Genomic DNA, 55,399 nt, shown 5'->3' on the forward strand with positions numbered 1-55,399 from the left:
GGCGCCGCTGATCCGCTCGTACACCGAGTTCGCGTCGGCCGCGGAGAGGTACGCGTTCAACCAGGCCATGCCGTCCCGGGCCGGCACGAGCTGCACCTGCCGGTCGGTGATGCACTTCGCGTGCCGGGTGGTGATCGTGTCGGGGTGAGCCTTCTCCCTTGCTCTGCGGGCGGTGCCGTCGAACTTCGCGACGGTGAGTTTCCGGGCATCGGGCAGCAGAGCCGATTCGAACCCGGCCCGGGCGTCTTTGGGCAGGGACCAGACGTGGTCCATGAGTGCTTTCGCGTGCCGGTAGCTGATCTCGCCCTGCTGCAGGGCCGTGCGGGTGGCCGCGAGGTCGTGCACGAGGGACTCGCTCTCGACCAGGAGCCGTTCCGCGCTGCCCTCGGGGACCCGCAGCGCACAGGCCAGCTCGGCCACCAGCGACCGCCGGGCCATCTTCGCCGCGTCCGTGCTGAACGGGCTCGACGCGAACGGACCCGGCGCCCGTGTCGCCGCCTCCCGCTCGCTTCGCACCCGCAACTGGTCGATCGCGTCGGCCCGCATGCCGAGACCGCCGCGAGCATCCGATCGGTCGCAGCGACGACATCCACCAGTTCGGCCATGGTCCCGTCGCCGGGCCGGCCGGGCTCGCTGCCCTCGGGCCTGCCGTCCCCGGGCTTGCCATCCCCGAACTCATTGTCCGGGTAAGTCAGGTACTCAGTGATGAGGTCCATGAGAACAGTCAATACCCGACCACCGACATTCGAAGGCGGCGACCCCAGAGCCTCGTAGGCTGGTCAGATGAGCCTTCGCAACAACCTGACCGACCTGATGATGCGGGCGATGAGCGGCGGGCATCGGGCCCTGCTGAAGCTGTCCGGCGGCCGGCTCCTGCGGTCGATCGGCACGATGCCGGCCGTCGAACTTCACACGATCGGGCGCGCGACCGGCCATCACCGGTCGACGATGCTCACGGCACCCGTGCACGGCGAGGGACGCTACGTCCTGGTCGCCTCCAAGGGTGGCGGGGACCGTAACCCCATGTGGTACCTGAACCTCGTCGCCAATCCGGATGTCGAACTCACGGTTGACGGCGCGACAACGCCCATGCGGGCCCGCACCGCCACCGCCGCGGAGAAGGCCGAGCTGTGGCCGAAGATCGTCGCCGCCTACCGCGGCTACGCGGACTACCAGCGCAGGACGACGCGGGACATCCCCGTGGTGATCTGCGAACCGCGCTAACCGACGAAGCTGACTACACGGTCGGCAGGAGCTCCACCGCGCGCACCCGCGGGAAGGCCGGCGGGTTGACCCCGGCCATCTCTTCGAGCACCCGGATGACCTGGCAGCTGTAGCCGAACTCGTTGTCGTACCAGACGTAGAGGATGGCCTTTTTGGCGGTGACGATCGTGGCCAGCCCGTCGACGATGCCGGCCCGGCGAGAGCCGAGGAAGTCGGTGGAAACCACCTCGGGCGAGTCGATGAAGTCGATCTGCTTGTGCAGGGTCGAGTTCAGCGACATCGTGCGCAGGTAATCGTTCAGCTCGTCCTTCGTCGTGCCGTTGACCAGGTTGAGGTTCAGGATCGCCATCGACACGTCGGGCGTCGGCACTCGGATGGCGTTTCCGGTGAGCTTGCCGGCCAGTTCGGGCAGCGCCTTGGCGACGGCCTTCGCCGCGCCGGTCTCGGTGAGCACCATGTTCAGGGCGGCCGAGCGGCCCCGTCGTTCGCCGGAGTGGAAGTTGTCGATGAGGTTCTGGTCGTTCGTGAACGAGTGCACGGTCTCGACGTGGCCGTCGACGATGCCGTACCGGTCCATGACGGCCTTGAGCACCGGCGTGATCGCGTTCGTGGTGCAGGACGCCGCCGTGACGATGGCGTCGTCGTCGGTGATCGCGGAGTGGTTGATGCCGTGCACGATGTTCTTGAGCTCGCCCTTGCCGGGCGCGGTGAGCAGCACCCGTGCGACTCCGGGGCAGGCGAGGTGCTGGGAGAGGCCCTCCGCGTCACGCCAGCGGCCGGTGTTGTCGACGACGATGGCGTCGTGGATGCCGTAGGCCGTGTAGTCGATGCTGGCCGGGTCGCCCGAGTAGATGACCTGGATCAGCGTGCCGTTGGCGAGGATCGTGTTGTTGGTCGTGTCGACCGAGATCGTGCCCTCGAACGGGCCGTGCACGGAGTCGCGACGCAGCAGGCTGGCACGCTTGATGATGTCGTCGTCCGAGCCCCTGCGCACGACGATGGCCCGAAGCCGCAGACCCTGGCCGCCGCCGGCGTGTTCGATCAGGATGCGGGCGAGCAGGCGGCCGATTCGGCCGAAGCCGTAGAGCACGACGTCGGTGCTCGTGCTGTCGCCCTGTCCCCACCGGTCGACGACCTCGGCCAGTTCCTCGCGGAGGAATTCGTCGAGCGTGCGGCCGGCACCGTCGCGCTTCCAGGCGGCGCTGAGCCGGGCCAGGTCGATCGAGGCGGCGCCCAGTCCGAGGGTGCAGAGCGCCTGGAGCAGCGGCAGGGTCTCCTCGAGCGGCAGTTCGACATCGTCGACCTGACGGGCGAAGCGGTGGGCCTTGAGCAGGCCGACGACCGACTGGTTGACCAGGCTGCGGCCGTGCACCGAGGTGACGACGTGGTTGTCCCGGTACAGCCGGCCGATGAGGGGAATCATCGCTTCGGCCAGTGCCTCCCTGTTGATCCAGGTTTCGCGGGCGCGGTCAGATGCGTGAGTCAAGAACAGCCTTCTGGTCGGTGAACGGGTGGTGCTACTCGTCGAGCGCGAGCTCCTTGGGAAGCTCAAATTCCTTGGATGCGAGTTCTTCCACGTTGACGTCCTTGAAGGTCAGCACGCGAACCGACTTCACGAAGCGGTCTGAGCGGTAGACATCCCACACCCACACATCCTTCATGGTCAGCTCGAAATAGAAGTCGTGCTCCGTGTCACGGCGAACGAGTTCAACCTCGTTGGCCAGATAGAAGCGCCTCTCGGTCTCGACGACGTATTGGAACTGTCCAACGACATCCCGGTATTCGCGATACAGGGCCAACTCGACTTCGCGGTCGTAGTCCTCGAACTCGTCTTCTTCCATGGTGACTCAATCCTACGCTGAGATCTTGAGCCAGGACTTGCGGTGCAGGTCGTTGGGCCCCAGCTCGACTATCGCGCCCATGTGCTGCGCGCTGCCGTAGCCCTTGTTCGTTGCCCAGCCGTAGCCGGGGTGCACGGCATCCGCCGTGATCATCAGGGCGTCGCGGTGCACCTTCGCGATCACGGATGCCGCGGCAACCGATCCGCAATCCTGGTCGGCCCGTACCCGGGTGACCACGGTCAGGGGCGTCTTCAGCGCCTTGTTCAGCCAGTCGTCAGCGCCGTCCAGGAGTACGACGCTGCCGGAAATGTCGACCCCGACGGCGAACAACTCGGTGAGGGCCCGTTTGCCGGCGAGCCCCAGGGCCGCCATGATCCCCAGGCTGTCGACCTCCTGGGCGGTGGCGAGCCCGACGGCGGAGTGCAGCGCCCAGGCTGCGGCCAGCGGGGCGAGCACCAGGCGCCGCGGTTCGCTGAGCAGTTTCGAGTCGCGCAAGCCCACCGGGAAGGGGCCGACGGTTGCGTTGATCACGGCGAATCCCACGGCCACCGGCCCGGCCAGGGCGCCGCGCCCGACCTCGTCGCAGCCGATCACACAGTTCGCTCCCCCGGCCAGGAGAGCGAGTTCGGTCTCGAGGTCGGGCTCGACGACGGCCATCATCACCTAATCGCGCGCCTCGTCGACCCCGCTGAACACGGCCGGGTAGTCATCCAGCCAGCCCCAGCGGTTCAGAGGCCAGCTGATCACGAAGGCGCGGCCGACGACGTTGTCCATCGGCACGAACCCCTTGCCGGGGGTGGTGCCGTTGTACCGGGAATCCTTGGAGTTGTAGCGGTTGTCGCCCATGACCCACAGGGAGTCCGCAGGAACGACGACGTCGAAGTCATCCTTGGACACCTCGGTTTCCCCGGGCGGAAGAGACACGTACGGTTCCTCAGAAAGCGGAACGCCATTCACGCTCATCTGGCCGAGGGCGTTGCAGCAGACGACGTGGTCGCCCGGCAGTCCGATCACGCGCTTGATGAGATGGTCGTTGCTGTCGGGAGCCGACAGTCCGACGACGGACAGGATCCAGTCGATCCCGGCCACGATGGCGTTCTGTTCCACCGGCAGCTGCGGCGGCAGCCATCCGCCCGGATCGCGGAACACGACGACGTCGCCGTGTTCGACCGGGAACATCCCGGGCTGGAGCTGGTTCACGATGATCCGGTCGTTCAGCAGCAGCGTCTGCTCCATCGAACCGGAGGGGATGTAGAACGAGCGGATCAGGAAGGTCTTGATCATGAACGAGATGAGCAGCGCGACCACGAAAATGATTACGAGGTCGCGAAGGAATAGTCCGACGCCGCGCTTCTTGCGCCGCGTCTCTGATTCCAGGCGATCTGATCGCGTGGGCAGAGTGTTTTCTGTCATTAAACCGCCTGAGCTCCGCACCCAGTTTAGGGGTGAGGAGCTCAGGGACGAATTCCCGGGGGCCTGCGAATCCGCTGTGAAGCGGGAGCAGACGCGGAATTAGTTGAAGCGCTTTTCCTTGATCTTGGCCTTCTTGCCACGGAGGTTGCGCAGGTAGTACAGCTTCGCGCGGCGCACGGCGCCGCGGGTGACGACCTCGATGTGGTCGATGACGGGAGAGTGCACCGGGAAGGTACGCTCGACGCCGACCTGGAAGCTCACCTTGCGAACGCAGAAGGTTTCGCGAACGCCTTCACCGGAGCGGCCGATAACGACGCCCTGGAAGACCTGGACGCGCGAGCGGGTGCCTTCAACGATGTTGACGTGGACCTTGACGGTGTCGCCGGCCCGGAAGGCGGGGATGTCTTTCCGCAGTGACGGGGCATCCACCTGGTCGAGAATATGCATGGTTTTTCGCTCTCTGTACCCGCCACAGGTCGACTACGAATAATGCTTCGCCACACGCGGTCCGCGCGTCGCCTCAGCAACCGATAAGTCAATGTGTGCCGCACACGGCGAATCTCCCCTGTGGCAGAGGTTTACCGCGGCACAAACGCCTATTCTGTCACGAAACCGGGCCGGACAGCAAAGCGGGCGCTCAGGGGTTCGTGGGCTTCTCCGGGATGACGATCACGTTGGGGTCGACAGGACGGGTTGGCCCGAGGTTGGTGGTGCCGAGGATCGTGGTCTCGGTGACCAGGGGTCCGGACGTGGAGTCGATGAACTCGATGACCTGGCGCACACGACGCCGAGCGGCGTCGAACAACTCCCAGAGCGCGAACCAGAATGCCGCGATGCCGGCCAGGACGGCCAGCAGCCACACCCCCGGCGCATCCGCCGCGTTGAACACGAGCCCGATGACGAGCGCGTGCCACAGGCCGAAGACGCCGACGTCCGGCCAGGAGACGGCCCTGGTCTCCCGCACCTCAGCGCGGGCGTAGACGAGCAGCGCGACGGCGAGCAGGGCGACGCCGAGCGCGATCGCGCCGATGATCACCCCGAGCACTTCCCAGGCGCCGGCGCCGAAGATCGACGAACCGACGAGCAGCCACACGGGAAGCGCGCCGATGGCGATGAACTGCCAGTAGTAGAAGATCCTGCGAACGATCACAGGACCAGATTATCCCTGCCCGCCGTCGATTTCCTCGGAGTTCGCTGGGGGCAGAAGGTCGGGACGCACCCGTGCGGTGCGCTCGAGCTGCTGCTCCCGGCGCCAGGCGGCGACGGCCCCATGGTTGCCGCTGCGCAGCACCGGCGGCACGTCGAGCCCGCGCCAGAGCGCCGGCTTGGTATAGCTGGGGTATTCGAGCAGCCCGTCCTCGTGCGACTCCTCGACGAGGCTTTCCGGGTTTCCCACGACGCCGGGAATGAGGCGGCCGATCGCCTCGACCATGGCCATGACCGCGACCTCTCCCCCGTTGAGCACGTAGTCGCCGAGGCTGATTAGCCGCACCCGGCCGCGACTGGCGAAATGGTCGAAGACGCGCTGGTCGATGCCCTCGTAGCGCCCGCAGCCGAAGATCAGGTTCGGCTCCTCGGCGAGTTCACGGGCGGTGGCCTGGGTGAACTGCTCTCCCGCGGGCGACGGGAAGATGAGCACCGGGCCGGTTGCGGCATCCGCCACCTCGGCGGGCACGGCGTTGGTCGCGGCGCCCGTGTCGGCGAGGATGCCGTCAAGCGCCTCACCCCAGGGCTCCGGCTTCATGACCATGCCGGCGCCGCCGCCGTACGGGGTGTCGTCGACGGTGCGGTGCCGATCGTGGGTGGAATCGCGCAGGTCGTGCACGCGCAGGTCGATCAGGCCGGTCTGGCGGGCCTTGCCCAGCAGCGAAATGTCGAGCACCCCGAAGAACTCGGGAAAGATCGTGACAATGTCGATGCGCATGGCTGCGAGTCTACCGATCCGCCCTTCCGCCCTTCCGCGAAACCGCAGTTGTGCGCGCTAAGACGGGCGAATGACGCGCACAACTGCAGTTTCGCGGGATGTTACGGGTGAGCTCGGCCGGGGGGTCGTCGGGCCGCGCTGTCGGCGAGTCGGCGCGACGCGTGGGACGAAACCGACGAACCGGGGGTTACTCTCGGCAGACCGTCTCTCGACGGCGCTGGCCCGACTGCCCGACTCGCACGAGTGGATGATGGACCTCGTCGACTCGGGCTGCGGGTCCGGCCTGGAAACACTCACGCGGCTGGGGCTTAGGGCACACAACGTGACAGTCCGCTGCCAGGTGCATGTCCCCGGGATCGGTTGGCTGGACCTTCTTGTCGGTGACCGTCTCGTCGTGGAACTGGACAGCCAGAGGCACCACGACAACCCACAGGCATACGAGCGGGACCGCGCGCGCGATCTTGCGCTGGTCGAACTGGGCTACATCGTCGTTCGGGTGACCCACCGACGGGTCATGCAGGATTGGGCGTCGGTCGAACGGGCACTTCTGGCCATCGTTCGGAGACAAGAGCACCGCTGGCAGCCCCTCCATCGGGCCGCGGGGTTGGCCGTGACGCTCGACTGAGCGTCCTGCGGCCAATCACCGACTGGGCGCGCCGTTGATCCGGCCGCCGCAGTACTCGGGCGATAACTCCAAGCTGTGGCGGCACGCAGACCCCGTCGAGCGACGCGAGCGGCCAGGGCTGGGGATTAAGAGTATTCCGCCCTCCCGCGAAACCGCAGTTGTGCGCGATAAAAGGCGCGAATGACGCGCACAACTGCAGTTTCGCGGGGTGTTACGGGGCGGGAGGCGCTTCTGGGGCGGATGCGGCGGCATCCGCTTCGGGCAGCGTTTCCGCGGGGGCTTCGGGCTCCTCGGGGATCTCCTCGAAGAGTCCGGGAGGCGGGGTGATGGTGATGATGCCGGCCTTGACGTCGACGGACGGCACGATCGCCTTGACGAACGGCACCATGACCTCACCGGCCGGCGTCTTGACGATGAGCAGGTCCTGCGCGGGCAGGTGCTCGAGCCGGGCCAACGTGCCGACCTGGATGCCGTCGCGGACGACGGCGAGCCCGACCAGCTGGTGGTCGTACCAGGCGTCTTCCTCGTCCGACTGCTCGGCCGAGTCCTGGTCGATCCAGAGGATCGCCTTGGCCAGGGTTTCCGCCGCTTCGCGGTCGGGAACATCCTTGAAGAACCCGACGGCGTGCTGGTTGTACCAGCGCAGCTCGACGAGTTCGAGAGTCTTGCCGTGCCAGGGGGAGCTGGTCGGCACCTGGAGGGTGAACACGGCGCCCGGGACGAAACGTCGCCCCGGGTCATCCGTGAACAGTTCCAGCTTGATTGCGCCCTTGAGGCCATGGGCCTTCGTCAGGCGCCCCACGCGTAGCTGGGTGCGCTGCGGCGTGGAGTCGCTCACGTTAGAAATCAGTGTCAACGACGTCGACACGAACGCGCTTGCCGTCGGCCAGCGCGGCCACGAGGGTGCGCAATGCCTTGGCGGTGCGACCGGCGCGACCGATCACCCGGCCGAGGTCCTCGGGGTTCACACGAACCTCGAGAACATCGCCACGGGGTGAGTTCTTTGCAACAACGTGCACATCGTCCGGGTGATCAACGATCCCCTTGACGAGGTGCGCCAGCGCGGGAGCGAGCAAGATTACGCCTTGTCCTCGGTGGCCTCGGCGTCAGCCTCGGTCGTTTCGGCTGCGGGAGCCTCTTCCTTGACGACGGGCTTCTCGGCCTTCGGCTTGAGAACGGGCTTCTTCTTCTCGTCGGCGACGAAAGGAACCTTCGGCTCCTTGATCTTGACGGTGCTCTTGGCGTTCTTGTCGCCCTTGAAGATGCCCCAGTCGCCGGTCAGCTTGAGGAGAGCGGCAACCTGCTCGGTCGGCTGTGCGCCGACGCCGAGCCAGTACTGCGCACGCTCGGACTTGACCTCGATGACGGAGGGCTCCTGCGTGGGGTGGTAGATGCCGATCTCTTCGATGACGCGGCCATCGCGCTTGGTGCGCGAGTCGGCGACAACGATGCGGTAGTACGGTGCACGGATCTTGCCCATGCGCTTCAGACGGATTTTGACAGCCACAATTCTCCTGTGTTAGTGATGTTTGGCGAACTGACAGCCGTGAGCGTGGGGGCACACTCGGAGCAAGCTCAATATGGTTTTCCTGCGTCTGATTAGAGGGTCGGACGGCAAGAGAACTCGACTAACCATTCTGTCAGACATCCCCCCGTTTGTGATAATCGGATCTCGCGGTGTCAGGATTGTTCGCAGACGCGGCTCCTCGAGCTGCTGCCGGCACCAGCAGAGGAGCGCACATGGGAATGGAATTCGCCCCCTCGGCTCGGTCGTCCGTGGGCATCGAGTGGGAAGTCGCGCTCGTCGACAACGCGACCGGCGACCTGGTCCCCCTCGCCGCCGAGGTGCTCGACGCTCTCCGCGCCGACGACGGGTCCCCGCACCCGCAGATCACCGGCGAACTCCTGCTGAACACGATCGAACTCGTCTCCGGCGTGCACACGAACGTCGCCGGGGCGGTCGCGGATGTCGTCGCCCAGCTGGACGAGGTGCGCGCCGTGACCGAGCCGCGCGGCGTGGGCGTCATCTGCAGCGGCTCGCATCCGTTCAGCCAGTGGTACGAGCAGGAGATCACCGACAAACCCCGCTACCACCGCCTGATCGACCGCACCCAGTGGTGGGGCCGCAACATGATGATCTGGGGCATCCACGTGCACGTGGGGATAGAAGACCGGGCCAAGGTCATGCCGATCCTGAACGGCATGCTCACCTACATCCCGCACCTGCAGGCCCTGTCGGCGTCCAGCCCGTTCTGGGCGGGAGTCGACACCGGCTACGCTTCCAACCGCGCCCTCATGTTCCAGCAGCTGCCCACCGCCGGCCAGCCGTGGATGCTGCCCGACTGGGAGGCGTGGGAGCGCTACGTCGACGATATGACCGTCACGGGCATCATCGAGGATGCGACGGAGGTGCGCTGGGACATCCGGCCGTCAGCGCGCTGGGGCACGATCGAGGTGCGGGTCTGCGACGGAGTGTCGACGCAGCAGGAGCTCGGGGCCATCGCCGCCCTGATCCACTGCCTGGTCGAATGGATGTCGACGGCCCTGGACGCCGGCGAGGACGTGCCGACGATGCCGCCGTGGTTCGTGCGGGAGAACAAGTGGCGGGCGGCCCGGTACGGGCTGGGCGCCCGGGTCATCCTCGATGCTGCCGGAGCGGAACGGCCGGTCACCGAGGACATCCGCAGGCTCATCGACGTGCTCTCCCCCGTCGCCGAACGTCTGGGCTGCCTGCCGGAGTTGCTCCAGTTGAACCTGATCCTGAGCCACGGCGCCAGCTACCAGCGCCAGCTCGAGGTCGCGGAGGCGCACGGGGGAAGCCTGCCGGCCGTGGTCGCGGCGCTCAGCCGGGAACTCCGGACCGGGCTCGCGCTCTAAGAGGGCTGCCGGCGCGATGCCGGCACTATGGTTCCGGTACCGCACCGACGACGAGGCCGGAATTGGATTGCGATATCTGAGGCTCCCGTTCTCCATCCCCCCGCAGTTGCCACGCACTGGAAACGCCGTGCGCTGATCACGGGCCTGGTGGCGGTCATCTGCGGCGTCGCGGTGATGGGGGCGTCATTTCTGCCGTGGCTGGGCGCGGCCAGGGGCGAGACGCTGAGTGGCTGGGACATCTTCGTTCTTCAGCGAGATACGGGCGGCGGGACACTGCTCGTGCTGGACTTTTTCACAGACTCGGACGGTCGTTCCTACGCGTTTCTCACCGGGCTGGGCGCGCTCGTCGGTGGACTGGGCATAGCCGTGCTGACGGTTGTCTTCGTTCCGTGGTCCGTGTGGCTGCGGGGCAGGCATCTGACCGTCGCCCGGAGGAGGCCGGTGAGCCTGGCCCTGATCACCGTCGTGCAGACCCTGCTCCTTGCGGGGGCCGGGGCGATTGTGATTGTGCCGACCGCCTACCCCTTTTTTGCGGCCGCCGACGCATCGGGTGCCACGCTCGAGTTCGGTCTTGTCGTCGTGTGGGCGGCTGCCATCGTGGGGATGGGCTGCTCGCTTTCCGGCGTCTATACCGCGTGGGACACGTCAAAACGGCCGCTCGTGAACGTGTTGGTGTCGCCCACCTTCGTTGCAGTCGGGGTGGCGGCTGCCGTCTATTTTCTCGTGATCGGGTGACGGCAGAGCGCACGGCAGTCATCGTGCGTGACGGCCCGCTGTTACCTACGCCCGGTCGTAGGCCGCCCGCAGCCAGCCGATCAGTTCGTCGTCGATCTCGTCCTGGGCCGTCACCCAGACCTTGTGGGTGCACATGCCGCCGGCTTCGAGCAGCCGTTCGGTCGGAGGGGTGCCCGTGAGGTTGATGCCGACCTGCAGTCTCTTGCTGCCCGGCTCGATCAGCGCGAACTGCTTCGACCGGCGCAGCGACACGGTCGCCTTCTTCGGTGCGATCTCGACGTCGGGGCCGAAGCCGGACACGGCCGCGACGAGCGCGTCGTAGGTCGGGCGGAGGGCTGCCTTCGGTCCCGTGTACTGGGCTGCGACGAGGGCGTCGTCGCCCTGGTCTGTGTCCCGGGCGCGGAAGAGCAGCACGATGCTGTTCGCGAAGCCATGGCCCAGCCCGTGCTCCCGCTTGAGATGGTTCATCAGGTCGGTGTGTTTGCCAAGCCCGGTCGCCTCCAGCACCACGAACCACTCCTCGAGGGAATGGCCGGTGTTCACCGCAAGACTGTTGATCATCGATTGCGTTCCGGGATCCATGGTGCCGAGTCAATCGCATCCGGCCGCATGGCGGAAGGGGCTCACCGATCAGAGCGCGTTCTTGCTGTCGCGCCAGGCGAGCCAGTCGACCACGGGCGCGAGGTCGTAGCGCGGGCCGGACACCCCGATCGTGAACAGCCGCGTGCCGAGGGCGTACAGCTCGTCGGCCTCGTCGACGCTGCGCCGGCGCAGCTCGGTGGAGATCTCGATCTCGGCGATGTCGCGGCCGACGGCGTCGCACCAGCCGGCCAGCACGCCCAGCTTGTGCTCGAGCACCTGCGGGTTCGAGAAGGAATGCCAGATGTCGGCGTGCCTGGCGACGATGCGCAGCGTCTTCTTCTCGCCTCCGCCGCCGATCAGCACGGGGATGTCGCGGAGCGGCGGGGGGTTCAGCTTCGCCCATCGGGCCTCGATCCGCGGCAGGGCCGCCTCGAGGGCATCCAGGCGGGTCCCCACCGTGCCGAACTCGTAGCCGTACTCGTCGTAGTCGCGCTCGAACCAGCCCGATCCCGTGCCGAAGATGAAGCGCCCGCCGCTGATCTGGTCGATCGTGCGGGCCATGTCGGCCTGCAGGTCGGGGTTGCGGTAGCTGTTGCAGTTCACCAGGGCGCCGAGCTGGATGGTCGAGGTCTGCTCGGCCCACGCCGCCAGCAACGTCCACGACTCGAAGTGCAGGCCGTTCGGATCGCCGGTCAGCGGGAAGAAGTGGTCCCAGTCGAAGACGACGTCGACCCCGAGGGCTTCGATCTCCGCCACCGTGTCCCTGATCGTGCCGATGGTGCCGTGTTGCTGGGCGACCTGCACGCCGAGGCGCACCGGCAGGACGGGTGCTGGGCTCATGCGGGCTGGGCTCATGCGGGCTGGGCTCATGCGGGCTGGGCTCATGCGGGCCAGACTACGCCTGCGGTTTCAGCCGTTGCTCGCGGCCGGCGACGAGGGTCGCCGTCACCTCGCCGGCGGCATCCATCAGGGTCAGCGTGTCGCCGTCGACGGCCACCGTCTTCGCGTCGGCGAAGAGGGTGGGCAGATCTTTGCCGTCGCAGTAGATGAGGGTGTGCGGCCCTGCAGTCGTCGTGATGGCGCCGCCGGATTCGAGCTCCCAGGTGCCCCGCACGCCGTTGCAGCCGTCGGAGCCGGCCCAGGTGCCATCGGCGGCGATCGTCAGGAACGGCTGGGTCTGCACCTGGAAGGTCGCGTCGACGACCCAGGTTCCGACCAGGTCCTCCGGGGCGGGGCCGGCCGGGGCGCTGCTGGGCGGCCCGGAAGGCCGGTCGCCGGACGGCCCGGCGCCGGTTGCGCACCCGGCCAGGAGGGCGACCGCAAGGACGGCGGCGGTGAGGGCCAACGCGCCAAGGATGAGAACGAGACGTGTGTTGCGCGTGCGCATCCGCTGCCTCCCCGCTAGATGAGTGGTGTGAGCCTACCGCCCGAGCATCTTCTGCAGGGCGGCCATTTCTTCTTCGCTCGGACCGCCGGGCTTCTGCGCCCCGCCGCCCAGCCCGAAGCCCGAGCCGCCCGGAACGCCCGACTCGGCGGCCGGCTTCTCGCCGGCCGCCAGGGCCGCGTTCTCCGCCGCTCGCCTGGCCGGGTTGCCCGACTTCGAGCCCTTCTTCTTCGGCTGCTGCTTGCCGCGACCGCCACCGAAGCTGCCGCCGGGGATCGGGCCCATGCCCGGGATGTTCGGCGTGCCTCCGCGGGCGACGGTCTTCATCATCTTCGCGGCCTGCTCGAAGCGCTGGACGAGCTGGTTGACCTCGGTGACGGTCGAGCCGGCACCGCGGGCGATCCGCAGCCGGCGGGATCCGTTCAGCAGTTTCGGAGTGGCCCGCTCGGCCTTCGTCATCGACTGGATGATCGCCTCGGTGCGCACGATCTCGCGCTCGTCGAAGTTCTCCAGCTGCGCCTTCATGGCGCCGGCGCCCGGCAACATGCCCATCATCTTCTTGATCGAACCCATGTTGCGCAGCTGCTGCATCTGGCCGAGGAAGTCGTCGAGGGTGAAGGTGTCGGTCGAGAACTTCTCGGCCATCTTGCGGGCTTCGTCCTCGTCGAACGCGCCCTGCGCCTGCTCGATCAGGGTGAGGATGTCACCGAGGTCGAGGATGCGGCTGGCCATGCGGTCGGGGTGGAACGGCTCGAAGTCGTCGAGGCTCTCGCCCGTGGACGCGAACATGATCGGCCGGCCGGTGAGGGAGGCGATGGACAGCGCTGCGCCACCGCGCGCGTCGCCGTCGAGCTTGGTCAGAACCACGCCGGTGAAGTCGACGCCGGCCTGGAACGCCCGGGCCGTGCTCACTGCGTCCTGCCCGATCATGGCGTCGATGACGAAGAGAACCTCGTCCGGGTCGATGGCGGCGCGGATGTCCGCGGCCTGCTTCATCATGTCGGCGTCGACGCCGAGGCGGCCGGCCGTGTCCACGATGACGACGTCGTGCAGTTTCTGCTGGGCGAACTTCACGCCGTCGCGCGCGACCCGGACCGGATCACCCACGCCGTTGCCGGGCTCGGGCGCGTAGACGGGCACGCCGGCCTGGGCGCCGACGACCTCGAGCTGGGTGACCGCGTTCGGGCGCTGCAGGTCGGCCGCGACGAGGATGGGCGTGTGGCCGTCTTTGGCCAGCCACTTCGCGAGCTTGCCCGCGAGCGTGGTCTTGCCGGCACCCTGCAGGCCGGCCAGCATGATGATGGTGGGCGGCTTCTTGGCGAATTCGAGGCGGCGCTGCTCGCCGCCGAGGATCTGCACGAGCTCCTCGTTGACGATCTGCACGACCTGCTGGGCCGGGTTCAGCGCCTTGTTGACCTCGTCGCCGAGGGCGCGTTCGCGCACCTTGCCGGTGAACTCCTTGACGACCTCGAGCGCGACATCCGCTTCGAGCAGGGCGCGACGGATCTCGCGGACCGTGCCGTCGACATCCGCGGCGGAGAGCTTGCCCTTCGTGCGGAGATTCTTGAAGGTCTCGGCGAGGCGATCTGAGAGGTTTCCAAAAGTAGCCATTGTGAACCCAGTTTACGTGCCGCCGTCAACCCGAGACTGCAGTTGTGCCGCTTATTCGGCACGGATAACGCGCACAAGTGCGGTTTCGCGGGGAGGGGTCAGCTTTCGATGGCGAGGGCCACGGTGTCGCCGTGCACATCGATCGTGACGACGATCAGGGAATCTGTGTCGTCGGGGCTGATCGAGTAGTCGAGCAGGGCGAAGTGTCCCTCGCTGGCGCTGTGGTGCGGGTGGAAACCCACCCGCTGCAGCCGCAGGGAGCGCAGGAAGTCGATCTGCTTGTCGCCCGAGTCCCAGATGATGGCGTCGTCGAGGGCCTCGGCGTCCATCTCCTCGAAGTGCGCCTCGATGTAGTGCGCGGTGAGGCTCTTCTCGGAGCTGAGGTCGGCGACGAGCGACTCCCTGGCCGCGGCGTCGAGTTCTTCGAGCGAATTGATCATCGCGGCGGCGATGTCGAGCGCCTCGACCGAGACCGAATCCTCGTCCGGGGAGCTGAGGTCGACCTCGACGGCCTGGTCGCCGAGTTCCGCGGACTCCGACCAGTACACCTCGCCCTCATCGTCGCTGCCGAGAATGCCGAAGAAATCGTGTTCGATGGTCATGAGTGGTTCCTATCCGACGAGTTTTTTAGCGAAGACATGCGGCGTGAATCCGGTGAGGTCGTTGATGCCCTCACCCTGGCCGACGAGTTTGATGGGAATGCCCGTTTTCTCCTGCACGGCCAGCACGAAGCCGCCCTTGGCCGACCCGTCGAGCTTGGTGAGCACGAGCCCGGTCACGCCGGCGTGCTCGATGAACGCCTCGGCCTGGGCAAGGCCGTTCTGGCCCGTGGTGGCGTCGAGCACGAGGAGCACCTCGGCGATCGGGGTCTGCTTCTCGATCACGCGGCGGATCTTGGTGAGTTCGTCCATCAGCCCGCTCTTGGTCTGGAGTCGGCCCGCGGTATCGATGATCACGATGTCGATGCCGTTCTTGATGGCCTTCTCGACCGTCTGGAAGGCGACGGATGCCGGGTCCTGGCCCTGCGCCTGCGGCCGCACGATGTCGGCGCCGGCCCGCTCGGCCCAGGTCGCCAGCTGCTCGACGGCGGCCGCACGGAACGTGTCGGCGGCCCCGATCAGCACGCTGCGGTCGTAGCCCCGGAGGAACTTGGCGAACTTGCCGATGGTCGTCGTCTTGCCGACGCCGTTGACGCCGACCACCAGCACGATCGCGGGGCGCGCGCTGAGCGTGAGGGTGGAGTCGAGCCTGGCGAGGCGTTCCTCGATGCCCTCGCGGAGCATCCGCTGCAGGTCGGTCGGGTCGGTGGTGTTGTACTTCGCGACCTTCGCCCGCAGTTCGGTGAGGATGCCGTCGGTGACGTCGGGGCCGAAGTCCGCCTGGATCAGCGCGTCTTCGAGGTCCTCCCAGGTCTGCTCATCGATCGTCGGCTTCGCGAACATGCCGCGCAGCGCGCCGGAGAGTGACCAGGAGGTGCGTTCAACCATGCCCCTAGCCTAGGGCGCGCGCCGGGTCATCCGGGGGTGGCATCCCCCCGGCGCCGGGTCGATAATCGCTTCGGGTCCGGTTGGACCAGGGGGAACACAACCCATCGAACAGCCATCGAAAGGAACCTCCATGTCGCAAACCACCGAGATGGATCCCACCCTGAGCGCCCTCGCCGCCTCCTTGGGCGGGCGACTCATTCGTCCCGGCGACGCCGACTGGGACACGGTCAGGGCGCCGTGGAACCGGGCGGTCGAACAAGACCCTGCCGCGGTCGCCATCCCCGCCACCGTGGACGGCCTGCGGCAGATTGTGGCCGCGGCCCGCGCCGGGCGTTTCGAGATCGCCGTGCAGCCGAACGGCCATGGCGCGAGCGGCGACGTGCGCGGCTGCATCCTGGTACGCACCTCCGCCTTCGACGAGGTGACGGTGAACGCAGACGAGCGCTACGCCCGGATCGGTGCCGGCGTCAAATGGGGCGCCGTGCTGCCGCGCCTGACGGGAACGGGCCTGATCGCCCTGGCCGGCACGAACCCGGACGTGACCGTCGCCGGGTACCTGCTCTCGGGCGGGCACTCCTGGTTCAGCCGCTGGAAGGGACTCGCCGCCCACTCCATCCGCGCCATCGAGTTCGTCGAGGCGCACGGGCGCTCCCGCCGGTTGGACTCGGCCCACGGCTCCGCCGAGGGTGACGCCGAGCTGCTCTGGGCGATGCGGGGCGCGGCCGGAATGCTGGGCATTGTCACGGCCCTCGAAATCGACCTGTACCCCGCTCCGGCCCTCTTCGGCGGGAAGATCCTGTTCCCGATCGAGGCGGCCGGCGCCGTGCTCGACGCGGTCGCCGCGATCATGGCCACGGCACCGGATGAGCTGACGATGTTCGCCGGGCTGATCAACATGCCCGACGTGGAGATGGTGCCCGAGCCGATGCGCGGTCACAGCTTCGCGACCGTCGACGTCGTCTTCGTCGGCGACGCCGACACGGCCGGTACGCTCCTGGCCCCGCTGCTCTCCGCCGTGCCCGTCATCGCCAACCTCATGCAGCCGTTCGACATCGGGCACCTGGGCGAGGTCGCGGCCGAACCCTCGGATCCGGTCGGGAGCCTGGACTGGAACGCGGCGATCAGGGGGCTCGGCGACGACGGATTCGCGCCGCTGATCGAGGCCTTCAGGGAGGCGACGCCCGCCGGGCTCACCATGGTGCAGCTCCGGCCGCTCGGGGGCGCGATAGCCGATCCGGCGCCGGATGCGACGGGCATCGTCGGGCATCTCGAGTCGAAATACCTGGTGTTCGCCGGCGCGATCCTGCTGGATCCGAGCCGCAGGATCGATCCGGCGGCAGTGTTCGGACCCATCGACCGGGCCCTGACGGGGATGACCGAACGGCGCATGGTGCCGACGCTGCTCTCCCCCGGCCAGGACCTCTCCGCCGCCCTCCCGCCGGAAAGCCTGGCTCGACTCGGGAAGGTGAAATTCGCCCACGACCCGGACAGCCTGTTCCGGAGCAATCGGCGCCTGCCCGGCTGACTCTGCCCGGCCGACGACGCGCGACGTAACACCGCGGGCGTCGGCCCACAGAATGGAAGGGTGACGACCACCGCCCCCGCGCTCGCCGGCATCGCCCACGGCACCTCCTCGCCCGCCGGCCAGGCCGCCGTGGCCGCCCTCATGCGCGCGGTCGCCGATGCCGAGCCGCTGCTCACCGTCGCGCTCGGCTTCGTCGACGTGCAGCACCCGGATGCGCCGGAAACCCTGGCCGCGCTTCCGGCCGGACTGCCGGCGGTCGTTGTTCCCCTGCTGCTGTCGGCCGGCTACCACGTGCACGTCGACCTCACCGAGGCGGTGCGCGCGGTGACCGACCGCACCGTGCTGCTGGCCGGCGCCCTCGGTCCCGACGACCGGATCGTCGAGCTGCTGCGGGACCGGCTGGAGCAGGCCGGCCTCCGGGACGAGGACGTGGTCGTGCTCGCCGTGGCGGGGTCGAGCGACGCCAGGGCGGTCGCGGATTGCCGCGTCGTCGCCGAGCGCCTCGCGGCGGCATCCGCTCGCCCGGTTGGCCTCGGCTTCCTGTCCGCCGCGGAGCCGAGGCTGGCCGACGCGATCGCGGCCGCCCGGCGGGACAACCCCGGGCGACGCATCGTGGTCAGCAGCTACCTGCTCGCCCCTGGCTTTTTCCAGGACCTCGTCGAGGGCGCCGGGGCAAGCATCGCCACCTCACCTCTGCTGGTTCCGGGGTCCGCCGTTCCTCGGCAGCTCGTCGACGTCGTGGTCGACCGTTACCGCTCGGCGCGGGCGCCGGCACAGTAGACCGGGCTGTCTCTTCGCGCGCCCGTGTGACGCCCCACTACCCCGCGTGACCGGCCGTGACCGGCCCGCGTGACGGGGGCTCGGGCGCTGGCTACCGTCGTACCCAGCGCAGTTGTCGGACACCGTTTTCCGTCCGCGACTGGCCGATACAAAAGGAGCAGACCATGTCGCCCAGCCCGACCCCCAGCATCACCAGCGCCGCGCCCACGCGCCCGCCGCGACCGGCAACGCGCCCCCACGGACAGTGGAAGGTCGACGGCACCGCCCCGCTCAACGGCAACGAGAAGTGGAAGCAGGAGGACGGCGGGCTGAGCGTACGGGAGCGGATCGAGCAGGTCTACTCCATGCAGGGCTTCGACTCGATCGAGGACACCGACCTGCACGGCCGATTCCGCTGGTGGGGGCTGTACACGCAGCGCAAGCCCGGCATCGACGGCGGCAAGACCGCCACGCTCGAGCCACATGAGCTCGAGGACAAGTTCTTCATGCTCCGTGTGCGCATCGACGGCGGCCAGCTCACCACCGCCCAGTTGCGGGTCATCGGCGAGATATCCGAGGAATTCGGCCGGGACACCGCCGACCTCACCGACCGGCAGAACATCCAGCTGCATTGGATCAGGGTCGAAGATGTCCCCGAGATCTGGCGCCGCCTCGAAGCCGTCGACCTGCAGACCACGGAGGCCTGCGGCGATGTGCCCCGCGTCGTGCTCGGCTCCCCCGTTGCCGGCATCGCCGTCGACGAGCTGCTGGACCCGACCGACGCGATCACCGAGATCACGGCGAGGTACATCGGCGTCCCCGAGCTGGCGAACCTCCCGCGCAAGTTCAAGACGGCCCTGACCGGCCACCCGAGCCAGGACGTCGTGCACGAGATCAACGACGTCGGCTTTGTCGCCCTGCGGCACCCGGAGCTCGGCCTCGGCTACGACCTCTGGGTCGGCGGCGGCCTGTCAGCCAGCCCCCGCCTCGGCGAGCGCCTGGGCGCCTTCGTCTCCCCCGACAAGGTCGCCGACGTCTGGCTCGGCGTCGCCTCCATCTTCCGCGACTACGGCTACCGGCGGCTGCGCAACAAGGCCAGGCTGAAGTTCCTGCTCGCCGACTGGGGACCGGAGAAGTTCCGCAGGGTGCTCGAGGACGAATACCTCCACGAGGCACTGCCCGACGGCCCGCCCGCGCCCACCCCGACGCAGCAGGGCGACCACGTCGGCGTGCACAAGCAGAACGACGGAAAGTTCTACATCGGAGTCACGCCCTTCGTCGGGCGCGTCTCCGGCACCATGCTCACCGGGCTCGCCGACCTGCTCGAGCGGCACGGCTCGGGCCGGCTGCGCACCACGCCACACCAGAAACTCGTGCTCCTCGACATCAGCGAGGAAGACGTCGAACCGCTGATCACGGCGCTCGACGCGCTCGGCCTGGCCGCCCGTCCGAGCCTGTTCCGCCGCTCGACGATTGCGTGCACCGGGATCGAGTTCTGCAAGCTTGCGATCGTCGAGACCAAGCAGACCGCAACCGACGCCGTGCTCGAACTGGAGACACGCCTCGCCGGCCTCGACCTGCCGCAGCCGATCAGCCTGCACGTCAACGGATGCCCCAACTCCTGCGCCCGCATCCAGACCGCCGACATCGGCCTCAAGGGGCAGCTCCTCTCCGACGGAGCCGGCGGCCAGGTGCCCGGGTTCCAGGTGCACCTCGGCGGCGGGCTCGCCTCCGTCGGCCGCGATGAGGCCGGCCTCGGCCGCACGGTGCGCGGCCTCAAGGTGACCGCCGTCGACCTGGCCGACTACGTGGAACGGATCGTCCGCCGCTTCCTCGCCGACCGGGCCGAGACGGAAACCTTCGCCCAATGGGCGCACCGAGCCGACGAGGAGGCGCTCCAGTGAGCCGTATCGATGTCAACCAGCCCGATGTCAACCAGCCCGCGGCCGGGCGGCGCAGCGTAGAGCAGCTCCGTTCTCTGTCGGAACAGGGCGCGATCGAACTGGGCGAGGCATCCGCCGCCGAGGTCATCGCCTGGGTCGCCCGCAACTTCGGGACCGACGCCGTGGCGGTGGCCTGCTCGATGGCGGATGCCGTGCTGCCGCAGCTCGTCGCGCAGCAGCTGCCGGGCGTGGATGTGCTGTTCCTCGACACGGGCTACCACTTCCCGGAGACTCACGCCACCAGGGACACCGTCGCCGGCACCCCGGGCGTCACCATAGTCGACGTGCTGCCGGAGCAGAGCGTTGCCGAGCAGGACGCCGCCTGGGGCAAGGACCTCTTCGCCCGCGACCCCGGCCAGTGCTGCGCGTTGCGCAAGGTCGCTCCGCTGCAGCGCACCCTCGCCGGGTACGAACTCTGGTTCACCGGTGTGCGCCGCGACGAGGCGCCGACCAGGGCCGGCACACGTCTCGTCGAATGGGACGAGCGCAACGGCCTGGTCAAAGTGAACCCGCTCGCCGCCTGGACCTTCGACGAGCTGATCGACTACGCCGCCGCCCACGGCGTGGCCGTCAACCCGCTCCTGGCCCAGGGGTTCCCGTCCATCGGCTGCGCCCCGTGCACGAAACCCGTCGCCGCCGGCGAAGACCCCCGTTCCGGCCGCTGGGCCGGACTCGAGAAAACAGAATGCGGACTGCACCTATGAGCGCCCACGACATCGCCACGGCACCCCCGGCAGCCGCGGCACCCCCGGCGACCGCGCGCCCGCACCGCCTGACCCAGCTGGACGTGCTCGAGAGCGAGGCGATCCACATCATCCGCGAGGTGGTCGCCGAATTCGAGCGCCCGGTGCTGCTGTTCTCCGGCGGCAAGGACTCCGTCGTCATGCTCCACCTCGCCGCGAAGGCGTTCTGGCCCGGCCGCGTGCCGTTCCCGGTGCTGCACGTCGACACCGGCCACAACTTCCCGGAGGTCATCGCGTTCCGTGACGCCACGGTCGCCCGGCTCGGCGTCACCCTCGAGGTGGCCGGCGTGCAGGACTACATCGACGACGGCCGACTGCAGGAACGCGCCGACGGCACCCGCAACCCGCTGCAGACGGTGCCCCTGCTCGACGCCATCGCGGCCGGCCGGCACGACGCCGTCTTCGGCGGCGCCCGGCGCGACGAGGACAAGGCCCGCGCCAAGGAGCGCATCATCTCGCTCCGCGACGAGTTCGGCCAGTGGGACCCGCGCAACCAGCGCCCCGAGCTCTGGAACCTCTACAACGGCCGCCACACGGTCGGCCAGCACGTGCGCGCCTTCCCGATCAGTAACTGGACCGAACTGGATGTCTGGCGCTACATCGAACGCGAAGGCATCGAGTTGCCCCCGCTCTACTACGCCCACGACCGCGAGGTCTACCTGCGCGACGGCATGTGGCGCGCGGTCGGGCCGGTCAGCGCCCCGCTGGCCCACGAAACCGTCTCGCGGCGCACCGTGCGCTACCGCACGGTCGGCGACATGAGCTGCACCGGCGCCGTGGAATCGGATGCCGCATCCGTGCACGCCGTCGTGCGGGAGGTCGCCCAGTCGACGCTCACCGAGCGGGGAGCCACCCGGGCCGACGACCGCATCTCCGAGGCCGCCATGGAAGATCGCAAGAGAGACGGGTACTTCTAATGACCGACACACTCCTGACCGAAGCCGTGTGGCCGAGCGCGCTGCAGGGAAGCCCGCTCCAGGGCACGCTGTTCCGCTTCGCCACTGCCGGCTCCGTCGACGACGGCAAATCCACGCTCGTCGGCCGGCTGCTGCACGACTCGAAAGCGATCCTCGCCGACCAGCTCGACGCGGTCACCCGCACCTCGTCCGAGCGCGGCTTCGGCGGCGCGGCCGGCGGAATCGACTTCGCCCTGCTCACCGACGGCCTCCGCGCCGAGCGGGAACAGGGCATCACCATCGACGTCGCCTACCGCTACTTCGCCACCGCCCACCGCTCGTTCATCCTCGCCGACTGCCCCGGCCACGTGCAGTACACCCGCAACATGGTCACCGGCGCGACCACCGCCGACGCGGTCGTCGTGCTCATCGACGCCCGCAAGGGCGTGCTCGAGCAGACCCGCCGCCACCTCTCGGTGCTGGCCCTGCTCCGCGTGCAGCACGTCATCGTCGCGGTGAACAAGATCGACCTGCTGGGCTACGACGAGGCCGCGTACACCGAGGTCGCCGCCGACGTGCGCGCCGTCACCGCCGAGCTCGGACTCGGCGCCGTGCACGTCATCCCCGTGTCGGCCCTGGTCGGCGACAACGTCGTCGACCGCTCCCCGCACACCCCGTGGTACCACGGCCCGAGCCTGCTCGAGCTGCTGGAGACTCTCCCCCTCGTCGACGAAATCGAAAGCGAGACCCGGGCCTTCCGCCTGCCCGTGCAGCTGGTCCTCCGCCCGCAGGGCGCCGTCGTGGTGCCCGAGGAAGACGCCCCCCGGTACCGCGACTACCGTGCCTACGCCGGCCAGGTCGCATCCGGCACGCTGCGCGTCGGCGACACCGTCACCGTCAGCCCCGGCGGCGGCAGCACCGTCGTCACCGGCATCGACTTCGCCGGAGCGGAACTCGACCTGGCCTTCGCCCCGCAATCGGTGGCGCTGCGGCTGCGGGACGACCTCGACATCGCCCGCGGCGCCGTGATCGCCGCGGCCGGCACCCTGCCCCCGCAGGTGAAGGAGCTGACCGCCGCGCTGTTCTGGCTCGACGCCAGGCCGCTCGCGGCCGGCGCCCGGGTGCTGGTGAAATTCGGCACCTCCACGATCCAGGCCATCGTGCCGGAGATCACCGGACGCCGCAGCCTCGACACCCTCGCGATCGAGACCGCCGACCGCCTCGAGGTCAACGACATCGGCCAGGCCACGGTTCGGCTTGCCTCCGCGCTGCCGCTCGAAACGTACGCGGAGAACCGCCGCTCGGGCGCGTTCCTCGTCATCCACCCGCAGGACGGCGCAACGCTCGCCGCCGGGATCGTGCTCGCCGCCGGCGGTGCCTCGTGAGCCGGGCCGGCCCCCGCGGTATTGCGGCCGCGCTCTTCCCCGCGCTGCTGGCCGCCGGGCTGGTCGCCGGGCTGAGCGGATGCTCGGCGAGCGCCTCCGCGGATGCCCCGGCCGGCGGCCCTGCCGCCGAACTCCGGCTCGGCTACTTCGACAACGTCACCCACGCTCCGGCCCTCGTCGGGCTGGAAAAGGGGTTCCTCCAGGACTCCCTCGGCGACACCGAACTGACCGCCCAGGCCTTCGCCGCCGGCCCGGCGGTCATCGAGGCGCTCAGCGCCGGCGCCATCGACGCCGCCTACGTCGGCCCCAACCCGGCCGTGAACACCTTCGTGCAGAGCGCGGGCGCCTCGGCGCGCGTCGTCGCCGGGGCGGCCAGCGGCGGCGCGGCCCTCGTGGTACGGCCGGGCATCGACACTCCGGCCGATCTGGCCGGCACGACCCTGGCGACCCCGCAGCTCGGCAACACCCAGGACGTCGCCCTGCGCGCCTGGCTCGGCACGGAGGGCTTCGAGACCGACACCACCGGCGGCGGCGACGTGCGCATCACCCCGACCGAGAACGCCCAGACCCTCGCCCTGTTCCAAAGCGGGGAGATCGACGGGGCCTGGCTCCCCGAGCCGTGGGTGTCCCGCCTCGTGATCGAGGCCGGCGCCGAGGTGCTCGTCGACGAGGCGTCCCTCTGGCCAGAAGGTGCCTTCCCCACCACCGTGCTGCTCGTGGGGAGCGACTTCCTCCGGGACCACCCGGACACCGTGCGCGCCCTGCTCGCCGGGCACACGGCATCCGTCGCCTGGCTCGACGGTCACGCCGACGAGGCTGGCGCCGTCATCAACGCCCGCCTGGCCGCCGACACCGGCAAGCCGCTGCCGGGCGCCGTGATCGAACGCGCGCTCGGCGCGGTGCGGTTCACGACGGATCCGCTCGCCGGGACGTTCCCCACGCTGCTGCGGGCCGGCGTCGACGCCGGCACGGCCAAGCAGGGGAACCTCGACGGCCTGTTCGACCTGTCGCTTCTGAACGCCGTGCTCGCCGAGTCCGGCGCCGACCCGGTCTCGGCCGCCGGCCTCGGGGCGGAGTAGACCATGAGCGCCGCGCCCGCCGTCCTTCCCGCTATCCGGATCACCGCGCTCGGCAAGCGTTTCGGCGCCGACGGACCCCTCGTGCTCGACGACGTGACCCTGTCGATCCAGCCGGGAGAGTTCGTCTGCCTGCTCGGCGCATCCGGCTGCGGCAAGTCGACCCTGCTCAACATCATCGCGGGCCTCGACGCTCCCAGCACCGGAACGGTCACCGTCGCCAGCGGCAGCGCCGCGGTCATGTTCCAGGACGCCGCGCTCTTCCCGTGGCTGACGGCCGGCCGCAACGTCGAACTCGCGCTCAAGCTGCGCGGGGTGCCGCGGGACAAGCGCCGCGGGAAGGCCCTCGAGCTGCTCGACGTCGTCAACCTCGCGGATGCCGCCTCGAAGCGCCCGCACGAACTGTCCGGCGGCATGCGGCAACGCGTCGCCCTCGCCCGCTCGCTCGCCCAGGACCGCAAGGTGCTCCTGATGGACGAACCCTTCGCCGCCCTCGACGCCATCACCCGCGACCTGCTGCACGAGGAACTCGAGCGGGTGTGGCGCGAAACAGGACGCACGATCGTCTTCGTCACCCACAACGTGCGCGAGGCCGCCCGGCTCGGCCAGCGGGTGCTGCTGATGTCGTCGCGGCCCGGCCGCATCGCCAACGAGTGGCGCCTCGCCGACGACGGGCCACGACGGATCGAATCCCCCGAGGTTTCTCGTCTCTCGATCGAAATCACCGAGCAGCTCCGAAGGGAGATCCGCCGCAATGCCGCCTGACACCACCACCGTCGCTCCCCAGTCCGTAGCCCCATCCGGCGCGCCCGCTTCCGGCCGCCCGGCCGACGACCTGCGCACGCTCGAATCCGGTCTCGACGCCCTGCAGGCCGTCCCGAGCACCGAGAAGGGCAGCGTGCGGCGCATCCTCGAGGGGGTGCTGCCGCCGGTGCTGCTGCTGGCCGGCCTCGTCGCCGTGTGGCAGCTCTACGTCGTCATCGCCCGCCCCCGGCCCGACCTCGTGCCCGGGCCCCTCGACGTGCTCGGCGCGCTCGGTACCGCGTGGGCAGACGGCCGCCTGCAGCTCGCCGTGCTCACCAGCCTCGAACGCGGCGGGGTCGGCTTCCTCATCGCCGTCGCCATCGGCACGCCCCTCGGCCTGCTGCTGGCGGAGTGGCGGCCTCTGCGCCTCGCGCTCGGCCCGCTCCTCTCCGGCCTCCAGGTGCTCCCCTCCGTCGCCTGGGTTCCCGCGGCGATCATCTGGTTCGGGCTCTCCGACGCCACCGTCTACTTCGTCGTGCTCATGGGCGCCGTGCCCTCGATCGCGAACGGGCTCGTCTCCGGCATCGACCAGGTGCCGCCGCAGCTGCGCCGGGTGGGAACGGTGCTCGGCGCCGGCCGCATCCAGCTCGCCACCCTCGTCGTGCTGCCCGCGGCCCTGCCCGGCTACTTCTCCGGCCTGAAACAGGGCTGGGCCTTCTCCTGGCGCTCGCTGATGGCCGCCGAGATCATCGCCATGGGCGGCACGATCGGCTTCGGCCTCGGCTCGATGCTGCAGCAGAGCCGCGAACTCGCCGACCTCGGCAGCGTGCTGGCCACCATCCTGCTCATCCTCGGCGTCGGCATCCTCGTCGAACTCGCCGTCTTCGCCCCGATCGAACGGCGGCTGCTGCGCCGCCGCGGACTCACCCCAGGAGGTATCCGATGACCGACCCCGCACTCCTGTACCCGCTCGGCCTGCACCTGGCCGGCCGGCCCGTCACCGTCGTCGGCGGCGGGGCCGTGGCCGCCCGCCGCGCCTCCGGGCTCGTGCTCGTCGGCGCGATCGTCACCGTCGTCGCCCCGGAGGCCGGCCCCGAGCTTCGCTCCCTCGTGCGTAACGGCGCGCTCACCTGGCGCGCCCGCCCCTACGCCTCGGGCGACCTCGACGGCGCCTGGCTGGCGCACACCGCGACCGGCGTGCCGGAGGTCGACGCGCAGGTCGCGGCCGACGCCGAGGCCGCCCGGCTCTGGTGCGTCACCGCCTCCGACCACCGCGGCTCGGCGGCCTGGGTTCCGGCCGTCGCCCGGCGGGACGCGGTCACCGTCGCCGTGTCGGCGGGCGGGGATCCGCGCCGCGCGATGGCACTCCGGGATGCGATCGCCACCGCCCTCGACGCGGGCTCGCTGCCGCTGCGGCACCACCGCCGCGCGGAGGGAGCCGGCACCGTGCACCTCGTCGGCGGCGGGCCCGGCGATCCCGGCCTGATCACCGTGCGCGGGCGACGCCTGCTCGCGGAGGCCGACGTCGTCATCGCCGATCGACTGGGGCCGCGCTCGCTCCTCGGTGAGCTGTCTGCCGAGGTGCTCGTCATCGACGTCGGCAAGCTCCCCGGCCACCACCCGGTGCCGCAGGACGAGATCAACGCGCTCCTGGTCGAGCACGCCCTGGCCGGATCCCGGGTCGTGCGGCTCAAGGGCGGCGACCCGTTCGTGCTCGGACGCGGCGGCGAGGAGGCCGAGTACTGCCGCAGCCACGGCGTCCCGGTCGAAATAGTGCCCGGCGTGACCAGCGCCATTTCGGTCCCGGCCGCCGCCGGCATCCCGGTCACCCACCGCGGGGTCGCGGGCGGCTTCACCGTCGTCACCGGCCACGAGCAGATCGCCGGGCTGCCGGGCGGCGCCGACCACACGGTCGTGCTCCTGATGGGCGTGAGCGCCCTCGCCGGCTCGGCCGGGGTCCTGGCCGCCGGCTCCCGCGGCGGCGGATGCCCCGTCGCGATCATCGAGGACGGCTACGGCCTGAACCAGCGCGTCACCATCGGCACGCTCGACACGATTGCCGCGCAGGCGGGGGCCCGGGGCGTGCGCTCGCCGGCCGTCATCGTCGTCGGCGACGTCGTCTCCCTCAGCCCGTACGCAGACCCGACCATCCAGTTCGCCTCCCCCGTGCCGCGAAATGCCGTACCCCGAAAGGCCCTCACATGACCCGGACGCCTCCAGCGCCTGACGCGCCCCAGCCCCTGCCAGCGGCACAGAGCCGGCCCGCGGCCCAGCCCCTGCGCGTCGCGATCATCGGCGCCGGGCCGGCCGGAATCTACGCCGGCAACATCCTGAGTAAGGCAGTGCGGGACGCCGGCGCCGAGGTGGGCATCGACCTGTTCGATTCCCTGCCGGCCCCGTACGGGCTGATCCGGTACGGCGTCGCCCCCGACCACCCGCGCATCAAGGGCATCGTGAACTCCCTGCACGAGATGCTCGACACCGGCAACATCCGCTTCATCGGCAACGTCGCGTACGGCGTCGACCTGGGCCTGGACGAGCTGCGGGCGCACTACCACGCCGTCATCTTCGCGACCGGGGCGATCCGCGACGCCGACCTCGACATCCCCGGCATCGGTCTGCCCGGCTCGTTCGGCGCGGCCGACTTCGTCTCCTGGTTCGACGGGCACCCGGATGCCCCGCGCGTCTGGCCGCTCGATGCGACCGACATCGCCGTGATCGGCAACGGCAACGTCGCCCTCGACGTCGCCCGCATGCTCGCCAAGCACCCGGACGACCTGCTGCCGACGGATATTCCCGCCACGGTATACGACGGGCTGGCCGGCTCGCCGGTGACCGATGTGCACGTGTTCGGCCGCCGTGGGCCGGCGCAGGTGAAGTTCACCCCGATCGAGCTGCGCGAGCTCGGCGATGTGCCGGGCGTCGACGTGATCGTCTACGCGGAGGACTTCGACGACGCGGAGCTCGCCCGCCAGCTCTTAAGCGCCAACAACCAGGTCAAGGTCATGACCCGCACCCTCACCGGCTGGCTGGCGAAGGAACCCACGGGCGCCTCGCGCCGCCTGCACCTGCACTTCCACCACTCCCCGGCCCTGGTGTACGGCGACGGCCGGGTCGAGGGGATGCGCTTCGAACGCACCGAGGCGACCGGTGTTGCTGCCGGCGGCGGGGCGAGCGGCGTGCGCGGCACCGGCGAGATCAGGGACTACCCGCTGCAGGCGGTCTACCGCGCGGTCGGCTACCGCGGCAGCGCCCTCCCCGAGGTGCCGTTCGACGAGGCCCGCGGCGTGATCCCGAACGACGGCGGGCGTGTGCTCGACGCGGCCGGGGCGCCCATCCGGGGCCTCTACGCCACCGGCTGGATCAAGCGCGGACCGGTCGGCCTGATCGGCCATACCAAGGGCGATGCCCTGGAGACGATCACCCGGCTCGTCGACGACGCAGCGCTGCTGCCGGATCCGTCGGTCGCCGACCCGGACGCGGTGCTCGCGCTGCTGGCGGAGCGCGGCGTGCGGTTCACCACCTGGCCCGGCTGGCTCGCCCTCGACGCCCACGAACGCGGGCTCGGCGCCGCGGACGTCTCCCCGGTCGCGCGCGAACGGGTCAAGGTCGTCGCCCGCGGCGAGCAGGTCGACATCGCCCGCGCCGGCGCCCTGGTCGACTCGTGACCTACGTCATCGCGCTGCCCTGCGTCGACGTGAAGGACCGCGCCTGCATCGACGAATGCCCCGTGGACTGCATCTACGAGGGCGAGCGGTCGCTCTACATCCAGCCGGACGAGTGCGTGGACTGCGCCGCCTGCGAACCGGTCTGCCCGGTCGAGGCCATCTACTACGAGGACGACCTGCCCGAGGCATGGGCCGAGTACTACACCGCGAACGTCGAGTTCTTCTCCGAGATCGGCTCCCCCGGTGGAGCCGCGAAGACGGGCACGCTGGGCTTCGATCATCCGATCATCGCCGCGCTCCCGCCCCAGGGCGGCAGCGAATGAGTGACGAAGCGGGCTCCTCTGCTCACGAAGCCTACGACAGCGACGCCTACGACTGCGTGGTCATCGGGGCCGGCCCGGCCGGGTTGTCCGCCGCGCTCAACCTGACCCGCGCGCGCCAGCGGGTGCTCGTCGTCGACAGCGACCGGCCGCGCCACGCGGCCACGATGCTCTCGCACGGTTTCCTCACCCGGGACGGCGTGCCGCCGCACGAGCTGCGCCGCATCGCCAGGGAGGAACTCGAGCGCTACCCCGAGGCCGAGATCCTGCGACGATCCACGGTCGACCGGGTCGAGCGCAACCATGATCGTGACGAGGCCGGCGGTGCCCACGCTGGGGCGCATCCCTTCACCGTGCGGATCAGCGGGCGCACAGCGGCCGGCGCGCGCGTGGTGAGGAGCCGCACGGTTGTGGTGGCGACGGGCCTCCGCGAGACCCTTCCGGCGCTTCCGTCCATCCGCGCCTACTACGGCATGAGCCTGTTCAGCTGCGCGGCCTGCGACGGCTACGAGCAGGGCGAGGGCCCCGTAGCCCTGATCGGCGAGACCGACGACCTGTTCGCCCGGGCGCTCCTGGTCGGGCAGTGGAGCAGCACGGTGACCGTGTTCACGAACGGCGTGGCGTCGCTGACCGCGCACGAGGAGAGCGAACTCGGCGACCGGGGCATCAGGGTCGAACGCCGGGTCATCGACGACCTCGAAGGTGAGCGCGGAGCGATCGCCGCCGTGCGCCTTTTCGATGGGGAACGGATCCCGGTCACCGGCGGGTTCGTGCGTCCGCTCTGGCATCCGATCGTGGGGTTCCTGGGCGACCTGGACCTGGACACCGACGCCTCAGGCCACCTGGTCACCGACCGGGACGGCCGCACCAGCCTGGCCGGTGTCTATGCGGCCGGGGATGTCGCCGCTCCCGGCCCGCAACAGCTCATCGTCGCCGCCGGGGCCGGCGCGCGTGCCGCCGCGATCATCACCCACGACCTGCTCGGGGTGACGACCGCCCACTGAGCGATGACTTCTAGCTGTGGCCGCACGCATCCGTCCCGGAGCAACGCAAGCGGCCACTGCTGGGAGTTATCCCCCACTACTCGCGTGCTACTCCCCGACGGTCCCGTCGACGGCCTCCCGCAGCAGGTCGGCGTGGCCGCAGTGCCGCGCGGTCTCCTCGATCAGGTGGGTGAGGATCCAGCGCAGGTTCCAGTGTGCGCCGTCCCGGTCGGTGCCGACGGACAGCGCGGAGAGGTCAGCGCCGGCCAGGGCGTGGCGGCTGCGCTCGCAGGCCGACTGGTACAGCGAACGCAGGGCATCCGGATCGTCTCCCGCGGCGCTGTGGAAGTCCCAGTCCCGGTCTTCGGCCCACGGCGCACTCGCCCACGGCTCGAGCTCCGGCAGGCCGAGGAACTTCTCCTGGATCCAGTAGTCCTCGACCAGGGCGAGGTGCTTGAGCAGCCCGCCCAGGGTGAGCGTCGACGGAAGCAGCCGCCGGTTCAGCCCGGCGGCATCCAGCCCCTCGGTCTTACCCAGCAGCGCCGCCCGCAGGAAGTCGAGGAACTCGTTCAGGGTGGTCCGCTCGTCGGCGGCGGGCTGCGGGTCGATGCGGTCCATGGTCATGAGACCTTCTCCGTCTCCCGTTCCGTCTCCCTGGCGACGCGCTGGCCGACGACCGCGGACACGCCGTCCTGCCGCATCGAGACGCCGTAGAGGGCGTCCGCGATCTCCATCGTGCGTTTCTGGTGCGTGATCACGATGAGCTGGCTGGTCTCGCGCAGGTCCTCGAAGATCGTGAGCAGCCGGCCGAGGTTGGCGTCGTCAAGGGCCGCCTCGACCTCGTCCATGATGTAGAACGGGCTGGGCCGGGCCTTGAAGATGGCGATCAGCAGGGCGACGGCGGCCAGCGACCGTTCGCCGCCCGAGAGCAGCGAGAGGCGTTCGATCTTCTTGCCGGCCGGCTTGACCGACACCTCGATGCCGGTCGTGAGCATGTCGTCCGGGTTCGTCAGCCAGATGCTGCCGCTGCCGCCGGGGAAAAGCACCGGGAACACGTCGGCGAAGGCCGCCCGGGTGTCCTCGAACGCGGCCGCGAAGATCGCGCCCATCTTCTCGTCGATGTCCCCGATGATCGTGAGCAGGTCCGTGCGCGTGTTGGTCAGGTCGGTCAACTGCTCGGTGAGGAATTTGTGCCGCTGCTCCAGCGCCGCGAACTCCTCGAGCGCGAGCGGGTTCACCCGACCGAGCTGGCCGAACTTGCGTTCGGCCGTGGCCAGGCGCCGCTTCTGCTGCTCGCGGTCGAACGGGGTGCCCTCCGCGCCCGGATCGACGGAGGCAACGGATGCCGCGGCCCCGTCTGCGACCTCGGCAGCGACGCCGTCCGCCGGAATCAACTGGTCCGGGCCGTACTCAGCGACGAGCACGTCCGGGGTCAGTCCGAGTTCGCTGCCGGCCCGTTCGATCAGGGCGGAGAGGTGCAGCTTCTTCTCGTAGATCTGCAGTTCGAGCCCGTGCACGTTCTCGGTGACGGCCTGCAGGCGGGTGCGCAGCGCGTTCTCCTCGCGGCGCAGCAGCAACAGCTCCTCGTTCTGGCTGGCCCGTTCGGCTTCGGCGGCGGCCAGCCGGGCGCGCGCCTCACCGACGGAGGCCTCGACGGAGGCCAGCACGGCCGGCAGCGCCTCGGCGACATTCGACGCCGCATCCACCTGCCGGCGACGGATGACCGCGCGCCGCGCCGCCTCTTCCGCCGCGGCCCGATCGGCCTCGAGCTGTTTGCCCAGCAGGGCCGTGCGCGCCTCCTCCGTCCGCACGCGTTCGCGGGCCGTCTCCACCTGGAGCCTCGCCTCGACTTCGCCGTCCCTGGCCTGCTCGAGCAGGGCGTAGAGCGCGTCCCTCGAGCTGACGTCGAGGATCGGCCGCGGCCGGGACTGCACCGTTTCGAGCTCGGCCCTGGCCCCTGCGACGGCGCCCTCGGCGTCGGCGACGGCAGCTGCGGCCAGCTTCAGGCCGGCGGACACCCGGTCGAGTTCGGCCCCGGATGCCTCGAGCTGCACGGTCGCCCGGTTGGTCTTCTCGGCCCTGGCCGCGAGCCGGGAATCGAACGCGCGCAGGGCGGTGAGGGCGCCCGCGGCCTGCTGCTTCAGCGCCTGCAGGAGCGTGCGCGCTTCGCCCAGGTCGAACCGAACCCGCTCAATGGACGACGTGACCAGGGCGAGCTTGTCGGCGGCCGTGTCGCGTTCGGCGACGAGTTCGAGCTTGCTTTGCCTGGCCCCGGAGCCGCCGCGGAGCACGTAAGCGGTGAGCACCTCGCCCGCCCTGGTGATGATCGTGAGGGAGCCAAGGCCGCGCCCGGCCAGCGCCCCGAACGCGGACCGCGCCGCCTCGAGGTCGTCGGCGATGACCGTGTGGGCGAGGATCCCGAGCACGCCGCTCGGCGCCTCGACCACGGACCGCGCCCAGGCCAGGCCGGGGAGGCCGTCCAGGTCGGGCGAGGCAGCGGCATCCGCGTCGGCGACGACCAGTTCGACCCGGCCGAGGTCGTCGCCCAGGGCGGTGTCCAGGGCCGCGAAGGCGTCGCCCTGGGTTTCGGCCAGGACCGCGTCGGCGAGCGAGCCGAGCGCGGCGGCGATCGCGGGTTCGTAGCCGGGGTGCACGCGCACGTGCTCGGCGAGCAGGCCGCGGATTCCCGGGAGTCCGGCACCGACGAGGGCGGATGATCCGTCCTTCTGGTCCAGGGCAAGCGAGAGGGCGCCGGTTCGCGCTGCGAGCGCATCCCGCTCGCGTTCCTGGCCGTGCAGCGTCTCGCGCAGGCTCTCGATCTCGGCTTCGACCTCCCGCACGGATGCCTGGGCTGCCTCGTACGCCTCGTCGAGGTTCGTGTCGACGTCACCCTCCGCGGCCTCCGCCTCGAGCGCGTCGAACTGCGCCTGCGCGGCGGCCCGACGTGACTCTGCCGCGTCGACGGCGTTCTGCTGGCGGAGCACCTCACCGCGAACGGCGGCCAGACGGGATGACGCGGTCTCGGACTGGCCCTTGAGCCTGGAGACCTCGAGGTCGTGCCTGGAGACGAGCACCGCCTGCGCGGCGATTTCCTCGTCAACCGAATCGAGCTGCCCGCGTGCTGCCGCCGCCCCGGCCTGCGCGGCAGCCCAGCGTTCCTGCGCGGCCGTGATGGCCTCCCGGAGCCGGTCGACCTCCGCCTGGGCATCCGTCAGCATTGCCGGAGTCACGCTGGGGCCTCCCGCGGCGGGCTCGGCCTGCGAACCGAGCAGCGCCAGCCGCTGGTTGGCGAGCGTGTAGAGGCCGCGAAGCCGCTCCTGCACGGATTCGAGGCCGAAGCTGGTGCGCCTGGCCAGGTCGACGGCATCCCCGACCTGCGCCTGCTCGAGGCGCTGGAGGCGCAGTTCCTTCTGGCCGAGCTGCTCCTGCAGCACGATCCGCTCGGAGTGGCGTTCGCTCTCGGTGCGCCCGTGCGAGTCGAGCGCCGTGCGCAGCGTGACAACGTCGTCCGCGAGGAGCCTGGCCCTGGCGTCGCGCACAACGGCTGCGATGGTCTGCGCCTCGCGGGCGATCTCGGCCTGGTGGCCGAGGGGCTTCAGCTGGCGCCGGATCTCCCCGGCAAGGTCGCTCAGCCGGGTCAGGTTGTTCTGCATGGCCTCGAGTTTGCGCAGGGTCTTCTCTTTGCGCCGCCGGTGCTTGAGGATGCCCGCTGCCTCCTCGATGAAGCCGCGGCGCTCCTCCGGGCTGGCGCGCAGCACCGCGTCGAGCTGGCCCTGGCCGACGATCACGTGCATTTCGCGGCCGAGGCCGGAGTCGCTGAGCAGCTCCTGAACGTCGAGGAGCCGGCAGGCCTGCCCGTTGATGGCGTAGTCGCTGCCGCCGTTGCGGAACAGGGTGCGCGAGATGGTGACCTCGGAGTACTCGATCGGCAGCGCGCCGTCGGCATTGTCGATCGTCAACGTCACTTCGGCCCGGCCGAGCGGCCCCTTAGTCGACGTGCCGGCGAAGATGACGTCCTCCATCTTTCCGCCGCGGAGGGTCTTGGCCCCCTGCTCGCCCATCACCCAGGCGAGCGCGTCGACGACGTTGGACTTGCCGGAGCCGTTCGGGCCGACCACGCACGTGACGCCCGGCTCGAAGGCGAAGGTGGTGGGCTGGGCGAACGACTTGAACCCCTTGAGGGTGAGGCTCTTCAGGTACAACGGGTGCCCTCTCCGAAGTGTCGATGTCGACGTGCCGTGGCCGTCACGGCCCGGTCATGCTGGGACTACGGTACCGGACTCTGTGCGGAGAACCCGGCAGGCGCCAGGCTGGTCGGCTGCGCAGATCGTGCGGCCTTCGCACCGGAAGCCGGCCGTCATGACGATCGAACACTTCACCGTCGGCGAACTCGCCGTCCCGGCCGCACCCGGGGCGGAGGGCTGGGGCGATTTCCGGGCCGCGACCACGGTGCGGAACGCGGTCGAAGCGGCCGCCTACGGCACCGACGAGCTCGCCCTGTCGGCCGAGGAACTGCTCCCCTACTGGCTGAACCAGGAGTACGCCCCGGCGCGGATGCTCGTGGCCCGCGTCGGCGGGGAAATCGTGGCGCGGGGCGTCTACGAGACGCGGCCTGAGGCATCCGCGGATGTCGCGTGGCTGGCCCTCGAGGTTCTCCCCGCTTTCCGGCGGCGAGGCATCGGGACCGCGCTGGCCGACCGCCTGGAGTCGATCGCTGCGGAGGAGGGGCGCGTGCGGGCACTCGTCTATGCGGCGTCGCGGGAGGCGCCGGGCGAGAGGCTGCCGTCGCCGACGGGTTTCGGCTCCGTGCCCCTGGCCAACCCGGAGGTGCGGTTCCTGCTGGCCCGCGGGTACACGCTCGAGCAGATGGAGCGCGGCAGCCGCCTGCCCCTGCCCGTCGACGAGGGCGCGCTGGCCCGGCACTTCGACGGCGCGGCGACGACGTCCGGCCCCGATTACGCCGTGCACCGCTGGGCCGACCGCACGCCCGAACGCTGGCTGGCGGACATGGCGCTCCTCCGCACCCGGATGACCACGGATGCCCCGAGCGCCGGGCTCGAGGAGCCCGAAGATGTCTGGACGGTGCAGCGCGTCCTCGAGGAGGATGAGGCGTTCGCGGCAGGCCCGCGGACGACCCTGACCGCCGTGGTGGAGCACCGGCCGACCGGGCGCCTGGCCGGGTTCACCGAGCTGTCCGTGCCGGCCGAGACGTCCCGCGCCGTGCACCAGGAGGACACCCTGGTGCTGAAGGAACACCGCGGCCACCGGCTCGGGATGCTGCTGAAGATCGCGAACCTGCAGGGTCTCGCGGCGGAGCGGCCGGGGCATCCGTCGGTGATCACGTTCAACGCCGAGGAGAACCGGCACATGCTCTCGGTGAACGAGGCCGTCGGCTTCGTCCCGATCGGCTACGAAGGCGCCTGGAGGCGCTAAACCCGCCGCCGCCCATCCCGCCGAAGGAAAACGAGGTCCGAGACCGAGACCGCGACCGAGACCCGAGAGCCGAGACCCGAGGGCGCGCTCAGCGCAGGCGCTGGCAGCGCGGGCAGAAGTGCGACGACCGGTTCATGAACTGGGCGCGCACCATGGTGGTGCCGCAGCGGAGGCACGGCTTGCCGTGCTGCCCGTAGGCGGTGAGGCTGTGCGAGAAGTACCCCGACTCGCCGTTGACGTTCACATACTGAGCGTCGAAGCTCGTTCCGCCCTCGGCCAGGGCCCGGTGCAGGATGCCGCGGACAGAGGCCAGCAGGGTGCGCGCCTTTGCCGCGGTGAGCGACGCGGCCGGCTGGTCGAAGTGGATGCGGGCGTCGAACAGGGCCTCGTCGGCGTAGATGTTGCCGATTCCGCTGATCAGCGTCTGGTCGAGGAGGGCCCGCTTGATGCCCGTCTTCTTGCGAGCCAGGGCGCGGAAGAAGGCATCCGCCGGGAAGGCAGGGTCGATCGGGTCACGGGCTATGTGCGCCACCTGCGAGGGGATGAGCGTCTCCCACTCCCCCGCCGCAGCAGCACCAGGGAAGCCGGCGGGCAGCCCGTCGCTCGTCGGCTGCATCCGGTCGACGGCCATGCTGCCGAAGATGCGCTGGTCGACGAAGTTGAGCCACAACTCACCGTGCACCGGATGCTCGAGGTGCAGCCGGATCCGCAACAGCCGATCCTCCGCCGGGCGGCCTCCGGTGATCGAACCTGTGGTGATCGAGCCCGTGGCGATCGAGCCCGTCGAGATCCGGGCTGCGCTGCCGGGCGCGCGCAGCAAGACCTGCCCGCTCATGCCGAGGTGGATGACCAGGGCCCGGCCGGAATCCAGCGGCAGCCAGAGGAACTTGCCGCGGCGCACGGCGGCCAGCACGCGCCGACCCTCGAGGAGGTCGGTGAACGGGCCGGCGGACAGGTCGTGGCGCCTGAGCGATCGTTGCTCGAAGACCTCCACGGCGGAAATGACCGCGCCGGTGACGGCCGGCTCAATGCCGGCGCGAACGACTTCAACCTCGGGCAGCTCCGGCACGTCGGCCTCACTCGGCCGGGGTCAGCCGGCGGAGAGCACGATCCAGGCCTCGAGCGCGGCAGCCATTTCGGCGTGCTTCTTGCTCGTGCCTTCGCCCCGCGCCGAGACGACGGTGCCGATGACGACCGTGGCGACGAACACCTTCGAGTGATCCGGTCCGCTTTCGGTGACGGTGTACACGGGCACGCCGGTTCCGCGGCGCGCCGCGACCTCCTGCAGGCTCGTTTTGGGGTCCATCGAGCCGCCGAAGCGGTCGGGATCGGACAGGAGCGGCTCGATCAGCCGCATCACGAGGGCGGTCGCCGCATCCGTGCCGGTGTCCAGATAGGCGGCGCCGATGAGCGCCTCGACCGTGTCGGCCAGGATGGACGCCTTCTCGCGGCCACCGGTGAGGACTTCACCGCGGCCCAGCCGGATGTACTCGCCGAGTGAGATGCCGCGTGCGACCTCCGCGAGGGCAGCACTGGAGACCAGGCGGGCCCGCCGCTTGGCGAGTTCGCCCTCGCTCAGCAGCGGGTACTCCCGGTACAGCATGACCGTCACCGACTGTCCGAGGATCGAGTCGCCCAGGAACTCCAGTCGCTCGTTCGTCGGGATTCCGCCGTTTTCGTACGCAAATGACCGGTGGGTCAGGGCGAGCTCAAGCAAACCCTGGTCGATCTGCACGCCCAGGGTCTCCTGCAACGCGGAAAGATCGACCGAACCACCGGTCATCGGTTCCCCGGTCATCGAATTAGACGTCGGCGACCTTGCGGCCCTTGTATTCCATGAACAGTGCCGTGCCGGCGGAGTCGGTGACGACCTTCGCACGGTGCGGGAGGCTGTAAACGACCTTGCCGTTTTCCATGGTCTTCACCAGGGTGGGGGCTTCGGCCTTCCAGCAGGAACGACGTGAGCGGGTGTTGGAGCGTGACTGCTTGCGCTTCGGAACTGCCATGACTACTTCTCTTCTCTATCCGTTTCAGCATGAGTGTCTTCACCCGTGCTGATGTCTGTGGAAGCCTGGAACTTCAGGAGCGCCGACCACCTGGGGTCAGGCGTCTCTTGCGGTTCCTGATCAGGGATTTCGGCCAACCGTAGCCCGGTCTCGGGGTCGAGACCTGGACAATCCGGCCGGCATACCGGCTGGAACGGCAGTGACAAAACCACTGCATCCCTGATCAGAGGTTCAAGATCCACGTGGTCGTCTTGAACCTCAAATTCAAAAGCTTCCTCTGAAGAATACGCGAAAAGCTCCGTAAACTCGACTTGGACAGGCAAGTCGATGTCAATCAGGCACCGACCGCACATTCCGCTGGCGGTTCCGGACACGTCCGCGGTCACCAGGATGCCCTCGTGGATCGCCTCCAGCCGCAGGTCTGCCTCGAGGGTGGACCCCGCTTTCACGGCCACCAGGCCTTCCCCGAGGTCTTCGGGCACCAGGATGTCGAGCTGGCGCTCATGCTGGATGCCGGGGCGGTTGATGAGGTCGCGGACATCGACTTTGTACGGTGTCTTTTTGAACTTGGTCACGAGGGGAAATTCTACGCGCCCTGCGAGGCAGCGCCGTCCCTCCGGGCGAGGACAGCCGGCCAGAGCGAGGCGGGGAGCGCGGCGGCACGGATTCGCGTGCCGGTATCGGCGCCGGTCCGGATGGCGCCGATGACGAGGTCGAGGTCGTGGCAGACCGCCGGCCCGGTGCCCTGTTCCTCGGACCCGGGGCGCGCGAAGCGCTGCCGCTCGGCCGCGACCAGGAGTCGCTCGAGCGCCGCGGCAGCATCCGAACCGGCAGCGTCCGAACCGGCCCCGGGCGAGCCGCTCCCCGAGGGGCCCGCCCCGGAGAGGCCGGGACGCAGCGCGAGGCGGCCGGCCAGCTCGCGCGGCGTCTCCGTGCCGCGAACCCGCACGGCGTGGTCGACCGCGGTATCGGCCAGCTCCGCCCAGGCGTCCGCGGGACCTCCGCTCCCGGACAGGATCCTCCGCCTGCGGCGCAGGCGCCGGGCCAGGCGCACCACGCCCGGGGTCAGCAGCAGCGCCAGCACGAGCGCGAGGAACAGGCCGCTGCGGAGTAGCGTGGCGGCCTCCTGCTGCCGGGCCTGGGCGGCGGGCACCGCGCCGCTGTCCGCGGTGATGCCCCCGTCGTCGGAACGGGGAGCGGTCGTCGGCGCGGCAGAGGCCGGCACGTCCTCGGGGGTCGTCGCATCCGCCGGTCGGGCATAGTCGGGCACGGTCCCGCGCCCGGGGGTCGGTTCGAAGGGAACCCAGCCGACACCGACGAAGTACAGCTCGGGCCACGCGTGCAGGTCGTGCGAGTCGACCTCGTAGCGGTTCGTGTCGTCCTCCGCGCTCGACGAGGGCGAACCGGGCAGGTAGCCGACCGCGATGCGGGCGGGGATGCCGAGGGAGCGGGCCATGACGGCCATCGCGGAGGAGAAGTGCACGCAATAGCCGCTCTTGACCTCGAGGAAGGTGCCGATGACATCCAGTCCCCCGCCGTCGTAGCCGTCTTCGACCGGGGCGTCGGTGTCGTAGTCGAAGGCGCTGCCGCGCAGATAGTCCTGCAGCGCCACCGCGGCGTCATAGTCCGAGGCGGCGCCCTCCGTCACGGACTTCGCGGTGGCGGCGATGATGGCGGGGCGCGGGAACGGCAGCTTGAGATTCGGCGCGACGCTCACCGGGTAGCGTCCGCGAGCAGCCCTCAGCTGCTCCGCGGTCGGCTGCAGTTCGAGCGCGGTGACGGTGTAGGTCTGCCCACGCGTGGTCGTGTTCGTGCTCTTGATGGTGTGAGTGAGGTTGTTCCAGAACCATCTGCCCTCAAGCCCCTCGACGCGGCTCGCCGGGTTGGGCGCGGGAAGCAGGTCCGTCTCCACCCCGTCGATGACGACGATCGTCGTCGTCTTCGTGGTCTTGACCTCGTCCGACAGGCCCGGCGGTCTCTCGATGCGGTCGACCGTGTTGCTCGTCGTCGCCGCATCGGACCGGGACGTCCAGGTCGTGCCGACGAACTGGTCGAGCGTCAGCAGCTTGAAATACGGCGGCGTTTTTGCCGTCGTGGTGTAGTGCAGCGCCGGCCCGGCATCCGGGCGTCGAAGGTCCTGGCCGAGGTCGATCATCGGGCTGACGCCGGCGCCGAACAGGGGTCCGCTGGAGCCCCCCGCGAACAGGTCGCCGTCCGAGATGGTCGGGGTTGCGGAACTGAGCAGGAGGGCGCTCACGATGCCCAAACCGCCCACCGTGACCGCCGCCCAGGACGGCCCGGGGGCACGGCGGCGCACCGGCGAGTACACGCGCGCCGCCTCGCGGCCGGACGGCGGGCCGTTCGCCTCGGCGACCCGACGCAGGCGCACGTCCACGCGGAGCACCAGAAGATAGGCGGCCGCCGTGGCGATCAGCGCCACGGGGCTGGCCCCCTCGTCGAGCAGGAGTCCGGGCACCGCGACCGGGACCAGCACGGGCAGGCCCGCCAGCGCCGGCCAGCGCAGCGTCAGCGCGAGGGCATCCATCAGGACGGCGATCAGCCCTGCTCCGGCGGCCAGGAGGAACAGGATGCCTTCGATCGGTTCGGCCGGGATGCTCTGCTGCTCGATGGAGGAGACGCCGGTGTCGACCAGGAGCCCGAACCGGTCGATTGTGTCCGGCGTCGGGATCAGCCAGAGCAGCCCGGTTCCCTGGCCGAACAGGAGGGTCAGGGTTGCCAGGAGCACGCCCAGCCCGACGACCGGCACCAGCGCCGACGCGACGCGGGTGCGCCGGAGTACGGCCGCGGAAACGAGCACGATCGTGCCCACGAGCGCCATCGGCCACCACCACGAGGAGCCGCGTAGCAGCGGGCCGAGCACGGCGCTGCCGGCGAGCAGCAGGAGCAGCATGGCCAGGCTGAGCAGCCATCGCCCTCTCCCCCGCCCCGCGCCCGGGCGACCGCGGTTCGTCGCAGCGCCGCTTGTCACAGCACCGTTCGTCAGAGCGCCGTTCGTCACAGCGCCGCTTGTCACAGCGCCGCTTGTCCGAGCGCCGAGGCGCTCAAGCCTGGTCACGGACGGCACCCCGTTCCTGCTGGGCCTGGTCCCAGGCCCCCGGGATGTCCCGGTGGCTGCGCAGCCCGATGCAGTGCCACCCGGCGTCGCGCAGGCGCTCGAGGGCGCCGCGGCTCATGGTGTCCAGGACGAAGGCCACCGCCGGGGCGCAGCGGCCCCGGATCGCGGCGAGCTCGGCGGAATCCTGGGCGTCGATGTCGACGAGCACGGCGAAGGTCGGCAGCTGGCCGCCCAACCCCCGAGAGGCGTCGCCGCGCGGTGAGCTCGCCCGTTGGGCCTCAGCGCCGCGTTCCGCGGCACGCTGGACCGGCGCGATGTTCGCCAGGCCTTCGAGCAGCAGGCGGTCGCCGCCGGGAGCACTGAAGAAGCCGGGCGCGTCTCCGTGCAGCCCTCCCCGCCCCGCGGCGGCCGCCGGGGCCAGCTGGCTGGGCCCCAGTTCGATCAGCTCGACCCGAAAGCCCGCGTCGAGCAGGTGCACGCCCACGCAGGCCGTGAGTTCCACGGCGATTTCGAAGGCCTGGTCCTGGCGGCTCGTGCGCGCCGCGGCCTGGCTCGCCGAGTACTCCGGCCGCCCGCTCAGTGTGGTGTCGAGGATGATGCGCGCGGCCGGGTTGCTGCGCTGTTCCTCCTGGCGCACCATGATCTCGCCGTGCCGGGCGGTGGCCGGCCAGTTCACGCGTCGCATCGGGTCTCCCGGCCGGTATTCGCGGGCGATGAGTTCATCGGAGCTGGGGCTGATGTGCCGGACCAGCTCATGGATCGAACCGTCCCCGCTCCGGATCGACCGGGCGTTGCCGGGCAGCGGGGTGACCCGGGGCGTGACGACGAGGTCGTGGGGCTCCCCGACGGGCCGCTCGCTGACCGCGAGGTCGAACGGGTCGGTGCGGCCGAGCATGAGCGGTCCGAGGTCGTAGACCCCCCGCCGCAGGGGCGTGAGGGTGTATTCGAGCCTCGCGGTGTCTCCCCCGGTGTCCGGGCCGCCCTCGTAGCGGTCGAGCGTCGGAAGCATGACGCTGCCCGGCACCGTGATCCCCGCCGACGCCGTGTCGCGCCAGCGGGATCCGGAGACCGGCCGGGAGGACAGGTTGCGCACGCGCAGCGCGACGACGGCGTCGCTTCCGGCCGGCACGATCACCGGTCGGATGGCGCGGCTGAGCTGCACCCTGGCCGGCCGGACGGTGACGTAGACCAGCGCGACGACGGGCACGGCCAGGAGCAGGCAGGCGACGAACAGGAGGTCGCGCCGGTCGATCACGAGAGCGTTGAGGAAGAGTGCGCCGCCGACGGCGAGGAACATCCCGCCGCGCCGGGTGAGACGCGGGAACCAGACCGGACGGACACGTCGTCGCTGCCGGGACATGACGGTTAGGGTCTGGCCTGCGAACCCACCGGCACCGGGGTCGCTGCGACGATCCGCGCGACGACCTCTTCGATGAGGGGGCCGCTGTCCTGGTGGTGGTGACCGAGCGCCCGGCTGGTGGGAACCAGTCGGTGGCCGAGCACGGCGACGGCGAGGGAGTCGATGTCGTCAGGCAGCACGTACTCCCGCCCGTGGAGGGCGGCCTGCGCCTTGGCCGCACGGATGAGCTGGAGGGTCGCCCGGGGGCTGGCACCGAGCCGGAGGTCGCGGTCTTCGCGCGTGGCGCGCACGAGGTTGACGGCGTACTCCTTGACCGCGCCGGAAGCGAAGACGCTTCGCGCGGTCGTCATCATCGCCCGGAGTTCCGCCCCGGACACGACGGCCCTGATCAGCGAGAGCGGGCTCGTGGTGTCCCGGGAATCGAGCATGGCCAGCTCGGAGTCGATGTCGGGGTAGCCCATGGAGATGCGGGCCATGAAGCGGTCGCGCTGCGCCTCCGGCAGGGCATACGTGCCCTCCATCTCGATCGGGTTCTGGGTGGCCACAACGGTGAACGGGCTCGCCAGCGGGTATGTGGTCCCGTCGACGGTGACCTGTCGCTCCTCCATGCACTCGAGCAGCGCGGACTGGGTCTTCGGGCTGGCCCGGTTGATCTCGTCGCCGATCACGATGTTCGCGAAAACGGCGCCCCGCTTGAATTCGAACCGGCGCTCGGCCTGGTTGAACACCGATACCCCGGTCACATCGGAGGGGAGCAGGTCCGGCGTGAACTGGATGCGGCTGACCGTGCAGTCGACCGACCTGGCCAGCGCCTTAGCGAGCATGGTCTTGCCGACTCCCGGCACGTCTTCGATGAGAAGGTGCCCCTCGGCCAGCAGCACGGTGAGTGCCGTCTGCACAGCGGAGTGTTTGCCGTCGATGACCATTTCGACGTTGCGGATGATCGCGCGGCCCGCGTTCGCCACGTCCGCGAACGTCACCGCTGCCCCACGCTCGACCGGCGCGACGGTGGAATCCGTCGGCAGTCCGGTCGGGAACGGGCTCATACCATCGACCTCTGGAGGTAGGAGGCCACGGCCGGCGGGACGTACGGGGAGATATCCCCGCCGAGCCCGGCCACCTGGCGGACCAGCGAGCTCGAGACGTGCGCGTGGGCGGGGTCGGGGAGCATGAAGATGGTCTCCACGGCGGCGAGGTTTCGGTTGACGATCGCCATCGGCGTTTCGTAGGCCACGTCGATCTGCGACCGGATGCCCTTGACCAGCACGCTGGCCCCGACCTCGACGCAGTAGTCGACGAGCAGGCCGACGCTCCAGGACGACACGATGACGTTGCCCTGCAGGCCGATGTCGCGGATCGACTGGTCGAGCAGTGAGACGCGCTGGGCGATCGGCAGCAGGGCCGATTTGGCCGGGTTGTGCACGACGAGCACGTGGAGCTCGTCGAAGAGCCCGGCGGCCCGCTCAATCACGTCGAGGTGACCGAGCGTGACGGGGTCGAATGATCCAGGGACGACGGCGATCCTGCGCATACAAATCACCCTAGCGCCACGGCGTGCCCGGCGCAGCCGATACCGGCAAGCTCAAAGCCGACCTCTCAGCCCTTGCTCAGAGAGGCCCGCTCGGAGTCGTCGAGCCTGCGCCGGACCGCCTCCTGCAGGGCCGGGACGCTCCGCAGTGCCGGGTCGCCGCCGATGAGGCGCTGCGCGCGGGCGCGGGCCTCGGCGATGATGTCGCCGTCGGTGGCGACGCGCAGCAGACGCAGCGACGACCGACCGCCGGACTGGATGCTGCCGAGCACGTCACCCTCCTGGCGAAGCTCCAGGTCGACCTGGGCCAGTTCGAACCCGTCGAGGGTGGCCGCGACGGCCTCGACGCGCTCGCGCGCCAGCGACCCGGCCTCCGCCGACGTGACCAGCAGGCAGAGCCCGGGAACCTCGCCCCGGCCCACGCGCCCGCGCAGCTGGTGCAGTTGCGATACGCCGAACCGGTCGGCATCCATCACCACCATGGCCGACGCGTTCGCGACGTCGACGCCGACCTCGATCACGGTCGTCGCGACGAGCACGTCGATCTCCCCGGCGGCGAACGCGCGCATGGTCTGGTCTTTCAGTTCGCTCGTCATGCGGCCGTGCAGCGGGGCAATCCGGGCCGACGCGAGGGCGGGTTTGCGCTTCAGCTCCTCGAGCAGGACCTCCACCGACGTCGGCGCGCCGGCATCCGCGGCCGCGGCACCGGGACCGATCGTCGCGCCCTCGATCGTTTCGCCCTGCTCGGGCTCCTTCGGCGCGATCGCGGGGCAGACGACGAACGCCTGGCGGCCGAGCGCGAGTTCCTCGGCGAGCCGGTCCCACACCCGCAGCGCCCAGTTCGGTTTGTCGGCCAGCGGCACGACAAAGCTCTCGATGCCGGCACGGCCGGCCGGGAGCATGGCGATCGTGCTGACATCCAGGTCGCCGAAGACGGTCATCGCGATCGTGCGCGGAATCGGGGTGGCGGTGAGCACGAGCACATGCGGCGGGATGGCGCCCTTGAGGCGCAGCGCCTCGCGCTGGTCCACCCCGAACCGGTGCTGCTCGTCGACGACGACGAGGCCGAGGTCGAAGAAGGAGACGGATTCGCCCAGCAGCGCGTGCGTGCCGATCACGATCCGGGCCTGGCCGGAGACCATCCGCAGCAGGGCGCGGCGGCGGTCGGCGACCGGCAGCTGCCCGGTCAGCAGCACGGGCATGAGCTCCGCGGCGAGGTCGGGCCCGAGGGTGGCCACGATCGAGCGGAGGTGCTGCCCGGCGAGCACCTCGGTCGGGGCGAGGAGCGCGGCCTGGCCGCCGCTGTCGGCGACGGCGAGCATGGCCCGGAGGGCGACGACGGTCTTGCCGGAGCCGACCTCGCCCTGCACGAGCCGGTTCATCGGGGAGCCCTGCGCGATGTCGCGGGCGATCTCGGAGCCGACGGTGTTCTGGTCGGCGGTGAGCCGGAACGGCAGCGCGGCGTCGAAGCGTTCGAGGAAGCCGCCGGGAACGGGGACCCGGGGCGTAGTGTGCCGCTCGCGCAGCACGGTGTGCTGCTGCACCAGGGCACACTGCAGCACGAACGCCTCGGTGAAGCGCAGGGTGTCCCTGGCCGCGTCCCAGTCCGTGTCCGACTCCGGGCGGTGGATCTTCTCGAGCGCGGAGCCGTGCGCCAGGAGCCCGCGCTCCGTGCGCAGGTCGTCGGGAATCGGGTCGGGCACCGCGCCCAGGCTGTCCAGGAGGATCTCGATCGACTTCTGCACCTGCCAGCTCGCGACCGTGCCGGTGGCGGGGTAGATCGGGATCGGTGCTTCCGCCCAGCGCCTGGCGGCGGTCGCATCCAGGGGCGCGGCATCCGATTCGGCGTCGAAGAGCTGGTAGTCGGGGTGCGCCAGCTGCAGGTTGCCCCGGTAGTCGGAGACCTTGCCGGCGAAGATGCCGCGCACGCCGGGCGACAGTTCCCGGGAGCGCCAGGCCTGGTTGAAGAAGGTGAGGGTGAGGATGCCCTTGCCGTCGGAGATCTTGACCTCGAGGATCGATCCGCGGCGCGCCTTCATGCTGCGTTCACGCACCTCGAGGACCTCGGCGACGATCGTGACGTTCTCGTCGACGGGAAGCTGGCTGAGCGCGGTGAGTTCGCCGCGGCGGGCGTAGCGACGCGGGTAGTGGCTGAGCAGGTCGCCGACGGTGGCGACGCCGAACGCCTTCGCCAGCGCGGTGGCGGTGCGCCCGCCGAGCACGTTCTGCAGTTTGCTGTCCAGGGTGACGGCATCGGTGCGCGCATCGGCATCGCGCGCATCGGCACCGTCGATGCCTGCGTCTGCGCCCGATCCGGTCATACTTCGATCGTAGGCGGGGGGCCCGTCATCTCTGGTGATCGTCAACCTCGGCCAGCTGGGCGAGTTCGGCCTGGACGAACTTTTCGTCCGGACGCTCGGCGGCGAGCTCCTGCTGGATGGCGAGCGCCTCGTCGCGTCGGCCGAGGGTGCGGAGGCACCGGGCCACGCCCCACCGCCCGATGAAACGCTGCTCCGGTGTGCCGACATCGGTCGCGACGGTGAGCGCCAGTTCGAACTCCCCGAGGGCCTCCTCCGGCCGGCCGGAGTCGTGCAGGTACCAGGCGAGGTTGTTGTGCAGGGCGACGCCCCAGCGGCGGGTGCGGTCATCCGTCGCCTTGTCCAGCACGAGCAGCCCCTCGATCGTCCACTCTTCCTCGTGCCCGGAGTCGGACACGGCAAGCATGTGCAGGGCGTCGAGGGCGATGAACTGCGCGCCGGCGGATGCAGCCTCCCGCGCGGCGAGGGTGAACAGCGGCACGGCCTGCTCCTGCTCCCCGGCCGACCGGTACAGCCGGCCGCGCTCCAGTGCGGCGCGGGCCCGCACGCGGCCGGAGGGCGACTGTATGTCTATGTCGTCGAGCACGGCGTGGCCCTCGTCGAAGCTCCCCTGCAGCCCCAGGGCGCGCGCCAGCTGGGTCTGCAGCTCCGCCCTCGCGTCGTCGTCGTGCGCGGCGTCCGCTTCGGCGCGGCGGAAGCGCTCGGCCGACGCTGCGGGGTCGTGGAAGTCCCAGAGCGCATCGAGCAGGGTCTGGCTGATCGGCGAGGAGACGGTCATCCATCCATCCTGACATCACCTCGACCCCCTCACCAGCACCCCGAACGATAGGCTCGAGAGGAGATGACGCGAATTGTCGCCGGGTTTGCCGGCTCTCTGACCCTGGCCGTTCCGAAGGCCGGCACCCGGCCCACCAGCGACCGGGTGCGCGAGGCGATCTTCTCGGCGCTCGACGCCCGCGACGCGGTGCGCGGTGCCCGCGTTCTGGACCTGTATGCCGGATCCGGGGCCCTCGGACTCGAGGCTGCCAGTCGCGGCGGGCGAATCGTGACGCTGGTCGAGAATAGCTTCAGCGCGGCTCAACTGTGCAAGAAGAACACCGAGGCGGTGCTGCGGGCAGCGCCCAAACGCGATGCCCCACGGATTCGCGTGGTCGGGCAGGCGGTTCAGTCGTTCCTGGCCGGTACCCCCGACGGTTTCGACCTCGTCTTCCTCGACCCGCCGTACGACCTCACGGACGCCGAGCTCGCCGGCAACCTCGCCGCTCTGGCCCCGCTGCTCGATCCGGATGCGCTGGTCATCGTGGAGCGGAGCTCCCGGTCGCCCGAACCCGACTGGGGCCCCGGCCTGAGGCTCGAGCGCCGCAAGGACTACGGCGACACCACCGTCTGGACGGCCTCCCCCGTCGCCCCCTGACCTCCCCCCGCGAAACCGCAGTTGTGCGCGTTATGCGTGCCGTTTAGCGCGCACAACTGCGGTTTCGCGGGAGGGTGAAGGGGCAGGGGAAGGAGCTAGCCGGCGGCGCCGTCCCAGCCTCGGTAGGGGTCCCAGCCGTTCTGGGTGTGCGGAACACCGTCGACGAGGATGGCGCCGGCAACACTCCCTGCGCCGGCCCCTGCGCCTGTGGCGGGCGCAGCGGTGACGACGCCGAGGGCGCGGAAGCCGTCGGGGAGCATCACGTCCGGCGGGAAGGTGGCGAGCAGGCCGTGGTCTTCGCCGCCGCCCAGAGCGAGTTCGATCCGGTCGCCCAGGGCCGCGGAATCGAAGTCGATGGCCACGCCGCTGGCTCTGGCCAGGCGTCCGCCGTCGAGGGCGAGGCCGTCGGACACGTCGAGCATGGCCGTCGCCCCGGCGCGGGCCGCGGCCGGACCGGCCTCGAGCGGCGGCACGGGCGTGAACTGGGCGGCGAGCACGTCGGGGTGCGTTTCCCGGAGTGCGGCGGCGAGCTCCGCGTTCGGGTTGCCCTGCGCGTCGACGGCACGCTGGAAGAGCAGTTCGAGGCCCGCGCCCGCCTGTCCGAGGCCGCCCGCGAGCGCGACCACGTCGCCGGGGCGCGCGCCGGACCGCAGCACGGGCGCGCGACCCTCCAGATCGCCGAACGCCGTCACAGCGATCGTCAGCACGTCGGAGGCCGACAGGTCGCCGCCGACCACGCCGCAGCCGGGCGCCAGCGCCTCGCAGCAGTCCCGCAGGCCGTCCGCGATGCCCTCGAGCACCGTGATCGGGGTGTGCGGCGGCGCGGCGATGGCGACGACGAGGGCGGTGGGCCTGGCGCCCATGGCGGCGACATCCGACAGGTTCGTCGCCGCGGCCTTCCAGCCCAGATCGTGCGGCGTCGACCAGGCCAGTCGGAAGTCGGGCCCGTGGATCATCATGTCCGTCGTCACCACGTAGCGCCCGTCGGGGGCTGCAATCACGGCGGCGTCGTCGCCCGGGCCGAGCAGGGCGGCGGCGGCGGCCGGTAGCCGGGGGAAGATGCGGGCGAGCACCTCTCCCTCGCTCAGCCCGGCGAGCGTCTCGGTCGTGGTCGCCTTCGAGCCCGCAGCATTCGTCATGCTCAAACGGTAGCCTGAATGCGATGACTTCCAGATTCCCGGCGCTGCGCATCGCGGCCGTCGGCGCCCTCCTTGCGGCCACCGTTGCGCTCACCGGCTGCGTCGCGATCGTTCCGCTCGAACCCGCCGCGGATGCCGTGAACCCGAGCTGCGCGGACCTGATCGTGCGCCTGCCGTCGACGGTGGCCGACCAGCCGGATCGCGAGACGAACGCGCAGGCCACCGGGGCGTGGGGCGACCCGGCCGCCATCCTGTTGCACTGCGGCGTGGAGGTGCCCGGCCCGACGACCCTGCCCTGCGTCAACATCAACGGCATCGACTGGATCGAGGACGACTCGGAGGCACCGCTCTACCGCTACACGACCTTCGGTCGCGACCCGGCGACCGAGCTCGTCGTCGACTCGGAAAAGGTGAGCGGCTCGACGGTCCTGGTGGACCTGTCCCGCGCCGTATCCACCATCCCCGCGACCGGCGCGTGCGTCGGCGCCGAAGACGTGAACCTCCCGCCCGCGCCCTGACCCCCCGCGAAACTGCAGTTGTGCGCGCTAAACGGCGCTCATAACGTGCACAATTGCGGTTTCGCGGGGGGTCAGCGGCGGGAGAGAGCGACCTCGATGAGCTCGTCGATGAGCTGAGGGTAGGTGTAACCGCTGGCCAGCCAGCAGCTCGGGAACATCGAGATCGGGGTGAAGCCCGGCATCGTGTTGATCTCGTTGATCACCCAGCCCGCCGCGGTGAGGAAGAAGTCCACCCGGGCGAGGCCGGCCGCGTCGATGGCGTCGAAGGCCCTGATCGCAAGCCCGCGCATGACGGCCAGCTCGTCCTCGGTGAGCGCCGCCGGGCAGACGAGGTCGATCCCGGGCGCGCCCCGGTACTTGGCGTCGAAGTCGTAGAAGTCGCGTCCGCTGACGATTACCTCGCCGGCGACGGATGCCCGAGTCGGCTCCCCCGGACGGCCCTGCAGCACCGCGATCTCGAGTTCGCGGCCCACCAGGCCGGCCTCGATCAGCACCTTGCTGTCCTCGGCCAGGGCCACCGCCATCGCGTCGGCGAGCTGCTCCGACGTCGTGACCTTGCTCACGCCGACGCTGGAGCCGGCCCGGGCCGGCTTGACGAAGGCGGGGAAGCCGACCCCGGCGAGGGCGGCGTACGCCATGCCGGGGGCCTCGGCCCAGTCCTCCGCCGTGATCGTGCGCCACGGGGCGACGGGGAGCGCCGCATGCTGCAGCACCGTCTTGGTGAAGTGCTTGTCCATGCCGAGCGCGGAGGCGAGCACGCCGGAGCCGACGTAGGGCAGGCCGACCAGTTCGAGCATCCCCTGCACCGTGCCGTCCTCGCCGAACGGGCCGTGCAGGATCGGGAAGACCAGGTCGACCGTGCCGAGGGACCGGGTGCCGCTCGCGTCGGTGACGGTCAGTTCGCGGCTCTTGGTGCTGTCCGGCCAGCGCACCCGGGTGCCGTTGTCGACGACCGTGGGCAGCGCATCGGCATTCAGGCGGAACCGGTCCGGGTCGTTGACTTCGAGCACGAAGGCACCGTCGGGGGTGATCCCGATCGGGATGACCGTGTAGCGGTCCGGGTCAATTGCCGCCAGGACCCCGCCCGCTGTGGCGCAACTGATCGAATGTTCGCTTGACCGCCCCCCAAAGAGCAGCGCCACCGTGAGCTTGTCCGTCATCCGTCGTCCTTTCGCCCTGCGGTTCGTCTGAGTCTGTGGTCAGGTGGGGCGCAAGATCCCGAGGCTTCAGCGTACCGGCCAGCACCTGGCGCACCTGCTCCACGATGGGCATCTCGACGCCCCTGGCCCTGGCCAGTTCGAGGATCGGCCCCACCGAGGCAAGACCTTCCGTGGTCTGCTGCATCTGCTTGACGACGTCGTTGTAGCTGTAGCCCTGGCCCAGGAGCCGCCCGGCGGTGTTGTTGCGGGAGAGGGGCGACTGGCAGGTGGCGATGAGGTCGCCGAGGCCCGCCAGGCCGGCCAGGGTTTCCGGATGCGCGCCGTAGGCGACCGAGAAATCGGTCATCTCGACGAGACCGCGGGTGATGATCGCGGCCTTCGTGTTCTCGCCGTAGCCGACCCCGTCGACGATGCCGATGGCCAGGGCGATCAGGTTCTTCAGCACGCCGCCGAACTCGGTGCCGATGACATCCGTGTTCACGTAGGAGCGGAAGTAGCGGGTGGTGGCGAGCACGGCCACGGCCTGGGCCGTTTCGAGGCTGGCCGAGGAGACCACCGCGGCGGTCGGCTGCTCCTTGGCGATCTCGAGGGCCAGGTTCGGGCCGGAAATCGCGGCGATGCGGGCGGGGTCGATCTGCAGGACCTGCTCGATCACGGTGCTCATCCGCATCCCGGAGGATCGTTCGACGCCCTTCATCAGCGAGACGACGATGGCGTCTTCGGAGATGTAGGGCTGGGCCTGGATCAGGTTTTCGCGCAGCGACTGGCTCGGCACGGAGACGAAGACCTGCTCGGCGCCGAGGAGGGCCAGGTCGAGCCTTGATGTGGCGCGGAGGCCGACGGGCAGGTTGATTCCCGGCAGGTAGTCGCTGTTGCGGCGCCCCTCCGAGATCTCCCGGGCCAGCTCGGGCCGCCGGGCCCACAGCATGACGTCGGCGCCGCCGTCGGCGAGGATCTTCGCGAACGTGGTGCCCCAACTTCCGGCACCGAGAACGGCAACACGTTTGCCTGGCTGAACCTTAGGCTTCAAAACGGCCGGTCTCTTTCTGGTCGTGCTCGGACGGGTTCCAGCGCGTGTTCGGCGCCTTCTCCCCGCGGAGGTCTTCGAGCAAACGGGTGATGGCGTCCATGACGACGGCGGTTGCTTCGTTCAGCGTGGCCGAGTCGAGGGGGCGGCCGCGGAAACGGTCGAGGTCGACCGGGTCGCCGATCTTGACGGACACGGTCTTGCGGGGGAAGAGACTGATCTTCTTGGAGTAGCGCCCCATGATCTCTTGCGCGCCCCAGTGGGCGGCCGGAATGATCGGGATGTCATGCTCGAGGGCGATGCGCACGGCCCCGGTCTTGCCGCGCATGGGCCAGAGGTCGGGGTCCCGGGTGAGCGATCCCTCCGGGTAGACGACGACCATCTGGCCGTTGGCGACCAGTCGCTGTGCGGCCTTCACGGGCTCGCTCCCCCTGATCGACCCACCGCGCTCGACCGGGATCTGACCCGACTTCCGCAGGATCCAGCCGGCCACGGGGATCGTGAACACGGATGCCTTGGCCAGGAACCGGGGCAGCCGGCCCAGCTTCCAGGACACGACGCCCATGACGACCGGGTCGATCTCGGTGTAGTGGTTCGGCGCGAGCACGAACGCTCCGGAGCGTGGAAACTTCTGTGCGTCGACGATCCGGTAGCGGGCCGCCAGGTTCATGATCGGCAGGATCAGGGCGGCCAGGAGCCAGAAGAACGACGGTCGACTCTTCTCCGAACGGGTTCGGGAATTATGGTCAGGCGTCATCGGCTGCGGCACGTCCCTATTATCCCTGTCTCCCCCGGCGTCGACGTGCGAATCGCTCGACGTCGAATCACTCGAGATCGAAGTCCGCTCCGAGCAATTGGAGCTTGGTGATGAAGTTCTCGTAGCCGCGGCTGATGATTCCGACGTTGCTCACGGTGGAGGTGCCGTCGGCGCTGAGCGCGGCGATCAGGTGGCTGAAGCCGCCGCGGAGGTCGGGCACCTCGATGTCGGCGCCGTGCAGCTTCGTCGGACCGGTGATGACGGCCGAGTGGTTGAAGTTTCGCTGGCCGAAACGGCACGGATGCCCGCCCAGGCACTCCTTGTGGATCTGGATCGTGGCGCCCATCTCGATCAGCGCGTCGACGAAGCCGAACCGCTGCTCGTAGACGGTCTCGTGCACGATCGAGGTTCCCCTGGCCTTGGTCAGGGCGATCACGAGCGGCTGCTGCCAGTCGGTCATGAAGCCGGGGTGCACATCCGTTTCGATCACCACGGGCTTGAGGTCGCCGCCCGGGTGGTAGAAGCGGATGCCGTCGTCGTGGATGTCGAAGGCGCCGCCGACCTTGCGGAAGACGTTGAGGAAGGTGAGCATTTCGGGCTGGCGGGCGCCGCCGACGAAGATGTCGCCGTCGGTGGCGAGGGCCGCGGCGGCCCAGCTGGCCGCCTCGTTCCGGTCGAACAGGGCACGGTGGTTGAACCCCTCGAGGCGTTTGACGCCCTCGATCCGGATGACCCGGTCGGTGTCGACCGTGATGATCGCGCCCATCTTCTGCAGGATGTTGATGAGATCCATGATCTCCGGCTCGATGGCCGCACCCTTGAGTTCGGTGATGCCCTCCGCGCGAACAGCGGTCAGGAGCACCTGCTCGGTCGCTCCGACGCTCGGGTAGGGCAGCTCGACCTTGGCGCCCTTCAGGCCGTTGGGAGCGGACATCCGGATGCCGCTCTCCTGCTTCTCGACGACGGCGCCGAACTTGCGCAGCACGTCGAGGTGGAAGTCGATCGGCCGGTCGCCGATCCGGCAGCCGCCGAGGTCGGGAATGAATGCTTCGCCGAGGCGGTGCAGCAGCGGGCCACAGAACAGGATGGGGATGCGCGACGACCCGGCATGCGCGTCGATGGCGGCGAAGTGCGCGCTCTCGACGTCGACGGGGTCGAGGAGCAGTTCGCCCTCTTCTTCGCCCTCTGAGACTTTGACGCCGTGCACCTCGAGCAGGCCGCGAACGATGCGCACATCGCTGATGTTCGGCACGTTCTTGAGCACGCTGGGGCTTTCGCCCAGGAGCGCGGCCACCATGGCCTTGGTGACCAGGTTCTTCGCGCCCTTCAGTTCGATCCGGCCCACGAGCGGGATGCCGCCACGGATGGTGATGCGGTCGCCCTTGAGGCCGACGGCTGCGCCGTGGTTCTGCGCGTCCTGGATGAGTGTGCTCACGTATTACCTGCCTTGCGGGGAGAGTTCGGGGGAAGAAAGTGCGGGGAGGGTGCGGGGAAGCCAGGCCTCCCGCGTCGATTCGAATTCCGTGATCCGCGCCTCGTCGCGCAGAGTCAATCCGATGTCGTCAAGGCCTTCGAGGAGCCGCCATCTAGTGTAATCATCGATCTCGAACGAGACTGTGAGGTCGCCGACCCGCACCGTGCGGTCGACCAGGTCGACGGTCAGTTCAAGCCCCGGGTCGGACTCCAGCACGGCCCAGAGCGTCTCGGCGTCCGCCTCGGAGATCTCCCCGGCGAGCAGGCCCTGCTTGCCGGAGTTGCCACGGAAGATGTCGCCGAAGCGGGGGCTCAGTACGACGTCGAAACCGTAGTCGCGGAGCGCCCAGACGGCGTGTTCGCGGGAGGAACCGGTGCCGAAGTCGGCCCCGGCGACGAGCACGCGGGCTCCGCGGTAGGCCGGTTTGTTGAGCACGAAGTCGGGGTCCTGGCGCCAGGCCGCGAACAGCGCGTCCTCGAACCCGGTCTTCGTCACCCGCTTCAGGTAGACGGCGGGGATGATCTGGTCGGTGTCGACGTTGGAGCGGCGCAGGGGAACGGCGATCCCGGTGACGGTGGTGAACTTCTGCATGGTTACTTCTCTCCGTTCGCGGTCGTGTTCGAGGTCGCGCCTGCGGCCAGGTCAGCGGCCAGGTCCCACGGGCTCGACAGGGTGCCGCGGATGGCGGTGGCGGCGGCAACGAGCGGGGAGACCAGGTGGGTGCGTCCGCCCTTGCCCTGCCGGCCCTCGAAGTTGCGGTTGCTGGTCGACGCGCAGCGCTCCCCCGGGGCGAGCTGGTCGGGGTTCATGCCGAGGCACATCGAGCAGCCGGCGAAACGCCACTCCGCGCCGAAGTCGGTGAAGATCTTGTCGAGGCCCTCGGCCTCGGCCTCGATTCGCACGCGAGCGGAGCCCGGCACTACGAGCATCCGGACGCCGTCGGCGACAGAGTGACCCTTGATGATCTCGGCGGCGGCACGCAGGTCCTCGACCCGGCTGTTCGTGCAGGATCCCAGGAAGACGGTGTCGACCCGGATCTGCTTCATCGGCGTGCCCGCGGCGAGATCCATGTATTCGAGTGCGCGCTCGGCCGCCGCGCGCTCGTTGGCGTCGCTGATGGCGGAGGGGTCGGGCACGGTGTCGCTGAGCGAAACGCCCTGGCCGGGGTTGGTGCCCCAGGTGACGAACGGCTCGAGCGCGTCGGCGTCGAGCACGACCTCGGCGTCGAACACGGCGCCGTCGTCGGTCGCGAGGGTTTCCCAGTACGCCACGGCGTCGACCCAGTCCTGGCCGCGGGGCGCGTGGGCGCGGCCCTCGAGGTAGTCGTAGGTGGTCGCATCCGGCGCGATCATGCCCGCGCGGGCGCCGGCCTCGATCGACATGTTGCAGATCGTCATCCGGCCCTCCATGGAGAGGGAGCGGATGGCGCTCCCGCGGAACTCGAGCACGTAGCCCTGTCCGCCGCCGGTGCCGATCTTCGCGATCACCGCGAGGATGATGTCCTTCGCGCTGACGCCGGGGCGCAGGGCGCCGTCCACGGTGATGGCCATGGTCTTGAACGGCTTCAGCGGAAGCGTCTGGGTGGCCATGACGTGCTCCACCTCGCTCGTGCCGATGCCGAACGCCATGGCCCCAAACGCCCCGTGGGTGGAGGTGTGGGAGTCGCCGCAGACGACGGTGATGCCCGGCTGGGTCAGCCCGAGCTGCGGGCCGACGACGTGAACGATGCCCTGCTCGATGTCGCCGAGCGAGTGCAGCCGCACGCCGAATTCGGCGCAGTTTCGCCGCAGCGTTTCGATCTGCGTGCGGCTGGTGACGTCGGAGATGGGCCGGTCGATGTGCAGCGTCGGGGTGTTGTGGTCCTCGGTCGCGATCGTGAGGTCGGGGCGCCGCAGGGGCCGCCCGGCCACGCGCAGTCCGTCGAAGGCCTGCGGGCTGGTGACCTCGTGCACGAGGTGCAGGTCGATGTAGATGAGGTCGGGCGTGCCGTCTTCACCCCGGGCGACGAGGTGTTTGTCCCAGACCTTTTCGGCCAGGGTGCGTGGGCGTTCGCCCGTGATTGCTGCGTTGCTCATGAGTGTGCGTCTTCCTGGGAATGGGGAACAGCCGACAACGGACTCCGCGACGGGCGTGGCCTCAGAACTGGGACCCGTCGCGGCAAGGAAGAAGAAGCAGACCGGTAAGCATCCATTCAGGCTAACACCTCGACCTGTCGTCCACTCAGGCGGAATGCGTCCCGTCGCCGGGCGGCGGCCCGAGCAGCGACTCGACGAACACGACGGTGATGTTGTCACGCCCCCCGCGGGCAATGGCCTCGTCGACGAGGGCGTCGGCGACATTCCCCCGGCCCTCGGCCGCGTCGGTGTGGGCCGCGAGCACCCGGGTGATGTCGTCGGAGTCGAGTTCCTTGGTGAGCCCGTCGGAGCAGACCAGGAAGGCCTGCC

Annotated in this window: 57 protein-coding genes (1 of these 57 cut by a window edge); 20 read left to right on the forward strand and 37 right to left on the reverse strand. The window is 70.0% G+C overall.

Translation table 11 applies throughout. The annotated features are described in order from the left end of the window. The coding region (locus BLQ39_RS09630) for a DUF222 domain-containing protein (RefSeq protein ID WP_143006464.1) at positions 1 to 546 on the reverse strand (546 nt) is incomplete at its 3' end. Between the two features lie 237 nt (positions 547 to 783). Between BLQ39_RS09630 and BLQ39_RS09635 the strand changes: the two genes are divergently transcribed. Then, entirely contained in the window at positions 784 to 1,224 is a 441-nt protein-coding gene (locus BLQ39_RS09635; RefSeq protein ID WP_092323583.1) for a nitroreductase family deazaflavin-dependent oxidoreductase, read from the forward strand. A 13-nt stretch (positions 1,225 to 1,237) separates the two neighbouring features. Here the strand turns inward: BLQ39_RS09635 and BLQ39_RS09640 are convergent, their stop codons facing one another. The 7 genes from BLQ39_RS09640 to trmD all read right to left on the reverse strand — a co-directional run bounded on the left by BLQ39_RS09640 (position 1,238) and on the right by trmD (position 6,402). Further along, entirely contained in the window at positions 1,238 to 2,710 is a 1,473-nt protein-coding gene (locus BLQ39_RS09640) for a glyceraldehyde-3-phosphate dehydrogenase (protein WP_092323585.1), read from the reverse strand. A 31-nt stretch (positions 2,711 to 2,741) separates the two neighbouring features. After that, complete coding sequence (locus BLQ39_RS09645; RefSeq protein ID WP_066596196.1) at positions 2,742 to 3,065, reverse strand: DUF2469 family protein; 324 nt, start codon at positions 3,063 to 3,065, stop codon at positions 2,742 to 2,744. Positions 3,066 to 3,077: 12 nt separating this feature from the next. Further along, on the reverse strand, positions 3,078 to 3,725 hold the full coding sequence (rnhB, locus tag BLQ39_RS09650; protein ID WP_422386379.1) for a ribonuclease HII: 648 nt from the start codon (positions 3,723 to 3,725) through the stop codon (positions 3,078 to 3,080). Positions 3,726 to 3,728: 3 nt separating this feature from the next. After that, positions 3,729 to 4,478, reverse strand: coding sequence for a signal peptidase I (gene lepB, locus BLQ39_RS09655; RefSeq protein WP_092323586.1), 750 nt, complete (start codon positions 4,476 to 4,478; stop codon positions 3,729 to 3,731). Between the two features lie 99 nt (positions 4,479 to 4,577). Beyond that, positions 4,578 to 4,925: a 50S ribosomal protein L19 gene (gene rplS, locus BLQ39_RS09660; protein ID WP_092323588.1), complete on the reverse strand. Its 348-nt coding sequence runs from the start codon at positions 4,923 to 4,925 to the stop codon at positions 4,578 to 4,580. A gap of 190 nt (positions 4,926 to 5,115) precedes the next feature. Continuing rightward, complete coding sequence (locus BLQ39_RS09665; protein WP_092323589.1) at positions 5,116 to 5,628, reverse strand: hypothetical protein; 513 nt, start codon at positions 5,626 to 5,628, stop codon at positions 5,116 to 5,118. A gap of 9 nt (positions 5,629 to 5,637) precedes the next feature. Further along, positions 5,638 to 6,402 (reverse strand): tRNA (guanosine(37)-N1)-methyltransferase TrmD, encoded by a 765-nt coding sequence (trmD, locus tag BLQ39_RS09670; protein ID WP_092323591.1) that lies wholly within the window; start codon positions 6,400 to 6,402, stop codon positions 5,638 to 5,640. Positions 6,403 to 6,649: 247 nt separating this feature from the next. On the opposite strand from trmD, the gene BLQ39_RS09675 reads away from it, so the two are divergent. Continuing rightward, positions 6,650 to 7,027: an endonuclease domain-containing protein gene (locus BLQ39_RS09675; protein ID WP_134475269.1), complete on the forward strand. Its 378-nt coding sequence runs from the start codon at positions 6,650 to 6,652 to the stop codon at positions 7,025 to 7,027. A gap of 211 nt (positions 7,028 to 7,238) precedes the next feature. On the opposite strand, the gene rimM is transcribed toward BLQ39_RS09675, so the two are convergent. The 3 genes from rimM to rpsP are packed head-to-tail and all read right to left on the reverse strand — an operon-like array spanning position 7,239 to position 8,534. After that, positions 7,239 to 7,865, reverse strand: a complete 627-nt coding sequence (gene rimM / locus BLQ39_RS09680) for a ribosome maturation factor RimM (protein ID WP_092323594.1) — start codon at positions 7,863 to 7,865, stop codon at positions 7,239 to 7,241. A 1-nt stretch (position 7,866) separates the two neighbouring features. After that, positions 7,867 to 8,103, reverse strand: a complete 237-nt coding sequence (locus BLQ39_RS09685) for an RNA-binding protein (RefSeq protein ID WP_092323596.1) — start codon at positions 8,101 to 8,103, stop codon at positions 7,867 to 7,869. A gap of 2 nt (positions 8,104 to 8,105) precedes the next feature. Next, complete coding sequence (gene rpsP / locus BLQ39_RS09690) at positions 8,106 to 8,534, reverse strand: 30S ribosomal protein S16 (protein ID WP_092323597.1); 429 nt, start codon at positions 8,532 to 8,534, stop codon at positions 8,106 to 8,108. Positions 8,535 to 8,767: 233 nt separating this feature from the next. Here rpsP and BLQ39_RS09695 point away from each other — a divergent pair, with 233 nt between their 5' ends. Then, complete coding sequence (locus tag BLQ39_RS09695) at positions 8,768 to 9,904, forward strand: glutamate--cysteine ligase (protein ID WP_092323599.1); 1,137 nt, start codon at positions 8,768 to 8,770, stop codon at positions 9,902 to 9,904. 147 nt (positions 9,905 to 10,051) lie between these two features. Then, entirely contained in the window at positions 10,052 to 10,639 is a 588-nt protein-coding gene (locus BLQ39_RS09700; RefSeq protein ID WP_092323601.1) for a hypothetical protein, read from the forward strand. Between the two features lie 45 nt (positions 10,640 to 10,684). Here the strand turns inward: BLQ39_RS09700 and BLQ39_RS09705 are convergent, their stop codons facing one another. The 6 genes from BLQ39_RS09705 to ftsY form a co-directional block, all read right to left on the reverse strand. Beyond that, positions 10,685 to 11,221, reverse strand: a complete 537-nt coding sequence (locus BLQ39_RS09705; RefSeq protein WP_092323602.1) for a DUF5655 domain-containing protein — start codon at positions 11,219 to 11,221, stop codon at positions 10,685 to 10,687. 48 nt (positions 11,222 to 11,269) lie between these two features. Beyond that, positions 11,270 to 12,061, reverse strand: a complete 792-nt coding sequence (locus BLQ39_RS09710) for an LLM class F420-dependent oxidoreductase (protein ID WP_092323604.1) — start codon at positions 12,059 to 12,061, stop codon at positions 11,270 to 11,272. 55 nt (positions 12,062 to 12,116) lie between these two features. Beyond that, positions 12,117 to 12,608 carry an META domain-containing protein gene (locus BLQ39_RS09715; protein ID WP_092323605.1) on the reverse strand — a complete coding sequence of 164 codons (492 nt, stop codon included), beginning with the start codon at positions 12,606 to 12,608 and terminating at the stop codon, positions 12,117 to 12,119. 33 nt (positions 12,609 to 12,641) lie between these two features. Next, positions 12,642 to 14,216 (reverse strand): signal recognition particle protein, encoded by a 1,575-nt coding sequence (ffh, locus tag BLQ39_RS09720; RefSeq protein WP_092323607.1) that lies wholly within the window; start codon positions 14,214 to 14,216, stop codon positions 12,642 to 12,644. A 98-nt stretch (positions 14,217 to 14,314) separates the two neighbouring features. Continuing rightward, the gene (locus tag BLQ39_RS09725; protein WP_092323608.1) at positions 14,315 to 14,818 is read right to left on the reverse strand and encodes a DUF2004 domain-containing protein; all 504 of its coding nucleotides are present in this window, start codon (positions 14,816 to 14,818) and stop codon (positions 14,315 to 14,317) included. Positions 14,819 to 14,827: 9 nt separating this feature from the next. Further along, the gene (gene ftsY / locus BLQ39_RS09730) at positions 14,828 to 15,703 is read right to left on the reverse strand and encodes a signal recognition particle-docking protein FtsY (protein WP_092323610.1); all 876 of its coding nucleotides are present in this window, start codon (positions 15,701 to 15,703) and stop codon (positions 14,828 to 14,830) included. 130 nt (positions 15,704 to 15,833) lie between these two features. Here ftsY and BLQ39_RS09735 point away from each other — a divergent pair, with 130 nt between their 5' ends. From BLQ39_RS09735 to BLQ39_RS09795, 13 genes are all read left to right on the forward strand, one after another. Further along, positions 15,834 to 17,228 (forward strand): FAD-binding oxidoreductase, encoded by a 1,395-nt coding sequence (locus tag BLQ39_RS09735; protein WP_092323611.1) that lies wholly within the window; start codon positions 15,834 to 15,836, stop codon positions 17,226 to 17,228. Between the two features lie 60 nt (positions 17,229 to 17,288). Next, positions 17,289 to 18,008 (forward strand): sirohydrochlorin chelatase, encoded by a 720-nt coding sequence (locus BLQ39_RS09740; RefSeq protein ID WP_092323613.1) that lies wholly within the window; start codon positions 17,289 to 17,291, stop codon positions 18,006 to 18,008. 164 nt (positions 18,009 to 18,172) lie between these two features. Continuing rightward, a complete protein-coding gene (locus tag BLQ39_RS09745) occupies positions 18,173 to 19,891 on the forward strand; it encodes a nitrite/sulfite reductase (RefSeq protein WP_092323614.1) in 1,719 nt (572 codons plus the stop codon). Next, positions 19,888 to 20,634: a phosphoadenylyl-sulfate reductase gene (locus BLQ39_RS09750; RefSeq protein WP_241982888.1), complete on the forward strand. Its 747-nt coding sequence runs from the start codon at positions 19,888 to 19,890 to the stop codon at positions 20,632 to 20,634. The genes BLQ39_RS09745 and BLQ39_RS09750 overlap by 4 nt, the downstream gene beginning before the upstream one ends. Further along, entirely contained in the window at positions 20,631 to 21,590 is a 960-nt protein-coding gene (gene cysD, locus BLQ39_RS09755; RefSeq protein ID WP_092323617.1) for a sulfate adenylyltransferase subunit CysD, read from the forward strand. The genes BLQ39_RS09750 and cysD overlap by 4 nt, the downstream gene beginning before the upstream one ends. Then, positions 21,590 to 22,954, forward strand: coding sequence for a sulfate adenylyltransferase subunit 1 (locus tag BLQ39_RS09760; protein WP_092323619.1), 1,365 nt, complete (start codon positions 21,590 to 21,592; stop codon positions 22,952 to 22,954). Before cysD ends, BLQ39_RS09760 begins: the two co-directional genes overlap by 1 nt. Next, positions 22,951 to 24,033: an ABC transporter substrate-binding protein gene (locus tag BLQ39_RS09765; RefSeq protein WP_092323620.1), complete on the forward strand. Its 1,083-nt coding sequence runs from the start codon at positions 22,951 to 22,953 to the stop codon at positions 24,031 to 24,033. Before BLQ39_RS09760 ends, BLQ39_RS09765 begins: the two co-directional genes overlap by 4 nt. A gap of 3 nt (positions 24,034 to 24,036) precedes the next feature. Then, the gene (locus BLQ39_RS09770; protein WP_092323622.1) at positions 24,037 to 24,795 is read left to right on the forward strand and encodes an ABC transporter ATP-binding protein; all 759 of its coding nucleotides are present in this window, start codon (positions 24,037 to 24,039) and stop codon (positions 24,793 to 24,795) included. Continuing rightward, a complete protein-coding gene (locus BLQ39_RS09775) occupies positions 24,785 to 25,720 on the forward strand; it encodes an ABC transporter permease (RefSeq protein WP_092323623.1) in 936 nt (311 codons plus the stop codon). Before BLQ39_RS09770 ends, BLQ39_RS09775 begins: the two co-directional genes overlap by 11 nt. Continuing rightward, the gene (gene cobA, locus BLQ39_RS09780) at positions 25,717 to 26,979 is read left to right on the forward strand and encodes a uroporphyrinogen-III C-methyltransferase (protein WP_092323625.1); all 1,263 of its coding nucleotides are present in this window, start codon (positions 25,717 to 25,719) and stop codon (positions 26,977 to 26,979) included. The genes BLQ39_RS09775 and cobA overlap by 4 nt, the downstream gene beginning before the upstream one ends. Then, positions 26,976 to 28,442 (forward strand): FAD-dependent oxidoreductase, encoded by a 1,467-nt coding sequence (locus BLQ39_RS09785; RefSeq protein ID WP_092323626.1) that lies wholly within the window; start codon positions 26,976 to 26,978, stop codon positions 28,440 to 28,442. Before cobA ends, BLQ39_RS09785 begins: the two co-directional genes overlap by 4 nt. Then, positions 28,439 to 28,765: a ferredoxin gene (gene fdxA / locus BLQ39_RS09790; protein WP_092323628.1), complete on the forward strand. Its 327-nt coding sequence runs from the start codon at positions 28,439 to 28,441 to the stop codon at positions 28,763 to 28,765. Before BLQ39_RS09785 ends, fdxA begins: the two co-directional genes overlap by 4 nt. Beyond that, complete coding sequence (locus BLQ39_RS09795) at positions 28,762 to 29,766, forward strand: NAD(P)/FAD-dependent oxidoreductase (RefSeq protein WP_092323629.1); 1,005 nt, start codon at positions 28,762 to 28,764, stop codon at positions 29,764 to 29,766. The genes fdxA and BLQ39_RS09795 overlap by 4 nt, the downstream gene beginning before the upstream one ends. Before the next feature lie 87 nt (positions 29,767 to 29,853). Here the strand turns inward: BLQ39_RS09795 and BLQ39_RS09800 are convergent, their stop codons facing one another. Then, positions 29,854 to 30,369, reverse strand: a complete 516-nt coding sequence (locus BLQ39_RS09800) for a DinB family protein (RefSeq protein WP_092323631.1) — start codon at positions 30,367 to 30,369, stop codon at positions 29,854 to 29,856. Continuing rightward, positions 30,366 to 33,947, reverse strand: a complete 3,582-nt coding sequence (gene smc / locus BLQ39_RS09805) for a chromosome segregation protein SMC (protein ID WP_092323632.1) — start codon at positions 33,945 to 33,947, stop codon at positions 30,366 to 30,368. The genes BLQ39_RS09800 and smc overlap by 4 nt, the downstream gene beginning before the upstream one ends. A gap of 157 nt (positions 33,948 to 34,104) precedes the next feature. Between smc and BLQ39_RS09810 the strand changes: the two genes are divergently transcribed. Beyond that, positions 34,105 to 35,178 carry a GNAT family N-acetyltransferase gene (locus tag BLQ39_RS09810; protein ID WP_092323634.1) on the forward strand — a complete coding sequence of 358 codons (1,074 nt, stop codon included), beginning with the start codon at positions 34,105 to 34,107 and terminating at the stop codon, positions 35,176 to 35,178. Between the two features lie 88 nt (positions 35,179 to 35,266). On the opposite strand, the gene mutM is transcribed toward BLQ39_RS09810, so the two are convergent. The 10 genes from mutM to BLQ39_RS09860 all read right to left on the reverse strand — a co-directional run bounded on the left by mutM (position 35,267) and on the right by BLQ39_RS09860 (position 46,244). Further along, a complete protein-coding gene (gene mutM, locus BLQ39_RS09815) occupies positions 35,267 to 36,247 on the reverse strand; it encodes a bifunctional DNA-formamidopyrimidine glycosylase/DNA-(apurinic or apyrimidinic site) lyase (RefSeq protein ID WP_092323635.1) in 981 nt (326 codons plus the stop codon). Between the two features lie 21 nt (positions 36,248 to 36,268). Beyond that, entirely contained in the window at positions 36,269 to 36,976 is a 708-nt protein-coding gene (gene rnc / locus BLQ39_RS09820; RefSeq protein ID WP_422386378.1) for a ribonuclease III, read from the reverse strand. 4 nt (positions 36,977 to 36,980) lie between these two features. Continuing rightward, positions 36,981 to 37,184 carry a 50S ribosomal protein L32 gene (rpmF, locus tag BLQ39_RS09825; RefSeq protein ID WP_092323636.1) on the reverse strand — a complete coding sequence of 68 codons (204 nt, stop codon included), beginning with the start codon at positions 37,182 to 37,184 and terminating at the stop codon, positions 36,981 to 36,983. 2 nt (positions 37,185 to 37,186) lie between these two features. Continuing rightward, the gene (locus BLQ39_RS09830; protein ID WP_092323638.1) at positions 37,187 to 37,759 is read right to left on the reverse strand and encodes a YceD family protein; all 573 of its coding nucleotides are present in this window, start codon (positions 37,757 to 37,759) and stop codon (positions 37,187 to 37,189) included. Positions 37,760 to 37,770: 11 nt separating this feature from the next. Beyond that, complete coding sequence (locus BLQ39_RS09835; protein ID WP_176759157.1) at positions 37,771 to 40,173, reverse strand: transglutaminase TgpA family protein; 2,403 nt, start codon at positions 40,171 to 40,173, stop codon at positions 37,771 to 37,773. A 73-nt stretch (positions 40,174 to 40,246) separates the two neighbouring features. Continuing rightward, entirely contained in the window at positions 40,247 to 41,620 is a 1,374-nt protein-coding gene (locus tag BLQ39_RS09840; protein WP_134575115.1) for a DUF58 domain-containing protein, read from the reverse strand. Between the two features lie 5 nt (positions 41,621 to 41,625). Further along, on the reverse strand, positions 41,626 to 42,666 hold the full coding sequence (locus BLQ39_RS09845; RefSeq protein WP_092323642.1) for an AAA family ATPase: 1,041 nt from the start codon (positions 42,664 to 42,666) through the stop codon (positions 41,626 to 41,628). Continuing rightward, on the reverse strand, positions 42,663 to 43,151 hold the full coding sequence (gene coaD, locus BLQ39_RS09850; protein ID WP_092323644.1) for a pantetheine-phosphate adenylyltransferase: 489 nt from the start codon (positions 43,149 to 43,151) through the stop codon (positions 42,663 to 42,665). The genes BLQ39_RS09845 and coaD overlap by 4 nt, the downstream gene beginning before the upstream one ends. Before the next feature lie 65 nt (positions 43,152 to 43,216). Continuing rightward, positions 43,217 to 45,469 carry an ATP-dependent DNA helicase RecG gene (locus tag BLQ39_RS09855; protein WP_092323645.1) on the reverse strand — a complete coding sequence of 751 codons (2,253 nt, stop codon included), beginning with the start codon at positions 45,467 to 45,469 and terminating at the stop codon, positions 43,217 to 43,219. Positions 45,470 to 45,494: 25 nt separating this feature from the next. After that, positions 45,495 to 46,244 (reverse strand): tetratricopeptide repeat protein, encoded by a 750-nt coding sequence (locus tag BLQ39_RS09860; protein ID WP_134575117.1) that lies wholly within the window; start codon positions 46,242 to 46,244, stop codon positions 45,495 to 45,497. Positions 46,245 to 46,307: 63 nt separating this feature from the next. On the opposite strand from BLQ39_RS09860, the gene rsmD reads away from it, so the two are divergent. Next, a complete protein-coding gene (rsmD, locus tag BLQ39_RS09865) occupies positions 46,308 to 46,880 on the forward strand; it encodes a 16S rRNA (guanine(966)-N(2))-methyltransferase RsmD (RefSeq protein ID WP_092323647.1) in 573 nt (190 codons plus the stop codon). Between the two features lie 95 nt (positions 46,881 to 46,975). On the opposite strand, the gene thiL is transcribed toward rsmD, so the two are convergent. Continuing rightward, entirely contained in the window at positions 46,976 to 48,019 is a 1,044-nt protein-coding gene (thiL, locus tag BLQ39_RS09870; RefSeq protein WP_092323649.1) for a thiamine-phosphate kinase, read from the reverse strand. A gap of 23 nt (positions 48,020 to 48,042) precedes the next feature. Here thiL and BLQ39_RS09875 point away from each other — a divergent pair, with 23 nt between their 5' ends. Beyond that, entirely contained in the window at positions 48,043 to 48,537 is a 495-nt protein-coding gene (locus BLQ39_RS09875) for a DUF3515 family protein (RefSeq protein WP_092323650.1), read from the forward strand. A 71-nt stretch (positions 48,538 to 48,608) separates the two neighbouring features. Here BLQ39_RS09875 and BLQ39_RS09880 read toward each other — a convergent pair whose 3' ends face one another. From BLQ39_RS09880 to BLQ39_RS09910, 7 genes are all read right to left on the reverse strand, one after another. Continuing rightward, complete coding sequence (locus BLQ39_RS09880; protein ID WP_092323652.1) at positions 48,609 to 49,697, reverse strand: D-alanine--D-alanine ligase family protein; 1,089 nt, start codon at positions 49,695 to 49,697, stop codon at positions 48,609 to 48,611. Beyond that, positions 49,600 to 50,727: an NAD(P)H-dependent glycerol-3-phosphate dehydrogenase gene (locus BLQ39_RS09885; RefSeq protein ID WP_092323653.1), complete on the reverse strand. Its 1,128-nt coding sequence runs from the start codon at positions 50,725 to 50,727 to the stop codon at positions 49,600 to 49,602. The genes BLQ39_RS09880 and BLQ39_RS09885 overlap by 98 nt, the downstream gene beginning before the upstream one ends. After that, entirely contained in the window at positions 50,717 to 51,481 is a 765-nt protein-coding gene (locus BLQ39_RS09890; protein WP_092323655.1) for a lysophospholipid acyltransferase family protein, read from the reverse strand. The genes BLQ39_RS09885 and BLQ39_RS09890 overlap by 11 nt, the downstream gene beginning before the upstream one ends. A 67-nt stretch (positions 51,482 to 51,548) precedes the next feature. Continuing rightward, on the reverse strand, positions 51,549 to 52,916 hold the full coding sequence (murA, locus tag BLQ39_RS09895) for a UDP-N-acetylglucosamine 1-carboxyvinyltransferase (RefSeq protein ID WP_092323656.1): 1,368 nt from the start codon (positions 52,914 to 52,916) through the stop codon (positions 51,549 to 51,551). Between the two features lie 3 nt (positions 52,917 to 52,919). Then, complete coding sequence (leuD, locus tag BLQ39_RS09900; RefSeq protein ID WP_092323658.1) at positions 52,920 to 53,546, reverse strand: 3-isopropylmalate dehydratase small subunit; 627 nt, start codon at positions 53,544 to 53,546, stop codon at positions 52,920 to 52,922. A 2-nt stretch (positions 53,547 to 53,548) separates the two neighbouring features. Beyond that, positions 53,549 to 55,030 carry a 3-isopropylmalate dehydratase large subunit gene (gene leuC, locus BLQ39_RS09905; protein WP_092323659.1) on the reverse strand — a complete coding sequence of 494 codons (1,482 nt, stop codon included), beginning with the start codon at positions 55,028 to 55,030 and terminating at the stop codon, positions 53,549 to 53,551. A gap of 145 nt (positions 55,031 to 55,175) precedes the next feature. After that, positions 55,176 to 55,399: the 3' end of a PP2C family protein-serine/threonine phosphatase gene (locus BLQ39_RS09910; RefSeq protein WP_256332737.1), read on the reverse strand. It continues 592 nt past the right edge of the window; the window shows 224 of its 816 coding nt (coding positions 593-816); its start codon lies off the right edge, out of view — the gene reads right to left on this strand; its stop codon occupies positions 55,176 to 55,178.

Origin of the sequence: Cryobacterium psychrotolerans (assembly GCF_900101115.1) — a bacterium.
GTDB lineage: Bacteria > Actinomycetota > Actinomycetes > Actinomycetales > Microbacteriaceae > Cryobacterium > Cryobacterium psychrotolerans.

What these genes read in the sequence shown, in the direction of transcription:
- BLQ39_RS09675 (WP_134475269.1), top strand. Translation starts at nt 6,650, where the DNA reads ATGATGGACCTCGTCGACTCGGGCTGCGGGTCCGGCCTGGAAACACTC.
- BLQ39_RS09775 (WP_092323623.1), top strand. Translation starts at nt 24,785, where the DNA reads ATGCCGCCTGACACCACCACCGTCGCTCCCCAGTCCGTAGCCCCATCC.
- thiL (WP_092323649.1), bottom strand. Translation starts at nt 48,019, where the DNA reads ATGACGAATGCTGCGGGCTCGAAGGCGACCACGACCGAGACGCTCGCC.
- BLQ39_RS09760 (WP_092323619.1), top strand. Translation starts at nt 21,590, where the DNA reads ATGACCGACACACTCCTGACCGAAGCCGTGTGGCCGAGCGCGCTGCAG.
- BLQ39_RS09710 (WP_092323604.1), bottom strand. Translation starts at nt 12,061, where the DNA reads ATGAGCCCAGCACCCGTCCTGCCGGTGCGCCTCGGCGTGCAGGTCGCC.
- cysD (WP_092323617.1), top strand. Translation starts at nt 20,631, where the DNA reads ATGAGCGCCCACGACATCGCCACGGCACCCCCGGCAGCCGCGGCACCC.
- BLQ39_RS09770 (WP_092323622.1), top strand. Translation starts at nt 24,037, where the DNA reads ATGAGCGCCGCGCCCGCCGTCCTTCCCGCTATCCGGATCACCGCGCTC.
- rpmF (WP_092323636.1), bottom strand. Translation starts at nt 37,184, where the DNA reads ATGGCAGTTCCGAAGCGCAAGCAGTCACGCTCCAACACCCGCTCACGT.
- BLQ39_RS09785 (WP_092323626.1), top strand. Translation starts at nt 26,976, where the DNA reads ATGACCCGGACGCCTCCAGCGCCTGACGCGCCCCAGCCCCTGCCAGCG.
- BLQ39_RS09800 (WP_092323631.1), bottom strand. Translation starts at nt 30,369, where the DNA reads ATGACCATGGACCGCATCGACCCGCAGCCCGCCGCCGACGAGCGGACC.
- BLQ39_RS09845 (WP_092323642.1), bottom strand. Translation starts at nt 42,666, where the DNA reads ATGAGCCCGTTCCCGACCGGACTGCCGACGGATTCCACCGTCGCGCCG.
- BLQ39_RS09745 (WP_092323614.1), top strand. Translation starts at nt 18,173, where the DNA reads ATGTCGCCCAGCCCGACCCCCAGCATCACCAGCGCCGCGCCCACGCGC.
- BLQ39_RS09860 (WP_134575117.1), bottom strand. Translation starts at nt 46,244, where the DNA reads ATGACCGTCTCCTCGCCGATCAGCCAGACCCTGCTCGATGCGCTCTGG.
- cobA (WP_092323625.1), top strand. Translation starts at nt 25,717, where the DNA reads ATGACCGACCCCGCACTCCTGTACCCGCTCGGCCTGCACCTGGCCGGC.
- rsmD (WP_092323647.1), top strand. Translation starts at nt 46,308, where the DNA reads ATGACGCGAATTGTCGCCGGGTTTGCCGGCTCTCTGACCCTGGCCGTT.
- coaD (WP_092323644.1), bottom strand. Translation starts at nt 43,151, where the DNA reads ATGCGCAGGATCGCCGTCGTCCCTGGATCATTCGACCCCGTCACGCTC.
- leuD (WP_092323658.1), bottom strand. Translation starts at nt 53,546, where the DNA reads ATGCAGAAGTTCACCACCGTCACCGGGATCGCCGTTCCCCTGCGCCGC.
- BLQ39_RS09735 (WP_092323611.1), top strand. Translation starts at nt 15,834, where the DNA reads ATGTCGCAAACCACCGAGATGGATCCCACCCTGAGCGCCCTCGCCGCC.
- BLQ39_RS09890 (WP_092323655.1), bottom strand. Translation starts at nt 51,481, where the DNA reads ATGACGCCTGACCATAATTCCCGAACCCGTTCGGAGAAGAGTCGACCG.
- BLQ39_RS09725 (WP_092323608.1), bottom strand. Translation starts at nt 14,818, where the DNA reads ATGACCATCGAACACGATTTCTTCGGCATTCTCGGCAGCGACGATGAG.
- rplS (WP_092323588.1), bottom strand. Translation starts at nt 4,925, where the DNA reads ATGCATATTCTCGACCAGGTGGATGCCCCGTCACTGCGGAAAGACATC.
- BLQ39_RS09855 (WP_092323645.1), bottom strand. Translation starts at nt 45,469, where the DNA reads ATGACCGGATCGGGCGCAGACGCAGGCATCGACGGTGCCGATGCGCGC.
- BLQ39_RS09645 (WP_066596196.1), bottom strand. Translation starts at nt 3,065, where the DNA reads ATGGAAGAAGACGAGTTCGAGGACTACGACCGCGAAGTCGAGTTGGCC.
- trmD (WP_092323591.1), bottom strand. Translation starts at nt 6,402, where the DNA reads ATGCGCATCGACATTGTCACGATCTTTCCCGAGTTCTTCGGGGTGCTC.
- BLQ39_RS09695 (WP_092323599.1), top strand. Translation starts at nt 8,768, where the DNA reads ATGGGAATGGAATTCGCCCCCTCGGCTCGGTCGTCCGTGGGCATCGAG.
- BLQ39_RS09875 (WP_092323650.1), top strand. Translation starts at nt 48,043, where the DNA reads ATGACTTCCAGATTCCCGGCGCTGCGCATCGCGGCCGTCGGCGCCCTC.
- rnhB (WP_422386379.1), bottom strand. Translation starts at nt 3,725, where the DNA reads ATGATGGCCGTCGTCGAGCCCGACCTCGAGACCGAACTCGCTCTCCTG.
- BLQ39_RS09635 (WP_092323583.1), top strand. Translation starts at nt 784, where the DNA reads ATGAGCCTTCGCAACAACCTGACCGACCTGATGATGCGGGCGATGAGC.
- ffh (WP_092323607.1), bottom strand. Translation starts at nt 14,216, where the DNA reads ATGGCTACTTTTGGAAACCTCTCAGATCGCCTCGCCGAGACCTTCAAG.
- ftsY (WP_092323610.1), bottom strand. Translation starts at nt 15,703, where the DNA reads ATGGTTGAACGCACCTCCTGGTCACTCTCCGGCGCGCTGCGCGGCATG.
- BLQ39_RS09705 (WP_092323602.1), bottom strand. Translation starts at nt 11,221, where the DNA reads ATGGATCCCGGAACGCAATCGATGATCAACAGTCTTGCGGTGAACACC.
- BLQ39_RS09840 (WP_134575115.1), bottom strand. Translation starts at nt 41,620, where the DNA reads ATGTCCCGGCAGCGACGACGTGTCCGTCCGGTCTGGTTCCCGCGTCTC.
- lepB (WP_092323586.1), bottom strand. Translation starts at nt 4,478, where the DNA reads ATGACAGAAAACACTCTGCCCACGCGATCAGATCGCCTGGAATCAGAG.
- rnc (WP_422386378.1), bottom strand. Translation starts at nt 36,976, where the DNA reads ATGACCGGGGAACCGATGACCGGTGGTTCGGTCGATCTTTCCGCGTTG.
- BLQ39_RS09715 (WP_092323605.1), bottom strand. Translation starts at nt 12,608, where the DNA reads ATGCGCACGCGCAACACACGTCTCGTTCTCATCCTTGGCGCGTTGGCC.
- BLQ39_RS09880 (WP_092323652.1), bottom strand. Translation starts at nt 49,697, where the DNA reads ATGACGGACAAGCTCACGGTGGCGCTGCTCTTTGGGGGGCGGTCAAGC.
- BLQ39_RS09810 (WP_092323634.1), top strand. Translation starts at nt 34,105, where the DNA reads ATGACGATCGAACACTTCACCGTCGGCGAACTCGCCGTCCCGGCCGCA.
- BLQ39_RS09795 (WP_092323629.1), top strand. Translation starts at nt 28,762, where the DNA reads ATGAGTGACGAAGCGGGCTCCTCTGCTCACGAAGCCTACGACAGCGAC.
- leuC (WP_092323659.1), bottom strand. Translation starts at nt 55,030, where the DNA reads ATGAGCAACGCAGCAATCACGGGCGAACGCCCACGCACCCTGGCCGAA.